The organism is Streptomyces sp. NPDC020379, from assembly GCF_044387105.1.
Classification (GTDB): Bacteria; Actinomycetota; Actinomycetes; order Streptomycetales; family Streptomycetaceae; genus Streptomyces.
Genome location: NZ_JBIRVR010000014.1, coordinates 56,656 through 114,326, shown reverse-complemented (window position 1 = coordinate 114,326; position 57,671 = coordinate 56,656). Strand labels below are relative to the sequence as shown.

General features: G+C 72.0%; 43 protein-coding genes and 1 pseudogene (2 of these 44 only partly in view). 13 read left to right on the top strand and 31 right to left on the bottom strand.

Annotated features, from left to right (window positions below):
• From ACH427_RS19730 to ACH427_RS19720, 3 genes are all read right to left on the bottom strand, one after another.
• Nucleotides 1-451 carry the beginning of an ROK family protein gene (locus ACH427_RS19730; protein WP_398870791.1) on the bottom strand. It extends 749 nt beyond the left edge of the window, so the window shows 451 of its 1,200 coding nt (coding positions 1-451); its start codon is at nucleotides 449-451; its stop codon lies beyond the left edge, outside the window.
• Between the two features lie 139 nt (nucleotides 452-590).
• Complete coding sequence (locus tag ACH427_RS19725; protein ID WP_398870789.1) at nucleotides 591-848, bottom strand: DUF397 domain-containing protein; 258 nt, start codon at nucleotides 846-848, stop codon at nucleotides 591-593.
• Entirely contained in the window at nucleotides 845-1,693 is an 849-nt protein-coding gene (locus ACH427_RS19720; protein WP_398870787.1) for a helix-turn-helix domain-containing protein, read from the bottom strand. Before ACH427_RS19720 ends, ACH427_RS19725 begins: the two co-directional genes overlap by 4 nt.
• Before the next feature lie 156 nt (nucleotides 1,694-1,849).
• Here ACH427_RS19720 and ACH427_RS19715 point away from each other — a divergent pair, with 156 nt between their 5' ends.
• Nucleotides 1,850-2,251: an ATP-binding protein gene (locus ACH427_RS19715; protein ID WP_398870786.1), complete on the top strand. Its 402-nt coding sequence runs from the start codon at nucleotides 1,850-1,852 to the stop codon at nucleotides 2,249-2,251.
• A 33-nt stretch (nucleotides 2,252-2,284) separates the two neighbouring features.
• Here the strand turns inward: ACH427_RS19715 and ACH427_RS19710 are convergent, their stop codons facing one another.
• The 3 genes from ACH427_RS19710 to ngcE are packed head-to-tail and all read right to left on the bottom strand — an operon-like array spanning nucleotide 2,285 to nucleotide 5,621.
• Entirely contained in the window at nucleotides 2,285-3,205 is a 921-nt protein-coding gene (locus ACH427_RS19710) for a carbohydrate ABC transporter permease (RefSeq protein WP_398870785.1), read from the bottom strand.
• 11 nt (nucleotides 3,206-3,216) lie between these two features.
• Nucleotides 3,217-4,140 carry a carbohydrate ABC transporter permease gene (locus ACH427_RS19705; protein ID WP_398870784.1) on the bottom strand — a complete coding sequence of 308 codons (924 nt, stop codon included), beginning with the start codon at nucleotides 4,138-4,140 and terminating at the stop codon, nucleotides 3,217-3,219.
• Nucleotides 4,141-4,178: 38 nt separating this feature from the next.
• A complete protein-coding gene (ngcE, locus tag ACH427_RS19700) occupies nucleotides 4,179-5,621 on the bottom strand; it encodes an N-acetylglucosamine/diacetylchitobiose ABC transporter substrate-binding protein (RefSeq protein WP_398870782.1) in 1,443 nt (480 codons plus the stop codon).
• A gap of 418 nt (nucleotides 5,622-6,039) precedes the next feature.
• Here ngcE and ACH427_RS19695 point away from each other — a divergent pair, with 418 nt between their 5' ends.
• Together ACH427_RS19695 and ACH427_RS19690 are read left to right on the top strand one after the other, a co-directional pair.
• The gene (locus ACH427_RS19695) at nucleotides 6,040-10,005 is read left to right on the top strand and encodes a GH92 family glycosyl hydrolase (RefSeq protein ID WP_398870781.1); all 3,966 of its coding nucleotides are present in this window, start codon (nucleotides 6,040-6,042) and stop codon (nucleotides 10,003-10,005) included.
• Between the two features lie 91 nt (nucleotides 10,006-10,096).
• Nucleotides 10,097-11,131 carry an FG-GAP repeat domain-containing protein gene (locus ACH427_RS19690; RefSeq protein WP_398870780.1) on the top strand — a complete coding sequence of 345 codons (1,035 nt, stop codon included), beginning with the start codon at nucleotides 10,097-10,099 and terminating at the stop codon, nucleotides 11,129-11,131.
• A 65-nt stretch (nucleotides 11,132-11,196) separates the two neighbouring features.
• Here ACH427_RS19690 and ACH427_RS19685 read toward each other — a convergent pair whose 3' ends face one another.
• From ACH427_RS19685 to ACH427_RS19665, 5 genes are all read right to left on the bottom strand, one after another.
• Entirely contained in the window at nucleotides 11,197-12,441 is a 1,245-nt protein-coding gene (locus ACH427_RS19685) for a hypothetical protein (RefSeq protein ID WP_398870779.1), read from the bottom strand.
• A 108-nt stretch (nucleotides 12,442-12,549) separates the two neighbouring features.
• Nucleotides 12,550-12,888 carry a hypothetical protein gene (locus ACH427_RS19680; protein ID WP_398870778.1) on the bottom strand — a complete coding sequence of 113 codons (339 nt, stop codon included), beginning with the start codon at nucleotides 12,886-12,888 and terminating at the stop codon, nucleotides 12,550-12,552.
• Between the two features lie 32 nt (nucleotides 12,889-12,920).
• Nucleotides 12,921-13,190 carry a hypothetical protein gene (locus ACH427_RS19675; protein WP_398870777.1) on the bottom strand — a complete coding sequence of 90 codons (270 nt, stop codon included), beginning with the start codon at nucleotides 13,188-13,190 and terminating at the stop codon, nucleotides 12,921-12,923.
• Nucleotides 13,191-13,402: 212 nt separating this feature from the next.
• Nucleotides 13,403-16,117, bottom strand: coding sequence for an aconitate hydratase AcnA (acnA, locus tag ACH427_RS19670; RefSeq protein WP_398870776.1), 2,715 nt, complete (start codon nucleotides 16,115-16,117; stop codon nucleotides 13,403-13,405).
• Nucleotides 16,118-16,327: 210 nt separating this feature from the next.
• Complete coding sequence (locus tag ACH427_RS19665; RefSeq protein ID WP_398870775.1) at nucleotides 16,328-16,501, bottom strand: hypothetical protein; 174 nt, start codon at nucleotides 16,499-16,501, stop codon at nucleotides 16,328-16,330.
• 320 nt (nucleotides 16,502-16,821) lie between these two features.
• Here ACH427_RS19665 and ACH427_RS19660 point away from each other — a divergent pair, with 320 nt between their 5' ends.
• Nucleotides 16,822-18,351 carry a helix-turn-helix domain-containing protein gene (locus ACH427_RS19660; protein ID WP_398870774.1) on the top strand — a complete coding sequence of 510 codons (1,530 nt, stop codon included), beginning with the start codon at nucleotides 16,822-16,824 and terminating at the stop codon, nucleotides 18,349-18,351.
• Between the two features lie 299 nt (nucleotides 18,352-18,650).
• Complete coding sequence (locus ACH427_RS19655; protein WP_398870772.1) at nucleotides 18,651-18,824, top strand: Rmf/CrpP fold protein; 174 nt, start codon at nucleotides 18,651-18,653, stop codon at nucleotides 18,822-18,824.
• An 8-nt stretch (nucleotides 18,825-18,832) separates the two neighbouring features.
• Here the strand turns inward: ACH427_RS19655 and ACH427_RS19650 are convergent, their stop codons facing one another.
• Nucleotides 18,833-19,261 carry a RidA family protein gene (locus ACH427_RS19650; protein WP_398870771.1) on the bottom strand — a complete coding sequence of 143 codons (429 nt, stop codon included), beginning with the start codon at nucleotides 19,259-19,261 and terminating at the stop codon, nucleotides 18,833-18,835.
• Nucleotides 19,258-20,382, bottom strand: coding sequence for an acyl-CoA dehydrogenase family protein (locus ACH427_RS19645; protein ID WP_398870770.1), 1,125 nt, complete (start codon nucleotides 20,380-20,382; stop codon nucleotides 19,258-19,260). The genes ACH427_RS19650 and ACH427_RS19645 overlap by 4 nt, the downstream gene beginning before the upstream one ends.
• A gap of 141 nt (nucleotides 20,383-20,523) precedes the next feature.
• Between ACH427_RS19645 and ACH427_RS19640 the strand changes: the two genes are divergently transcribed.
• On the top strand, nucleotides 20,524-22,164 hold the full coding sequence (locus ACH427_RS19640) for an AMP-binding protein (RefSeq protein ID WP_398870769.1): 1,641 nt from the start codon (nucleotides 20,524-20,526) through the stop codon (nucleotides 22,162-22,164).
• Nucleotides 22,157-22,996, top strand: coding sequence for a PaaX family transcriptional regulator C-terminal domain-containing protein (locus ACH427_RS19635; protein ID WP_398870768.1), 840 nt, complete (start codon nucleotides 22,157-22,159; stop codon nucleotides 22,994-22,996). The genes ACH427_RS19640 and ACH427_RS19635 overlap by 8 nt, the downstream gene beginning before the upstream one ends.
• A 14-nt stretch (nucleotides 22,997-23,010) precedes the next feature.
• Here the strand turns inward: ACH427_RS19635 and ACH427_RS19630 are convergent, their stop codons facing one another.
• The 9 genes and pseudogenes from ACH427_RS19630 to ACH427_RS19590 form a co-directional block, all read right to left on the bottom strand.
• Nucleotides 23,011-25,269, bottom strand: coding sequence for a bifunctional salicylyl-CoA 5-hydroxylase/oxidoreductase (locus ACH427_RS19630; protein WP_398870871.1), 2,259 nt, complete (start codon nucleotides 25,267-25,269; stop codon nucleotides 23,011-23,013).
• Nucleotides 25,270-25,271: 2 nt separating this feature from the next.
• Nucleotides 25,272-26,099, bottom strand: coding sequence for an enoyl-CoA hydratase family protein (locus ACH427_RS19625; protein ID WP_398870767.1), 828 nt, complete (start codon nucleotides 26,097-26,099; stop codon nucleotides 25,272-25,274).
• Between the two features lie 266 nt (nucleotides 26,100-26,365).
• On the bottom strand, nucleotides 26,366-27,367 hold the full coding sequence (gene argF, locus ACH427_RS19620) for an ornithine carbamoyltransferase (protein ID WP_398870766.1): 1,002 nt from the start codon (nucleotides 27,365-27,367) through the stop codon (nucleotides 26,366-26,368).
• A gap of 75 nt (nucleotides 27,368-27,442) precedes the next feature.
• A complete protein-coding gene (locus tag ACH427_RS19615) occupies nucleotides 27,443-28,699 on the bottom strand; it encodes an arginine deiminase (RefSeq protein WP_398870765.1) in 1,257 nt (418 codons plus the stop codon).
• Between the two features lie 287 nt (nucleotides 28,700-28,986).
• Nucleotides 28,987-30,126 (bottom strand): annotated as a pseudogene (locus ACH427_RS19610) (metallophosphoesterase); the annotation flags it as partial.
• Complete coding sequence (locus ACH427_RS19605) at nucleotides 30,127-30,807, bottom strand: NUDIX hydrolase (protein ID WP_398870764.1); 681 nt, start codon at nucleotides 30,805-30,807, stop codon at nucleotides 30,127-30,129. It abuts the pseudogene before it with no gap.
• A gap of 5 nt (nucleotides 30,808-30,812) precedes the next feature.
• Nucleotides 30,813-32,327 (bottom strand): hypothetical protein, encoded by a 1,515-nt coding sequence (locus tag ACH427_RS19600; RefSeq protein ID WP_398870763.1) that lies wholly within the window; start codon nucleotides 32,325-32,327, stop codon nucleotides 30,813-30,815.
• Nucleotides 32,328-32,546: 219 nt separating this feature from the next.
• Entirely contained in the window at nucleotides 32,547-33,494 is a 948-nt protein-coding gene (gene mmuM, locus ACH427_RS19595; RefSeq protein ID WP_398870762.1) for a homocysteine S-methyltransferase, read from the bottom strand.
• Between the two features lie 34 nt (nucleotides 33,495-33,528).
• Entirely contained in the window at nucleotides 33,529-34,452 is a 924-nt protein-coding gene (locus ACH427_RS19590) for an LLM class F420-dependent oxidoreductase (RefSeq protein WP_398870761.1), read from the bottom strand.
• 236 nt (nucleotides 34,453-34,688) lie between these two features.
• Between ACH427_RS19590 and ACH427_RS19585 the strand changes: the two genes are divergently transcribed.
• Nucleotides 34,689-34,892: a hypothetical protein gene (locus ACH427_RS19585; RefSeq protein WP_398870760.1), complete on the top strand. Its 204-nt coding sequence runs from the start codon at nucleotides 34,689-34,691 to the stop codon at nucleotides 34,890-34,892.
• A gap of 11 nt (nucleotides 34,893-34,903) precedes the next feature.
• On the opposite strand, the gene ACH427_RS19580 is transcribed toward ACH427_RS19585, so the two are convergent.
• The 6 genes from ACH427_RS19580 to ACH427_RS19555 form a co-directional block, all read right to left on the bottom strand.
• The gene (locus ACH427_RS19580) at nucleotides 34,904-35,362 is read right to left on the bottom strand and encodes a DUF6099 family protein (RefSeq protein WP_398870758.1); all 459 of its coding nucleotides are present in this window, start codon (nucleotides 35,360-35,362) and stop codon (nucleotides 34,904-34,906) included.
• A 141-nt stretch (nucleotides 35,363-35,503) separates the two neighbouring features.
• Nucleotides 35,504-35,950 (bottom strand): nucleotide pyrophosphohydrolase, encoded by a 447-nt coding sequence (locus tag ACH427_RS19575; RefSeq protein WP_398870757.1) that lies wholly within the window; start codon nucleotides 35,948-35,950, stop codon nucleotides 35,504-35,506.
• Complete coding sequence (locus ACH427_RS19570; RefSeq protein ID WP_398870756.1) at nucleotides 35,947-37,128, bottom strand: AAA family ATPase; 1,182 nt, start codon at nucleotides 37,126-37,128, stop codon at nucleotides 35,947-35,949. The genes ACH427_RS19575 and ACH427_RS19570 overlap by 4 nt, the downstream gene beginning before the upstream one ends.
• 24 nt (nucleotides 37,129-37,152) lie before the next feature.
• Complete coding sequence (locus ACH427_RS19565) at nucleotides 37,153-37,560, bottom strand: cell division protein SepF (RefSeq protein ID WP_116214386.1); 408 nt, start codon at nucleotides 37,558-37,560, stop codon at nucleotides 37,153-37,155.
• Nucleotides 37,561-37,829: 269 nt separating this feature from the next.
• Complete coding sequence (locus tag ACH427_RS19560) at nucleotides 37,830-38,357, bottom strand: RNA polymerase sigma factor (RefSeq protein ID WP_366005295.1); 528 nt, start codon at nucleotides 38,355-38,357, stop codon at nucleotides 37,830-37,832.
• A 61-nt stretch (nucleotides 38,358-38,418) separates the two neighbouring features.
• Entirely contained in the window at nucleotides 38,419-39,699 is a 1,281-nt protein-coding gene (locus ACH427_RS19555; protein ID WP_398870755.1) for a condensation domain-containing protein, read from the bottom strand.
• A gap of 795 nt (nucleotides 39,700-40,494) precedes the next feature.
• On the opposite strand from ACH427_RS19555, the gene ACH427_RS19550 reads away from it, so the two are divergent.
• The 4 genes from ACH427_RS19550 to ccrA all read left to right on the top strand — a co-directional run bounded on the left by ACH427_RS19550 (nucleotide 40,495) and on the right by ccrA (nucleotide 54,566).
• Nucleotides 40,495-49,251 carry an amino acid adenylation domain-containing protein gene (locus ACH427_RS19550; protein ID WP_398870754.1) on the top strand — a complete coding sequence of 2,919 codons (8,757 nt, stop codon included), beginning with the start codon at nucleotides 40,495-40,497 and terminating at the stop codon, nucleotides 49,249-49,251.
• Nucleotides 49,244-53,032: a type I polyketide synthase gene (locus ACH427_RS19545; protein ID WP_398870753.1), complete on the top strand. Its 3,789-nt coding sequence runs from the start codon at nucleotides 49,244-49,246 to the stop codon at nucleotides 53,030-53,032. The genes ACH427_RS19550 and ACH427_RS19545 overlap by 8 nt, the downstream gene beginning before the upstream one ends.
• Before the next feature lie 65 nt (nucleotides 53,033-53,097).
• Complete coding sequence (locus ACH427_RS19540) at nucleotides 53,098-53,346, top strand: MbtH family protein (protein WP_398870752.1); 249 nt, start codon at nucleotides 53,098-53,100, stop codon at nucleotides 53,344-53,346.
• A gap of 56 nt (nucleotides 53,347-53,402) precedes the next feature.
• On the top strand, nucleotides 53,403-54,566 hold the full coding sequence (gene ccrA, locus ACH427_RS19535) for a crotonyl-CoA carboxylase/reductase (RefSeq protein WP_398870870.1): 1,164 nt from the start codon (nucleotides 53,403-53,405) through the stop codon (nucleotides 54,564-54,566).
• Between the two features lie 227 nt (nucleotides 54,567-54,793).
• On the opposite strand, the gene ACH427_RS19530 is transcribed toward ccrA, so the two are convergent.
• The 3 genes from ACH427_RS19530 to ACH427_RS19520 are packed head-to-tail and all read right to left on the bottom strand — an operon-like array spanning nucleotide 54,794 to nucleotide 57,167.
• Nucleotides 54,794-55,435: a hypothetical protein gene (locus tag ACH427_RS19530; RefSeq protein ID WP_398870751.1), complete on the bottom strand. Its 642-nt coding sequence runs from the start codon at nucleotides 55,433-55,435 to the stop codon at nucleotides 54,794-54,796.
• 2 nt (nucleotides 55,436-55,437) lie between these two features.
• Nucleotides 55,438-56,916, bottom strand: a complete 1,479-nt coding sequence (locus tag ACH427_RS19525) for a class I adenylate-forming enzyme family protein (protein ID WP_398870869.1) — start codon at nucleotides 56,914-56,916, stop codon at nucleotides 55,438-55,440.
• Nucleotides 56,916-57,167, bottom strand: coding sequence for an acyl carrier protein (locus tag ACH427_RS19520; protein WP_398870750.1), 252 nt, complete (start codon nucleotides 57,165-57,167; stop codon nucleotides 56,916-56,918). The genes ACH427_RS19525 and ACH427_RS19520 overlap by 1 nt, the downstream gene beginning before the upstream one ends.
• Nucleotides 57,168-57,300: 133 nt before the next feature.
• On the opposite strand from ACH427_RS19520, the gene paaA reads away from it, so the two are divergent.
• Nucleotides 57,301-57,671, top strand: partial view of a 1,2-phenylacetyl-CoA epoxidase subunit PaaA gene (paaA, locus tag ACH427_RS19515; protein WP_398870749.1) — the 5' end (the start) only. The gene runs 718 nt beyond the window's last position; 371 of the gene's 1,089 nt are visible here — the first part of the coding sequence; it begins with the start codon at nucleotides 57,301-57,303; its stop codon lies off the right edge, out of view.

The following is a 57,671-nucleotide window of genomic DNA, read 5'->3' as shown; positions in this document are numbered from 1 at the left end:
GGCCGGGCACGCCCAGGCCCACTCCGACGATCTTGGCGGGGTTGATGCCCGCCTCCTCGATCAGCCGCTTGACCAGGTGCTCGGCCCGGTCCAGGCCCTGCGCCGCGGAGGCGTCCACATCCAGCGGCTCGGCGTCCTCGGCCAGCACCCGGTGGGCGAGGTTGCCGATGGCCACCCGCAGGTGTGTGTGCCCGAAGTCGACGCCCACGACGATCCCGGCGTCACCGGAGAGGGAGACGCTGCGGGCGCGGCGGCCGCCGGAGGAGGTGGGGGTGACCTCGACGGTGCCGCCGTCCTTGAGCTCCCGGACGATGTTGGAGACCGTGGCCGCCGAGAGGCCCGTGGCGCGGGCGATCTCCGCCTGGGTGAGCGAGCCCGCCATGCGCACGGCCCGCACGACCCGCTCCAGGTTGGCCCGGTGCAGTGACGACTGCGACCCCGGAGTCTCCACGATTGTTCACTCCCGCCTCGCCGGGAACGGCACGACCGCCGCCCCGCGGCCGGGCCACAGCACTGGAGCCCAGCCATCCGTACAACATATGAACTCTAAGCTGAGCCGTCCGGGGCAACTCCCGTCAAGGCCCTGAACCCTATCGAGCTCGCGCGCGCGGTGGGCGGGCGGGCCGGGGGCCGTCCAGGGCGCCGGATCTCACCGCCCGCAGCAGGGCCGCCCAGGCGTCCGGCGCGGGCGTCAGCACCGTGCGCGGGCGGTCGCTCTCGCGGAACCGCAGCCGCCCGCCGGAGCCCGGCGCGGCCTCCAGGCACTCCTGGCCGCCACCGCTGCCGGAGAAGCGGGACCGCTGCCATCCGCCCGGGGCGCCGGGGTCCGCCGGGCGCGGGGCCCTCACGCCCGCACCGCCAGCTTCTTGATCATGACGAGCGAGGCGTCGGGCGCGAGCGCGAGGGACCGCAGGGAGCCGAAGAGCTCGCGGTAGCGCCGGACGTCCTCCTCCCGGTCCAGATAGGCGGCCGCGGCGAGGCTGTCCGTCATGACGACGTCCATGCCGGACGCGAGCAGTCCGTAGACGACGAACGGTCCGTCCAGGCCGCCGTGCACCCCCGCGTCGAACGGCAGCACCTGGATCCGCGCCCGCCCGCTCTCCACGAGGCCGACGAGGTGCCCCAGCTGGCCGCGCATCACCTCCGGCCCGCCCACCCCGCAGCGCAGCGCCGCCTCGTAGACCACCGCGGTGAGCTCGGGGGCGTCCGGCTTGGCGAGCACGGCCTGCCGGGCGGTCCGGGCCGCCACACAGCGCTCGGCCGCGGCGTCGTCGTAACCGTGCCGGCCGCCCTTGAACAGCGCGCGCATATAGCCGGGGGTCTGGAGCAGACCCGGCACGAGCACCGTCTGCCAGACCTGGACGGATACCGCCTTGGACTCCAGGTGCGCGAGATCGGCGATGCCGGGAAAGGCGCTCACGTAGGTGTTCCACCAGCCCTGGCGGCGGCCCTCGCGGGCGAGGTCGACGAGCGAATCGACCAGCGCCTGGTCGGTCACCCCATATGCCTTCAGCAGGCCGCGTAGCTCGAATGGGCGAATCCCATTGGTGCCGGTCTCGATGCGGCTGATCTTGGCCTGTCCGCACTCCAGCGCCTCTGCGGCATCTTCACCTGACATACCCGCGGCCTCGCGGAGCTTACGGAGCTCCGCACCGAGGCGCTTCTGTCGGATAGTTGGGGGCTTCTGCGGCATGACAATCCTCCCTTCCTTTGGGCAGAGAGTCTGCCTGCACACACCCCGTGAGCACAGTCACTCACAGGGACGAAAGCCCACCGAATTTATGCACTCGCGGTCGATCCCATCCCACTCTTGATGCCCCTCCTGTTTCCCCCCGAACGGAGCCCACAAATGTGCGAGGACCCCCAACTGGCCACCGCGGACTGGTGGTACACACTCCGGATCCCTGCCCAGCCCTGGATGATCAGCGTCGTGCGCAGCTCCCTGCGGCTCGCGCTGCAGCGCCACGGCCGCCTCGATCTCGCCGACACCGCCTGCCTGTTGGTCACGGAGCTGGTCACCAATGGCGTGGTGCACACCAAATCCCCGGTGACCGTGGACCTCAGCTGCCGCGCCGGCGTCCTGCGGGTGGACGTGCACGACACCAGCCCCGAGATCCCGGCCCGCGTCACCGCGGGCCGGTACGACGAGTCGGGCCGCGGGCTCACCCTCATCGACAGCTGCGCGAGATCCTGGGGCGTCCGCCCGGCCGCGCAGGGCCCCGGCAAGGCGGTCTGGTTCACCCTCCACTGACCGTCCGGCCGGGCGGCGGCACAGCCCCGGCGGCTACTTCAGCGCACCCGCCGTCAGGCCCGCCTGGACCTGCCGCTGGAAGAGGAAATAGACGACGAGGACCGGCAGCATGGCGATCACCATGCCGGCCATCAGACCGCCCCAGTCCCCGTCGTAGCCCTGCTGGAGGGCGATCTGGGCGAGACCCTGCGTCAGGACGTAGTGGTGCTCGTTCTGATTGAGGACCATGGGCAGGAGGTACTGGTTCCACTGGCCCAGGAAATTGAAGATGCCGATGCTGATCAGGCCCGGCTTGGCCATCGGGAGCATGACCTGGAAGAACGTCCGGGTGTGCGAGGCCCCGTCGATCATGGCGGCCTCGGCCACCGAGGTCGGCAGCGTACGGAAGAAGGCCGTCATGAAGAAGACGGTGAACGGCAGCGAGAAGGCGATGTAGACCAGGATCAGCCCGGGATACGTCGCCAGCAGGGACACCCCGGGGAAGTCCCGCAGCACGAAGAACAGCGGGATGACGAGCATGAAGACCGGGAAGGACATCCCGGCCACGAAGAGGTAGTAGATGAAGCGGTTGCCGGGGAAGGTGAAGCGGGCCAGCACATAGCCCGCCATCGACCCGAGCACCATCGTGCCGACGACCGAACACCCCACGACGATGATGGTGTTGGCGAAATACCGGCCGATGCTGGCCCGCTCCCAGGCGTGCGCCCAGTTCTCGAAGTGGAACGAGCGCGGCAGCGACCACGGCGAGCTGAGGATGTCACCGCTGCTCTTGAAGGAACTCCACAGCACCCAGATCAGCGGCAGGCCGACCATGACCGCCCAGAGGACGAGAATGCCGTGCGAGAAGACATTCAGCACCGCGCCCTCGGGGCGGCGGCGCTCGGCGTCCCGCCCGCCCCGGCGCCGCGCCTCGGCCGTTTCCTTCGCGGGCACCGCGCCTGCTTCCGTCGTCATTCGTCGTACCCCTAGAACTCGATCCGCTCACGCCGCGCGAAGCGCATGGTGAGCACGGCGAACAGCAGAGTCACAATGAGCATCGCGATGCCCATGGCCGACGCGTAGCCGAATTGGCTGTCGCGGAAAGCGGTTTGATAGAGCCGCAGCGGGACGACGTCCGTCGCGCCGTCCGGGCCGCCCATGTTCACCGACATGATCTGCACCAGCGCGAAGGCGTCCATCGCGATGATGCCCATGTAGACCCAGCCGGTCTGCACGGTGTCCCACAGCAGCGGCAGGGTGATCCGGAAGAAGGTGTGGGCGCGGCCGGCGCCGTCCAGCAGCGCCGCTTCGTAGATGTCCCGCGGGATGGAGGCCATGGCAGCCGAGAAGAGGACCACATAGAAGCCGACGTTCGCCCAGACCATCACGAGCATGATGCAGGCCAGCGCGATGCTCTTCTCTCCCAGCCAAGCGCTCTGCAGGGAGTCCAGACCCACGGCCCCCAGCAGGGAGTTGAGCATCCCGTCCGAGGGATCGGGGTTGTAGATGTTGAACCAGATCACCGAAATGATGGTGATGGAGATGACCTGCGGGAAGAAGAAGACGAATTTGTAGAACTTCGAGCCCCGCACCCCGGTGACCACCGCGCCCCGCCGGGCCTTGCCGCCGACATTGAGCATGAAGGCGAAGAACAGGCCGAGCGCCAGCGTCACGATGGGCACGAGCACCAGCATGATGACGTTGTGTTTGAGCGCGTTCCAGAATTCGTCGCTGTGCACGAGCTTGTCGTAGTTGTCGAACCCGATATATTTCGCCGCGCCCTTGAGCCCGCTCCAGTCGGTCATCGCGATCTGGAACGCCTGGACGAACGGCGAGATCACAAAGATCGCGTAGACCGCCAGCGGCAGGGCCAGGAACCCCGCGATGAACCGGTACTTGCCGTGCTGCATGCTGCCTCCCGGCCCTTTCTCATCGGCCGCCGGACCCGTCAGGCCGACCGGTGGAACTTGGTGACGGAGCTGTCCTTGGCGGTCTCGTCCGCGTACTGCTGCGTCTTCTTGATCCACTCGGCGGCCTTGAGGTCACCGGTGAGCAACTGGCTGGTCAGACCGCCCATCTTCTCGTCCGTCAGCTTGGGGTACCACTCCTGCAACTGGATCATCAGCAGGTTCTGGTTGCCGCCGGCGGCCTTGACGGCCTGCGCCGCCGAGGCCAGGCCCGGGGAGAGCGAAGCCCCCTCGGCACCCTGCATGTTGCTCGTCAGGGAATGCACCTTCTGCGCGAAGTTCTGCGCGTGCTTCCTGGAGAGCATGATGCGCAGCAATTCCATGCCGCCCGTGGGGTTCTTGCCCCCCTTGGCCACGATGAACGGCTCGCTGGGCTCGGCGCGCACCGCGCCGTGCGGCATCTTGTCGCCGGAGCCCCCGTCGAAGAGCGGGCCGACGGCCATGCCGAAGTCCTTGGGGGTGGTCGGGGTCGCCTCGTTCTCCACCCAGGAGCCGTTGGGGATGAAGACGGCCTTGCCCTTGGTCCAGGCGGTCTGGGCCTGGATATGGGTCAGGCCCTGGCTGCCCGCCAGGAAATACCCCTTGGCGGCGAGCTCCTCGTAGTGCCCGATGACCTGCTTGACCGCGTCGTTGGAGGTCCAGGCGTTGGGCTCCAGATTGTCGATCGCGATCCACTTGTCCAGACCGCCGATCTTGGCGATCTGCGGGAAGATGTTGAAGTGGACGTAGTAGGGGTACTTCCCGGGGTAGGTCCAGGGCGCGATGCCCGCCTTCTTGATCTCCTCGCAGAGCTTGATCATGTCGTCGAGGGACTTCGGGTAGGTCCATCCCTTGTCCGACAGCAGCTTCTGGGAATACCAGGTGCCATAGACGGTGAAGGCGTAATAGAGGACGTCGAAGGCGTCCTTGTGCTTGCCCTTCTCGATGGCGCTCGGATAGAGGATGTCCCGGACCTTCTTCGCGGGGTCGTCCGGCGAGGCCGCGTCGAGCAGCGGGGTGAGGTCGAGCAACTGCCCTTGCGAGGAGAGCTTGTTCATGTCCAGGTGGTCGGCGCCGGAGTTGTCGATGACGTCCGGCGGATTGCCACCGGCGAAACGGGGCTGGAGTTTGGGGCCGATCTGCTGGGTGCCGGTGTGCTTGACCTCGGCTCCGTACGTGGCCTGGTAATCCGCCTCGGCGTCCTTGGCGTACTGATCGCCCAGGCCGCCCTTGAAGATGAACGCGTCGAGCGGCGCACCGTTCTTGACGCCGAGCGGATTCTTCTCCGACTTCTTGCCCTGGTCGCTCTTGTCCTTGCTCTTGTCGTCGCTGCCGCCGCCGGTGGCACACGCGGTGAGCACACTCATCGACGGCACCGCGATCAGACCCAGTGCCGCGGTCCGCTTGACCAGATCTCTCCGGCTGAATTCCGATGTGGATCCCATGCTCAAGTCCTCGCCTTCTCCAGGACTCAGGCGGTGTGGCGGTCTTTCCCTCGCGCACGTGCGTACCGGCCAAGGACGAAGGTCCCGACACCGCGGGTCAGTTGAAGCTTGGTGTGCTGGGTGTGCGCCGGGATCGGTGCCGCTCTCACGGCGGCTCCCGTCCGCCGCTCTCCCCCGGATCCGCCGCGGCGGCCTGCGGCCGCCCCGGACGCCGACAGGTATAGTCCACTTCACATCAACTGGGCAAGATCGAAAGCGGCTTTGACCGTCAGTCTTTCCCGAGTTGAGACCTCCTCAACCTACGCCGCCCCCGCGACGACACCAACATCCGGACCCTTGACACCACTGGCGTCTCGCGCCCTACTTATTTCTGCGCGACTCGGTTGACAACGTTGTCGGATTCGTGGAGAGGCAAGGGATGCGGCAGAGTCAGCGACAGGGGTTCCGCCACCGATGGCGTACACTCACCCGACCCCTGGCCCTCCTCGCCGCCGCCCTCGTGGTGACGGCCACTCAGACTCCGCACGGGGTCGCCGCGCCGGCCTCGGCGGCCGCCGCGCGGGACGCGGCCGCCGCGCAGCGCTTCAGCTCCTCCTTCGAGCCGGGCGAGCCGCAGCCCGATTGGCGCAATGCCGTGGAGACCGGGCCCGACGGGCGGCGGCGGGCCTCCGGGATAGACGGCAGCGACGCCGCGGGCATCCCCGGCAACATCACCGACAAGGTCACCGCCGTTCGGGCGAGCGGGGAGAACGCCGGGGCCGGAGAGGTCAAGGAGAACCTGATCGACGGCGAGCCCACGACCAAGTGGCTCACCTTCGAGCGGACGCCCTGGCTCGGATTCGAGCTGTCCGAACCCGTCACGGCCGTACGCTACGCGCTGACCTCCGCCAACGACGCCCCCGGCCGGGACCCCAGGGACTGGACGCTCAAGGGCTCCGACGACGGACACAGCTGGACGGTGCTGGACGACCGCAAGGACGTGCTCTTCGAAAAGCGCCTCCAGACCAAGGAGTTCTCCTTCACCAACAGCACCTCCTACCGGCAGTACCGGCTGGACATCACCCGCAACAACGGGGACGGCATCACCCAGCTGGCCGAGTTCCAGCTGGCGACCGCGGACACCGGCGGCCCGCCGCCCCCGGACATGCGCAGCTACGTCGACAGCGGGCCCACCGGCTCGCCGACGGCCAAGCCGCGCGCCGGCTTCACCGGCACCCACGCCCTGCGCTACGGCGGCAGGCACCAGGCCACCGGCCACGCGTACGCCTACAACAAGATCTTCGCCGTGCGGGTCGCGGTCACCCCCGAGACCCGGCTCTCCTACAAGATCTTCCCCTCGATGCCGGAGGCCGACCCCCGCTATCCGGCCACCCACGCCGCGCTGGACCTCGCCTTCACCGACGGCACCTATCTCAGCGAGCTGGGCGCCGTCGACCAGGACGGCGCGCGCCTCACGCCACAGGGCCAGGCCGAGTCCAAGACCCTCTACGTCAACCAGTGGAACGCCAAGGAGTCGCGGATCGGCGCGGTCGCCGCGGGCAAGACCGTGGCGCGGGTGCTCATCGCCTACGACTCGCCGGTCGGCCCGGCGAAATTCCGCGGCTGGGTGGACGACATCTCGCTCGCCCCCGAGCCCGCGGAGAAGCCCGCGGCGCACCTGGCGGACTACGCCCTCACCACGCGCGGCACGCATTCCAGCTCGACCTTCTCCCGCGGCAACACCTTCCCCGCCACCGCCCTCCCCCATGGCTTCAACTTCTGGACCCCGGTCACCAACGCCGGCTCGACGGACTGGCTCTATCAGTACGCCGCCGCGAACAACGCCGACAACCTCCCCGCCATCCAGGCGTTCAGCGCCAGTCACGAGCCGAGCCCCTGGATGGGCGACCGGCAGACCTTCCAGGTGATGCCGTCGGCCGCCACCGGCACCCCGGACGCCGGGCGGACGGCCCGCGCGCTCCCCTTCCACCACTCCCATGAGATCGCGAAGCCGCACTACTACGGCGTCACCTTCGACAACGGGCTGAAGGCCGAGATCGTCCCCAGCGACCACGCGGCCCTGATGCGTTTCACCTTTCCGGGTGAGAACGCCAGCGTCATCCTTGACAACGTCCGGGACCAGGGAGGGCTGACGCTCGATCCCGGCCACGGCGTGATCACCGGCTACTCCGATGTGCGCAGCGGGCTCTCCACCGGCGCCGGACGGCTCTTCGTCTACGGCGTCTTCGACGCGCCCGTCACCGCGAGCGGCAAGCTCGGCGGCCCGCCCGACCTCCCGTCCAGCGCAATCAGCTCGGCCGACCCGGACGGCACGCGCCGCGCGGACGACGAGGGCACCCGAGGGGACGGCGTCACCGGCTATCTGCGCTTCAAGCCGGGCCAGGACCACACGGTGACGCTGCGCATCGCGACCTCCCTCATCGGCGTCGACCAGGCGAAGGCCAACCTCGCCCAGGAGATCCCGGCCGGCAGCTCCTTCGACGAGGTCCACGACCGCGCCCGCGCCGCGTGGGACGACGTCCTGGGCCGGATCGAGGTCAAGGGCGCGAGCCGGGACCAGCTCACCACGCTCTATTCGAACCTCTACCGCCTCTACCTCTATCCCAACTCGGGCTTCGAGAACACCGGCTCCGCCGCGCACCCCCACAGCCGCTACGCCAGCCCCTTCAGCCCGCCCGCCGGCGAGTCCACCCCGACCCGTACCGGGGCGAAGATCGTCGACGGCGAGGTCTACGTCAACAACGGCTTCTGGGACACCTACCGCACCACCTGGCCCGCGTACGCCCTGCTGACCCCGAAACGGGCGGGGAAGCTCATCGACGGCTTCGTCCAGCAGTACAAGGACGGCGGCTGGATCTCCCGCTGGTCCTCCCCCGGCTACGCCGACCTGATGACCGGCACCAGCTCGGACGTCGCCTTCGCCGACGCCTACGCCAAGGGCGTCCGCTTCGATGCCGAGGCGGCGTACGCGGCGGCGCTGAAGAACGCCACGGTGGCACCGCCCAACCCCGGCGTGGGCCGCAAGGGCATGGAGACCTCCGTCTTCCTCGGCTACACCAGCACCACGACCCGGGAGGGCATGTCCTGGGCCCTGGAGGGCTATCTCAACGACTACGGCATCGCGCGGATGGGCCAGGCGCTCTACGCGAAGACCCACAAGGAGCACTACCGCGACGAGTCCGCCTATTTCATGAACCGCGCCCGGAACTACGTCAAGCTCTTCGACCCCGGCGTGGGCTTCTTCCAGGGCAAGGGCCCGGACGGCACCTGGCGGCTGCCGCCCCGGAGTTACGACCCGCGCGTCTGGGGCAACGACTACACCGAGACCAATGGCTGGAACTTCGCCTTCCACGCCCCGCAGGACACCCGGGGCCTGGCCAACCTCTACGGCGGCCGGGCGGGCCTCGCGAAGAAGCTCGACACCTTCTTCGCCACGCCCGAGACCGGCTCACCGGAGTTCGCCGGTTCATACGGCGGGGTCATCCACGAGATGACCGAGGCCCGGGACGTGCGCATGGGGATGTACGGCCACAGCAACCAGGTCTCGCACCACATCGCCTACATGTACGACGCGACCGGCCGGCCCTGGCGGACGCAGCAGAAGGTCCGCGAGGTGCTGTCCCGCCTCTACCTCGGCAGTGAGATCGGCCAGGGCTACCCGGGCGACGAGGACAACGGCGAGATGTCGGCGTGGTACGTCTTCAGCGCCCTCGGCTTCTATCCGCTGGTGATGGGCAGCGGGGAGTACGCGATCGGGTCGCCGCTGTTCACGCAGGCCACCGTCCATCTGGAGAACGGGCGCGACCTGGTGGTGAAGGCGCCGGGCAACAGCGCCCGGAACGTCTATGTGCAGGGCCTGCGGGTGAACGGCGAGAAGTGGGACTCCACGGCGCTCCCGCACTCCGTGGTCGCGAACGGCGGGACGCTGGAGTTCACCATGGGCCCCCGGCCGTCGGCGTGGGGCAGCGGCCGCGACGCGGGGCCCACCTCCCTCACCCAGGGCGACGCGGTGCCGGAGCCGGAGGGCGACCTGACGGCGCCGGGCACCTCGGCGCTCACGGACAACACCTCGGCCACGGAGGCGACGTTCACCGTGGCCCCGCTGGAGGTGCCCTCCGGCTCGCGCGTGACCTCGTACACCCTCACGTCGGCCGACCGCACCAAGGCTCCGGGCGGCTGGGTGCTCAAGGGGTCGACGGACGGCGAGACCTGGACGGAGGTCGACCGGCGCGCGGACGAGTCCTTCGCCTGGGACCGGCAGACCCGGGTGTTCTCGGTGCGCACACCGGGCTTCTTCCGGCACTACCGCCTGGAGACGGTGGCCGGTGAGGGCACACTCGCTGAGATCGAGCTGATCGGCCCGGGATCCCCACATAGTGATTGACAGGTAAAGAAAATGTGAAAGATCATGGAGTCTCCGCGGCGGGCCCGGACCGGGCCCGCCGTTCTTCACCTGAGACCTCCAGGAGACCCACGTGGCTCAACTCCCCGGCCGTTCGCGCGCCGTGCGTCGCGTCGCGACCGCGGCCATAGCCGCCGCCGTGCTCGGCACCACCGCCGGCACGGCCCTGGCCGACGGCCCCTCGGCCGCCCCCGCCTCGGGCGCGGCCAAGTCGGCGGCGAAGCTCTCCGCCGACACCTCCGCCAAGCACCGCCTCGAGGCGCTGCGCGGCGAGGCGAAGTCCGGCGACTACCCCAAGTCGGGTGCTCAGGCCCCCAAGTCCGCCGCCCCGCGCTTGGCTGCCCCGCGCAGCAAGGCCAAGGCCGACGGCCCCTCCGTCGACGCGCCGTTCTTCCCGCTGAGCGCCGTCAACAACGACGACCTCTACTTCTACTGGCCCGACGGCAAGGGCGGCATCACGCCCAAGGAGTTCGTCACCGGCAACTGGGGCAGGATCAACGCCGCGGCGCGGGTCGACAACGACCGGGACGGCCTGAGCGAGGCGCTCTACGTCCGGGACAACGACCAGAACATCATCTACGCCACCGCGAACAGCTCGAAGGTCGTCGCGGACGACTGGGGCCAGTACGACCAGTTCATCTCCCCGGGCAACCTCGGCGGCGCGGGCGAGTCCGACATCCTGGTCCGTGACCGCGAGGGTGTCCTGTGGCTCTATCTCGCCTACCCCGACGGCACCCTGACGGGCCGTAAGAAGGTCGGTCCGGGCTGGAACCAGTACACCGAGATCCAGGGCCGCGGCGACCTCACCGGTGACGGCAAGACCGACATCGTCGCCCGCGACAAGGACGGTGTGCTGTGGCTCTACAAGGGCACCGGCGACTACACCAAGCCTTTCGAGACCAAGCAGCGCATCGGCGGCGGCTGGAACCAGTTCAACAAGCTGGCGGCCACCGGTGACGTGGACCAGGACGGCAAGTCCGACCTGATCGCGCGCGACAACGACGGCGCCCTGTGGCTCTACCGCGGCACGGGCAAGGCGTCCCAGCCGTTCGAGTACAAGGTGAAGATCGGCAACTCGGGCTGGAACCAGTACCGGATGCTGTTCTGACGGTCCGTCATCTCAGGTGAACCCCGCGCGGCCCGGAGCCCATGGCTTCGGGCCGCGCCCCGTCCTCACGCGGCGCGGCGGCGCAGCGCCAGGCGTACCAGCGACCGCACGGGCCGTCCCAGCGCGAGTGCCAGGCCGGCGACGGGCAGGGTGAGCAGCACGATCTGGAGGCACGCCGAGACCGTGCCGAGGACGGGGAAGCCCGCCGTGCCGGCACGCGTCAGCAGGAGACCGGCGGTCCGCCAGTCGGACCTGATCAGTTGGGGCAGGTTGACGAGCACCATGCCCAGCTGGAGGGTGAGGGCCGGCACCAGGAACATGACCCACACCGCGACGACGATCTGCGGCCACCGCTTGAGCGCCCGGAGCCGTTCGTCCTGCGGGCGGCGGAGCACGAAGCGCTTCAGGATGGGCGCGATGTATTTGAAGAGGTCGGGGATGCCGACCAGGTCCGCGACGATGTAATAGCCGTCGAAGCGCAGCGTGGGAAGAAGCTGCTGGATCATCTCCAGGTGGACGGAGAGGATCGCCACCAGCAGCAGCGGGCTGCCCGTCGGCACGTAGAGCGCGAGCAGGCCGAGGACGAACAGCGCGTTGAAATACACGCCGCCCAGGTCGGCCCGGATCCGCCCGGCGCGCCCCAGCCGGTACGAATCGGTGATGTCGGTGTAGAAGGCGGGCCACACCAGATAGATGCCGCATCCCATCGGGCCCGGCCGGGCACCTCCGTAGCGGCAGGCCGCGCCGTGGCCCATCTCGTGGAACACACAGGAGGCGATGGCCAGGAGGACGACGAGCAGCACGTCGGCCGGGGACGAGAGGACCGCCCGCAGCGCGGCTCCGGTGTCCTGGGCCGTCCACAGCCACGTCTCGCCGCCGGCGAACGTGCCGAGAGCGACGAGCACCGGCACCGGGTGGAACAGCCAGGCGAACAGGCCGGAGAGGAACCATGTGGCGCGCCGCGGCAGCACCGCCAGCCGGAAGCGGAAGGCCAGGAAGGGGTCGCTCTTCGGCGTGGGCGGGGGCGGTGAGCCGTCGCTGTAGGTCGTCAGGCCGAGCGGGACGAGCTTCTTGTCGATGAGGAAGACGATGTGCTCCGCGGTGAAGCCCCGCCCCGTCTCCCTGCTGAGCTGCTCGGCCACGTGCTCCAGGGGCTGCCCGTCGAGCAGGCGGGCGAGCTGGTAGAGCAGTGGCGGCAGCCGCACGACCTGCCCGTCCGGGCGGCAGACCAGGTGGGGCGGCTCGCGGTATCCGGAATCCTCGAACTCGCCGACCAGTTCCGTGCCGGGCACCAGCGCGGGCAGTGACATGGGCGCTCTCCGTAGGGGGACAGAGTGCGGGGGAGGACCGGGCGCGCCCGGTCCTCCCCCGTGCGTACGGCGCGCGGGTGGCGCGCCGTACGACGGACCGCTATGCGATCAGTGGCTGGAGATGGCCGCCGGGGTGCAGGTCACGGTGGCGGCGGGGTTCGCGGAGCCGAGGCCCAGCGAGCCGAAGAGGCCCGGGGTGCCCTGCCTGTCGATGGACTGGCAGTTGGAGAGGATCGTGGTGCCGTGGTCGCTCGGCGGCACGGCGACGACGCCGCCGCCCGCGGCCGTGGCGGAGCTGCTGCTGGAGCTGCCCGCGCCCGCTCCGGCGCCGCCGCCGTCCGGGTCGCCGAAGCCGAGCGGGGTGGCCATGATGCCCATGACCGTGCGCTCGGGCAGCACCTCCCCCGCCACGTCGTGGAGTTCCTCGAAGCTGATGGTGTTGTCCATTCCATTCCCCTTCTGTTAAGTGCCTGAACGACTCAATGACTGGAGATGGCCGCGGGAATGCACGTCGTCGTATAGCCGGGATCCCGGGACGCGAGTCCCAGGAAGACGAGGAGCGGAGGACTTCCCGCGTTCTGCCGGTACTGGCAGGCGTAGGCGACCGTCGTGCCGTGGTCGGACTTCACCATGGCCGGATACACCGGCTGGTCGGATCCCGCCGACAGCACACTCGACAGCACGAGCCGCTGCGGAAGCTCCTCGCCCGAAAGGCGCGCGAGCTCCCCGAAAGTGACGGCGGTTCCCATAGAAATTCCCTCCCTGGGGAGCGATATCGTCCCGGCATCGACCCCTGCCGGAGACTAACCAGGAAAGGAATGGCCAACACTTCCCCAACCCCCCGATCACCCTTACGAGTTGGAGTGGCTCACGAGGTTGCCGAAAACGCGGCGAGGGCCGCACCCCGTACGAAACGGGGTGCGGCCCTCAACCGGCCGTGCGGAAACGCTTACTTGAACGCTTACTTGCGGATCAGCGAGCGCAGCACGTACTGCATGATGCCGCCGTTGCGGTAGTAGTCGGCCTCGCCGGGGGTGTCGATGCGGACGACCGCGTCGAACTCCACGCCCGTGTCGGTGGTGACCTTGACCGTGCGCGGGGTGGTGCCGTTGTTCAGCTCCTCCACACCGGTGAAGGAGAAGGTCTCCTCGCCGGTCAGGCCGAGCGACTCGGCCGAGGCGCCCTCGGGAAACTGCAGGGGCAGGACGCCCATGCCGATGAGGTTCGAGCGGTGGATGCGCTCGTAGGACTCGGCGATGACGGCCTTGACGCCGAGCAGCGCGGTGCCCTTGGCGGCCCAGTCGCGGGAGGAGCCGGAGCCGTACTCCTTGCCGGCCAGGACGACCAGCGGGATGCCCTGCTCGATGTAGTTGCGCGAGGCGTCGTAGATGAAGGAGACGGGGGCGTCAGCCTTCGTGAAGTCGCGGGTGTAGCCGCCCTCGGTGCCCGGCGCGATCTGGTTGCGCAGGCGGATGTTGGCGAACGTGCCGCGGATCATGACCTCGTGGTTGCCGCGGCGCGAGCCGTAGCTGTTGAAGTCACGGCGCTCGACACCGTGCTCGGTGAGGTACTTGCCGGCCGGGGTGTCGGCCTTGATGGCACCGGCCGGGGAGATGTGGTCGGTGGTGACCGAGTCGCCGAGCTTCGCCAGGACGCGGGCGCCGGCGATGTCGGAGACCGGGGTGGTCTCCATCGTCATGCCCTCGAAGTACGGGGGCTTGCGGACGTAGGTGGACTCGGCGTCCCACTCGAAGGTGTTGCCGGTCGGGATCGGCAGCGCCTGCCACTGGGCGTCGCCCGCGAAGACGTCCTGGTAGGACTTGTTGAACATGTCCTCGCCGATGGCGTTGGCCACGACGTCGTTGACCTCGGCCTCGGAGGGCCAGATGTCCTTGAGGTAGACCGGGTTGCCGTCGGTGTCGGTGCCGAGGGCGTCCTTGGTGATGTCCACCTTCATGGAACCCGCGAGGGCGTACGCGACGACCAGCGGCGGGGACGCCAGGTAGTTCATCTTGACGTCGGGGTTGATCCGGCCCTCGAAGTTGCGGTTGCCGGAGAGCACCGAGGTGACGGCCAGGTCGTGCTCGTTGACCGCCTTGGAGACCTCCTCCGGCAGCGGGCCGGAGTTGCCGATGCAGGTGGTGCAGCCGTAGCCGACGAGGTTGAAGCCGACCTTGTCGAGGTAGGGGGTCAGGCCCGCCTTGTCGAAGTAGTCGGTGACGACCTTGGAGCCCGGGGCCAGGGTGGTCTTGACCCACGGCTTGCGGGTCAGGCCCTTCTCGACCGCCTTCTTGGCCACGAGCGCGGCGGCGACCATGACGTAGGGGTTCGAGGTGTTGGTGCAGGAGGTGATCGCGGCGACGGTGACGGCGCCGTGGTCGATCACATAGGTGCTGCCGTCGGGGGCCGTGACCGTGGTCGGGCGGCTCGGCACGCCGTTGGCGGCGGCGGGGGCGTCGGAGGCCGGGAAGGACTCCTCGCCCGCCTCGTCGGCGGTGGAGACGTAGTTGAGGACGTCACGCTCGAACTGGGCCTTGGCGTCGGCCAGGACGATGCGGTCCTGCGGGCGCTTCGGGCCGGCGATGGAGGGGACGACGGTGGAGAGGTCCAGCTCCAGCTTCTCGGAGAAGTCCGGCTCGGCGGCCGGGTCCAGCCACAGGCCCTGCTCCTTGGCGTACGCCTCGACGAGCGCGACCTGCTGCTCGGAGCGGCCGGTGAGCTTGAGGTAGTTCAGCGTCTCGCCGTCGATCGGGAAGATCGCGGCGGTGGAGCCGAACTCCGGCGACATGTTGCCGATGGTGGCGCGGTTGGCCAGCGAGGTGGCGGCGACGCCCTCGCCGTAGAACTCGACGAACTTGCCGACGACGCCGTGCTTGCGCAGCATCTCGGTGATGGTGAGCACCAGGTCGGTGGCGGTGGTGCCGGCCGGCAGCTCACCGGTCAGCTTGAAGCCGACGACGCGCGGGATGAGCATGGAGACCGGCTGGCCGAGCATCGCGGCCTCGGCCTCGATGCCGCCGACGCCCCAGCCCAGCACGCCCAGGCCGTTGACCATGGTGGTGTGCGAGTCGGTGCCGACAAGGGTGTCGGGGTACGCCTGGCCGCCCCGGACCATGACGGTGCGCGCCAGGTGCTCGATGTTCACCTGGTGGACGATGCCGGTGCCCGGGGGGACGACCTTGAACTCGTCGAAGGCGGTCTGGCCCCAGCGCAGGAACTGGTAGCGCTCCTTGTTGCGGCCGTACTCCAGCTCGACGTTCTGGCCGAACGCCTCCTTCGTGCCGAACTTGTCGGCGATGACGGAGTGGTCGATGACCAGCTCGGCCGGGGCCAGCGGGTTGATCTTCGCCGGGTCGCCGCCGAGCTCCTTGACGGCCTCACGCATGGTGGCGAGGTCCACGACGCAGGGCACACCGGTGAAGTCCTGCATGATCACGCGGGCCGGCGTGAACTGGATCTCCTGGCTGGGCTGGGCCTGCGAGTCCCAGTTGCCCAGCGCGCGGATGTGGTCGGCGGTGATGTTCGCGCCGTCCTCCGTGCGGAGCAGGTTCTCCAGCAGCACCTTCAGGCTGTAGGGAAGGCGCGCGGCGCCCTCGACCTTGTCCAGCCGGAAGATCTCGTACGACTCGTCGCCCACGCGCAGCGTGCTGCGGGCGTCGAAGCTGTTCGCCGACACGACAGTCTCCTTCATGCATGAATTCGCGTACTGCGGCAATCCTGCCGTCACGGGTTCGCGCCAATCCGCTAAGGTGTGCCTTAGTTAGGCAAGCCTTACTGGCGCGACAGCGGTACGCCTCTCGGCAGATATCTCGATGTCGAGATAACTCTAGTACATCGCCGCGTCACGGTCATGTCCCGGCCGACCCCGATACGCCCCGGCAGGCCGTCACCGGTCGTCGTCGGAGTCGTCCCGGCCGGCGCGCGAGCCCGCGCCGCCTTCCCGCCGGCCGCGCTGCCGCTCCTGCTGACGCTGGCGCTCCTGGCGCTCCTGCTCCTTGGCGCCGAGCGTCTCCTCCGTCATGTCGTCCACGTACCGCGGGTCGCGCTCCCTGTCGGCCATGCCGGCCCTCCTCGACGAGGTGGATCGGGCGGACCGGGTGAGCCGGTCCGCCCCGATCAGCGTGGCACGGGGGCGTCGGGGTGCGCATGTCGGGCGGTCACGGCCGCGCCGGGACGGCCGCCCCGGCGCGTGGAGGCGGACCCCCGCTCGCGACGGAGGGCGATGCGCCCGGCGGGTGGGAAAGGGGCGGCGGCGGTGTCTGGTCCTCCGTCACACGGGGAAAGCAATGACCGTCAGGAATACGACACAACACAGCAGCTCAGCGGCGGGCGACGACCCCCCGCAGGAAGAAATCTCATATCTGAGATACCGTCTGACCCATGACAGACGCCTACCTCGCCCGCATCGGCAAGCTCATCCGTGACGCGCGGCAGCACCGCGGCTGGACGCAGTCCCAGCTCGCCGACGCACTCGGCACCAGCCAGAGCGCCGTCAATCGCATCGAGCGGGGAAATCAGAACATCAGCCTTGATATGATCGCCAGGATCGGCGAGGCGCTGGACAGCGAGATCGTCTCCCTCGGATACGCGGGACCGATGCACCTGAGGGTCGTCGGCGGCCGCCGTCTCTCCGGCGCCATCGACGTCAAGACCAGCAAGAACGCCTGTGTGGCGCTGCTGTGCGCGACCCTCCTCAACGCGGGCCGCACGACGCTGCGCCGGGTCGCCCGGATCGAGGAGGTCTACCGGATCCTGGAGGTCCTCGGCAGCATCGGCGTCCGGGCCCGCTGGATCAACGACGGCAACGACCTGGAGATCGTCCCGCCCACCGAGCTCGACCTCGCGGCGATGGACACCGAGGCCGCCCGCCGCACCCGCAGCGTGATCATGTTCCTCGGGCCGCTGCTGCACCGGATGGACCACTTCAAGATCCCGTACGCGGGCGGCTGCGACCTCGGCACCCGGACCGTGCAGCCGCACATGACGGCCCTGCGCCACTTCGGCCTCGAGGTCACCGCCACCGACGGCACCTACCACGCGCAGGTCGACCGTTCGGTCGCACCCACCCGGGCGATCGTGCTGACCGAGCGCGGCGACACCGTCACCGAGAACGCGCTCCTGGCCGCGGCCCGCCACGACGGCGTCACCGTCATCCGCAACGCCAGCTCCAACTACATGGTCCAGGACCTCTGCTTCTTCCTGGAGCAGCTCGGCGTCAAGGTCGAGGGCATCGGCACCACCACCCTCACCGTGCACGGCGTGGCCACCATCGACCGGGACGTCGACTACGCGCCCTCCGAGGACCCGGTGGAGGCCATGAGCCTGCTCGCCGCCGCCGTCGTCACCGAGTCCGAGCTGACGATCCGCCGCGTCCCCGTGGAGTTCATGGAGATCGAGCTCGCCGTCCTGGAGGAGATGGGCCTCGACCACGAGCGCAGCCCGGAATACCCGGCGGACAACGGCCGTACGCGCCTGCTCGACCTGACCGTGCGCCCCTCCAAGCTGCGGGCGCCGATCGACAAGATCCACCCGATGCCGTTCCCCGGCCTCAACATCGACAACGTGCCGTTCTTCGCGGCCATCGCCGCCGCCGCGCAGGGGCAGACCCTCATCCACGACTGGGTCTACGACAACCGCGCCATCTACCTCACCGACCTCAACCGCCTCGGCGCCGACGTCAAGCTCCTCGACCCCCACCGCGTGCTCGTCGAGGGACCGACCCGCTGGCGCTCCGCCGAGATGATGTGCCCACCCGCGCTGCGCCCCGCCGTGGTCGTCCTGCTGGCGATGATGGCGGCCGAGGGCACATCGGTGCTGCGCAACGTCTATGTGATCAATCGCGGCTACGAGGACCTCGCGGAGCGGCTCAACTCGATCGGCGCGCAGATCGAGATCTTCCGCGACATTTGACTCCGCCGCGGGTCAGGTGGCTTCTGTGCCGCCCTGGGCCGTCTGTGGGCCGTTGTCCGGGTCAGCTCCCCCGCGGAACACCCGGCCGACGGCCTTCCGCGCACGCGCCTCTCGGACGCGAGGCCGTCCTCGGGCCGTGCGAAGTTGCCCGGGGACGGCCCATGATGACGGTCGACGACGGCCGCGCCCCAGGTCGGCCGACCCCCTCGCGCCAGCAGCCGAGGCCGGCGGTTCGGCGCGTACGATCCGCGACATCCAGGACGGGCCGGGCCCGGCGGACAGGAGAGGGAGTGGACCGCGTGGCGGCACGTGCCGAGTTGGTGGTGGCGCTCAAGGAGGGCCGGCTGGCCTTCGAACTCGGGGAGGGGACCGGCGACTGCCCGTACGGGCCCGGGGACCCGCTGCGGGCCGCCTGGCTGCGCGGCTTCGCCGCGGCCCGCGAGGAGCGCGCGGCGGCGGAGGGCGGGAGCTGACGGCCCGGCTACGGCAGGACGGCGATGCCGTCGAGCTCGACCAGCGCCGCCTCGTCCCAGAGCCGGGTCGCACCGACGACCGCCATGGCCGGATAGTCCCGGCCCGCCGACCGGCGCCAGATGCGGCCGAGTTCGGCGGCGTGGGCGCGGTAGGCCGCGACATCGGTGGTGTGGACGGTGACGCGGGCGAGGTGGTGCGGCGCGCCGCCGGCGGCGCGCAGGGCGGTGAGGAGATTGGCCAGCGCCCGCGCGAACTGCTCCGGCAGCCCGCCCGCCACCACCCGGCCGTCACCGTCGAGCGCCGTCTGCCCGGCGAGGAACACCAGCCGCCCGCCGGTCGCCGTCACCGCGTGGGTGAAGCCGGAGGGGGGCGACAGCTCGCCGGGGTTGATCCGGCACAGGGCCGCGTCCGGGTCCGGCGGGGGCGGTGGGTTCATCGGTAGAGCTCCTTCGCGATGACGGTGCGCTGGACCTCCGTTGCGCCCTCGTAGACGCGGGGCGCGCGGACCTCGCGGTAGAGGTGTTCGAGAAGGTGGCCGCGCCGCAGCGCGCGGGCGCCATGGATCTGGACGGCGGCGTCCACCACGTACTGCGCGGTCTCCGTGGCGAACAGCTTGGCCATCGCCGAGCGGGCCGCCACACCGGGCTCCCCCGCGTCGAGGGCCTCCGCCGCCGCGTACACCAGGAGGGCCGCGGCCTCGGTCCTGGTGGCCATCTCGGCGAGCTGGTGGGAGACGGCCTGGAGGTCCTTCAACGGGCCGCCGAACGCCTGCCGTCCGCCCGCGTGGTCCACGGCCGCGGCCAGCGCGGCGCGGGCCATGCCGACGGCGAACGCCCCCACGCTCGGCCGGAACACCTCCAGCGTGCCCATCGCCACGCGGAAGCCGCCGCCCACCTCCCCGACGACGTCCTCCGGCTCCGCCCGCACCCCGTCGAAGGTGAGCGTGCCGACCGGGTGCGGGCTCAGCATCTCCAGCGGGCACCCGCCGAGGCCCGGCCGGCCGCCGGGCACGAGGAAGGCCGTGATGCCCCGGGAGCGGGCGCCGGGGCCGGTGCGGGCGAAGACGGTGCAGAGATCGGCCCCGGGGGCGTTGGAGATCCAGCACTTCTCCCCCGTCAGCCGCCAGCCGCGCCCGTCGGGCTCGGCCCGCAGCTCCAGGGCCGCGGCGTCCGAGCCCGCGCCCGGCTCGCTCAGCGCGAACGCGGCGACGGCGCGGCCCGCCACCACCTCGGGCAGCCATCGCGCGCGCTGCGCCCCGCTGCCGTACCGGGCGAGAGGCGCGGCCCCCAGACCCTGGAGGGCGAGGGCCGTCTCCGCCTCCGTGCACTCCATGGCCAGCGATTCGCGCAGCAGGCACAGGTCCATGGCGCGCACGGGCCGGTCCGCCGGGAAGAGGCGGGCCAGGAGCCCGAGTTCACCGAGGGCGGCGACGAGCGGGCGGTTGACGCGGCCGGGCTCGCCCGCGGCGGCGAGGGGGCGCAGCCGTCGCGCGGCGAGGTCCCGCAGCTCCGCGCACCAGGCGCGCTGTTCCGGGTCGAGGGCGAACGAAGGGGCCACCGGCCGCCTCCCTCCCGGTCCGCTCGGTCGCGTATCGCGCTGTGTTGACTGCCGTCACCGACTCGCTACGCTGACAGCGGATCCGTACGGCTGGCAAGACCCCGTCCATCCCATTCCTCGGCACGAGGGGGCGTTCCGGCGATGGAGTTCGAGCCGTCGGCCCACGCCGACACCTTCCCCCGCGACCACCTCCCGCCCGCCGGCCAGTGGCCCGTGCTCCGCTTCGACCTGGCGGACTCTCCCCCGCTGCGCTACCCCGCCCGGCTCAACTGCGGCGCGGAGCTGCTGGACGCGACGGCGGACCGGCTGGGCGCGGACCGTCCCGCCGTGCACGACGGGACGGGCGGCGTCTGGTCGTACGGCGAACTGCGGGAGAACGTCGACCGGATCGCCCACACGCTCACCGGCGACCTCGGTGTGGTGCCCGGCAACCGCGTGCTGCTGCGCGGCCCCACCACGCCCTGGCTGGCGGCCTGCTGGCTGGCGGTGATGAAGGCGGGGGCCGTGGCGGTGACCGTGCTCGCCGCGCACCGCCCGCGGGAGCTGGCGGCCGTCTGCGAACTGGCCCGGATACGGCACGCGTTGTGCGACAGCGGATCGCTGGCGGACCTGGAACGGGCGTCCCTGGCCTCCTTACAGGTCACCCCGTACGGCGGAAGCACACCCGGCGACCTTCTGCGGCTGGCCGCGGACAAACCCTCATCGTACGCAGCCGTCGAGACCTCCGCCGACGACGTCGCCCTGATCGCCTTCACCTCCGGCACCACCGGACGGCCCAAAGGCTGCGCGCACTTCCACCGGGACGTGCTCGCGATCGCCGACACCTTCTCCGCGCGGGTGCTGCGGCCCCGCCCCTTCGACGTCTTCGCGGGCAGCCCGCCGCTCGGCTTCACCTTCGGCCTCGGCGGCCTGGTGGTCTTCCCGCTGCGGGCGGGCGCCTCGACGCTGCTCGCCGACTGGCACGGCCCCGAGCGGCTGCTGGAGGACATCGAACGACACGGCGTCTCCGTGCTGTTCACCGCGCCGACCGCCTACCGCGCCATGCTCGCCCGGCTGGGCGCGTACGACACCTCGTCCCTGCGCCGGTGCGTCTCCGCGGGCGAGCACCTGCCGGCCGCGCTCTGGCACGCCTGGCGACGGGCCACCGGCCTGCGGCTCATCAACGGCATCGGCGCCACCGAGATGCTGCACATCTTCATCTCCGCCGCCGACGAGGACGCCCGCCCCGGCACCACCGGAGTGCCGGTGCCCGGTTACGAGGCGCGCGTCGTCGGCGCGGACGGGCGGCCCGTGCCGGACGGCGAACCGGGGCTGCTGGCCGTACGCGGGCCCACCGGCTGCCGCTACCTCGCCGACGACCGGCAGCGCGCGTACGTACGGGACGGCTGGAACCTCACCGGTGACACCTATGTCCGCCAGCCCGACGGCTACTTCCGCTACGTCGCCCGCGCCGACGACATGATCATCTCGGCGGGCCGCAACATCGCGGGGCCCGAGGTCGAGGAGGCGCTGCTGCGCCACCCGCGGGTGCTGGAGGCGGCCGTCGTCGGGCGGCCGGACGAGCGGCGGGGCGAGACCGTCATCGCCCACGTGGTGCTGCGGCCGGGCGTGCCCCGCACCGCGGAAACCGCCGAGGAGCTCAGGGAGTTCACCAAAAAGGAGATCGCCCCGTACAAGTGCCCTCGCGAGATCGAGTTCCACGATGCCCTTCCCCGCACGCCCACCGGCAAGCTCCAGCGCTTCCGACTGCGTACCGGAGCTTTACAGTTTCCCCGTGACTGACCAGCAACCACCCCACACTCCTCGGTCCCTCATCGTCACTTTCTACGGCGCGTACGGTCGCACCCGCGCCGAACAGCCGGCCGGCCGCACCGTGCCGATCGCGGCACTGATCCGGTTGCTGGCCACCGTGGGCGTGGACGCGCCCTCGGTACGGTCCGCCGTCTCGCGGCTCAAACGCCGCGGGCTGCTCGTCGCGGGACGCACCCCGCAGGGCACGGCGGGATACGGGCTGTCCGACGCGGCCCGGCAACTGCTCGACGACGGCGACCGGCGCATCTACGGCCGCGCGACCACGCGCCCGGCCTCCGGCTGGCTGCTGGCCGTCTTCTCGGTGCCCGAGGAGGAGCGGCACAAGCGGCACCTGCTGCGCTCCCGGCTGGCCCGGCTGGGCTTCGGCGCGGCCGCGCCCGGGGTGTGGATCGCGCCGGCGCACGTCCACGAGGAGACCCGGCACACTCTGGAGCGCCTCGAACTGGACTCCTACGTCGACCTGTTCCGCGGCTGCCACCTCGGCTTCGAGCCGACGGCGGAGGCGGTGGCCCGGTGGTGGGACCTGGAGTCGCTGGCCGGGCGGCACCGCGCCTTCCTGACCGCGCACGAGCCCGTGCTCCACCGGTGGGCACGGCGCCGGACCGTGCCGCCGCAGGAGGCGTACCGCGACCACCTGCTCGCCCTGGACTCCTGGCGCCGGCTCCCCTACGCGGACCCGGGGCTGCCGCCGTCGCTGCTCCCGGCGGACTGGCCGGGGGTGCGGTCCGCGCGCGTCTTCGCGGGGCTGCACGCGCGGCTGCGCGCGGCGGGGGCGCGGTTCGTGGACGCGGCTCTGGCATAGGAGGCGGACGCGGCCTACGTCCCCCGCCCCGTCGGCGGCCTCCGGCTGCCCGCGCGGTAGGGGGCGGGCCACGGAGCCGAGGCGCCCTCGTAGCCCTGCTCCGCGGCCGCGTGCAGGGTCCAGTGCGGGTCGTAGAGGTGGGGGCGCGCGAGGGCGCAGAGGTCGGCGCGGCCCGCGAGGATCAGGGAGTTGACGTCGTCCCAGGAGGAGATGGCACCCACCGCGATCACCGGGACGCCCGCCTCGTGGCGGATCCGCTCGGCGAAGGGCGTCTGGTAGGAGCGGCCGTACGCGGGCTGTTCGCCGGGGACCACCTGGCCGGTGGAGACGTCGACGGCGTCGGCGCCGTGAGCGGCGAAGGCGCGGGCGATCCCGACGGCGTCCTCGCCGGTCGTCCCGCCGTCCGCCCAGTCGGTGGCGGAGATCCGTACGGTCATGGGCCGGCCGGCGGGCCAGACGGACCGGACCGCGTCGAAGACCTCCAGGGGGTAGCGCAGCCGGGCGGTGAGGGTGCCGCCGTAGGCGTCGGCGCGCCGATTGGTGAGCGGGGAGAGGAAGCTGGAGAGCAGATAGCCGTGCGCGCAGTGGAGTTCGAGGAGGTCGAAGTCCGCGCGGGCGGCCGCTTCGGCACTGCGGACGAACTGTTCGCGGATGACGGCCATTTCCGCGGTGGTCAGGGCGTGCGGCACCTGGTTGACGCCGGGCCGGTAGGGCAGGGCGGAGGGAGCGACGACGGGCCAGTTGCCGTGCGTCAGCGGCCGGTCGATGCCTTCCCACTGGATCCGGGTGGAGCCCTTGCGCCCGGAGTGGCCGAGCTGGACGCCGATGGCCGTGCCGGGCGCCTGGGTGTGCACGAAGCCGGTGATCCGGCGCCAGGCGCTCTCGTGCTCCGGCGCGTACAGGCCCGTGCAGCCGGGGGTGATGCGCCCGCGGGGGCTGACGCAGACCATCTCGGTCATCACCAGCCCGGCGCCGCCGAGGGCGCGGGCGCCGAGGTGGACGAGGTGGAAGTCGCCGGGAGTGCCGTCGACGGCGGAGTACATGTCCATGGGCGAGACGACGACACGGTTGCGCAGGGTCAGCCCGCCCAGCCGGAAGGGAGTGAACATCGGCGGCGTGCCGGGAGGTATGCCCGCCTCCTCCTCCACCGAGGCGACGAAGTCGGCGTCGCGCAGGCGGAGGTTGTCGTGGGTGACGCGGCGGCTGCGGGTGAGGAGGTCGAAGGCGAACCTGCGGGGCGGGCGGCCCACGTGGACGGCGAGGTCCTCGAACCATTCGAGGCTGGCGCGGGCGGCCCGCTGGGTGGACTCCACGACGGGGCGGCGCTCGGCCTCGTACGCCGTGAGGGCCTCGGTGACCGGGGTGTCGCCCTGGAGGTGGGCGGCGAGGGCGACGGCGTCCTCGACGGCGAGCTTGGTGCCGGAGCCGATGGAGAAGTGGGCGGTGTGGGCGGCGTCGCCGAGGAGCACGGTGTTGCCGTGGGACCAGCGGGCGTTGGTGACCGTGCGGAAGGCGGTCCAGGCGGAGCGGTTGGCGCGCAGGGGGCGGCCCTGGAGGAGGCCGGCGAAATAGGCGCCGCACCGTTCGACGGAAGTGGCCTCGTCGCAGCGGTCGAGCCCGGCGCGCCGCCAGACCTCCTCGCGCATCTCGACGATGACGGTGCTCGCGCCGGGTCCGTCGCCGGTGGGGCGGGCGTAGGGGTAGGCGTGGAGCTGCATCAGCCCGTGCTCGGTCTCGGCGATCTCGAAGCGGAAGGCGTCGAGCGCGAAAGCGGCGGAGAGCCAGATGTAGCGGCAGCGGTGTGTGGTGAGAGCAGGGTGGAAGTATTCGCGGTGGGAATCGCGTGTGGTGCTGTGCACGCCGTCGGCGGCGATGACGAGGTCGTGGGAGCGGGCCAGTTCGGCGGCGGGCGGCGCCTCGGTACGGAAGCGGAGGTCGACGCCGAGCTCGCGGCAGCGGGCGTGGAGGATCTCCAGCAGCCGGTGGCGGCCGAGGGCGGCGAAGCCGTGGCCGCCGGAGGTGAGGGTGCGGCCGCGGTGCACGATGTCGATGGCGTCCCAGCGGACGAACTCCTCGCACAGGGCGGCGTGGACGGCCGGGTCGGCGGACTCGATGCCGCCCAGCGTCTCGTCGGAGAGGACGACCCCGAAGCCGAAGGTGTCGTCGGGGGCGTTGCGCTCCCAGAGGGTGATCCGGCGGTCGGGGGCGAGACGTTTCAGCAGGGCGGCGGCGCCGAGGCCGCCGGGGCCGCCGCCGATGACCGCGACCCGCATGCTCACCGCCCGCGCCAGACCGGTGGCCGCTTCTCGGTGAACGCGGCGTGGAACTCGGCGTAGTCGGCGCTGTTCATCAGCAGTGCCTGGGTGGCGGCGTCGAGTTCGACGGCCGCGGCGAGGGGCATGTCGAGCTCGGCGGTGAGCAGGGCCTTGGTCTGGGCGTGGGCGAGGGCGGGCCCGGCGGCGAGGCGGTGGGCGAGCGACCGGGCCGCCGCGGCGGCGCCGCCCTCCTCGGTCAATTGGCTGATGAGCCCGATCCGTTCGGCCTCCTCCGCGCGTACGGGCTCGCCGAGCATCAGCAGCCGGGTCGCGTGGCCGAGGCCGACGACGCGGGGCAGGAGATAGGCGGCGCCCATGTCGCCGCCGGAGAGGCCGACCCTGGTGAAGAGGAAGGCGAAGCGGGCGGTGGGGTCGGCGACGCGGAAATCCGCGGCGAGCGCGAGGACGGCGCCGGCGCCCGCCGCGACGCCGTGCACGGCGGCTATCACGGGGAACGGGCACTCGCGCAGGGCGCGCACGACCTGTCCGGTCATCCGGTTGAAGTCGAGGAGGCGGCCGGTGTCCATGGCCAGGGTGGCGCCGATGATCTCCTCGACGTCTCCGCCGGAGCAGAAGCCACGGCCCTCGCCGCCGAGGACGAGGGCCCGTACGCCGCCGTCGCGCGCGAGCTCGGGCAGCAGGTCGCGCAGGTCCGCGTAGGCGCCGAAGGTGAGGGCGTTGAGCTTGCCGGGGCGGGAGAGGGTGACGGTGGCGACGCCGGAGTCGACCTCGAGGCGCAGGTGCTGCCATTTCCGGGTGCGGGGGGCGGAGCCGGTGAACGGGGCCATGGGGCGGACTCCTTCAGCCAGAGGGCTGGTGCCTGCTCCGTGAAGTTATCACCGCGCTGTGACTGTCGTCACGGGTACGCGATAGGGCGGGCTGCTGCCCCCGCTTCTGGGCGCGGGTGTTTTCCGGCCTCCGCATCCCGCTCCGCCCCATGCCCCACAACACAGCTTCGCCGTGTTGTCCTCAGTCGCCGGACAGGCCGTTCACGGGCCGTGACATCGCGCCTGCGGCCCGGTGCGCGGATTCAGGCCGCCCCTCGGGTTCGCGGTCAGTCCGCCAGCGTCGCCACCAGTACCGCCTTGATGGTGTGCATGCGGTTCTCCGCCTGGTCGAAGACGACCGAGTGGCTCGACTCGAAGACCTCGTCGGTCACTTCCAGCGACGTCAGGCCGTGGCGCTCGTGGATCTCCCGGGCGACCGTCGTGCCGAGGTCATGGAAGGCGGGCAGGCAGTGCAGGAACTTCACCGCCGGGTTGCCCGTGGCGCGCAGCACGTCCATGGTGACGGCGTACGGCGCCAGCAGCGCGATCCGCGCGTCCCAGACCTCCTTGGGCTCGCCCATGGACACCCACACGTCGGTGGCGACGAAGTCCGCGTCGCGCACGCCCTCGGCGACATCCGCCGTGAGCGTGAGGCGCGCGCCGCTCTTCGCGGCCAGCCGCCGGGCCTCGGCGATGACCTCCGGGGCGGGCCAGAGGTCCTCGGGCGCCACGATGCGGACGTCCATGCCGAGGATCGCACCGGTGATGAGGTAGGAATTGCCCATGTTGTAACGGGCGTCGCCGAGATAGGCGTAGGCGACGTGCTCCAGCGGCTTGGCCGTCTGCTCGGACATGGTCAGCACGTCGGCGAGCATCTGGGTCGGGTGCCACTCGTCGGTGAGTCCGTTGAAGACCGGCACCCCCGCGTACGCGGCGAGCTCCTCCACCACTTCCTGGCCATGGCCGCGGTACTCGATGGCGTCGAACATCCGGCCGAGGACCCGGGCGGTGTCCCGGACGGACTCCTTGTGGCCGATCTGCGAGCCCACCGGGTCGAGGTACGTCGTGCGGGCGCCCTGGTCGGCGGCGGCGACCTCGAAGGCGCAGCGGGTGCGGGTGGAGGTCTTCTCGAAGACGAGCGCGATGTGCCGGCCCTGGAGGCGCTGCTCCTCGACGGCCGTCCGCTTCGCGGCCTTGAGCTCGGCGGCGAGCTCGACGAGACTGCGGAACTCCTCGGCGGTGAAGTCCGTTTCCTTGAGGAAGTGACGTCCCTTGAGGTCTGTCGCCATGGGATGGGCTCCTAGCTCACAACTACGGGAAATCGGAAGTATATACGATCAATCGCATGCATATGCGGTGCAGTCTCAGCTCCGGCCGACCGCGTCCCGTTCGATGGGACAGCTCATGCAGCGCGGCCCGCCCCGGCCGCGGCCGAGCTCGCTGCCGGGGATGGTGATGACCTCGATGCCGTGCTTGCGCAGATAGGTGTTGGTCGTCGCGTTGCGCTCGTAGGCGACCACCACGCCCGGCTCGATCGCCAGCACGTTGCAGCCGTCGTCCCACTGCTCCCGCTCCGCCGCGTGCACGTCCTGCGTCGCGGTCAGCACCCGGATCGAGTCGAGGCCGAGCGCGGCGGCGATCGCGCGGTGCATGTGCTCCGGCGGATGGTCGGTGACCTTGAGCTCACGCTCGCCCACCCCCGGCTCGATGGTGTACGAGCGGAGCATGCCCAGCCCCGCGTACTGCGTGAAGGTGCCGCCGTCCACCATCGTCATCACGGTGTCCAGATGCATGAACGCGCGCCGCTTCGGCATGTCCAGGGCCACGATCGTGCGCGCGGAGCCGGTGGCGAAGAGCCGGTGGGCGAGCATCTCCACGGCCTGCGGGGTGGTCCGCTCGCTCATCCCGATCAGCACCGCGCCCGCGCCGATGACGAGCACGTCACCGCCCTCGATCGTGGACGGGTAGGCGGCCTGCCCCTCGGACCAGACGTGGAAGCCGCTCTCCTCCGCGCCCCGGTCGAAGCCCGCCGCGAACAGCGGGTGGTGGCGGTAGATGGCCTCGTAGTGCACGGTCTCGTGCCAACGGGCGGGCCAGCGCATCGCGTTGACGCACACCCCGTCGTAGATCCAGGCGGAGGTGTCCCGGGTGAAGAGGTGGTTGGGCAGCGGGTTCAGCAGGAAGTCGTCCAGGTCCATCGCGTGGAAGCGCACCGAGACCGGCTCCGGGTAGCGCTCCAGGAACTCCCGCTTGGTCATCCCGCCGACCAGCCAGGAGCCCAGCTCGGGGGCCCGCATCCCGTCGAACGCGGCCCGCAGCCGGCCGGTGGCGAGCGGCCCGTACTCCTTCTCGTCGAAGACCCGGTCCAGCACATGGGAGCGCGCCCCCGGCACCGCCAGGCTCTCCTCCAGCAGGTCCTGGAAGAAGTGCACCGCCACCCCGCGCTCGCGCAGCACGTCGGCGAACCCGTCGTGCTCCGCGCGCGCCCGCCGCACCCAGAGCACGTCGTCGAAGAGGAGCGCGTCCTTGTTGGACGGGGTCAGCCGCTTGAGCTCCAGGCCCGGGCGGTGCAGTATGACGCGGCGCAGCCGTCCGGCCTCGGAGTCGACATGGAATCCCATCCCTCCATCCTGGCCTGGATCACCCGAGATCACGCGGCGCACCACGACGGAACATCACCGCGGCGAGCAGCGCGAGCGCGGCCACGACCACGGCGACCACCCATCCGGCCCGCAGCGGGGCCGGGCCGGCGCGAGCCCAGGGGCGGGTCCTCAGCGGCCGTCAGCGGCCACCGCGGCGGGGGCCACGAGGCACGCGGCACGGGAGGGCGGTGCTGCCGCGCTCCCCCAGCAGCCGCACGATCCTCCCGGAGAGGCCGAGGCTACGAGGACGGCGCAGGGCCGGTGCGACGGCGATCCACCCCGCCCGGCGCTCCGGCGGCAAGCGGCCGCGCCGGCTCGCACCGGACGCGCTCGGCGGGTACGTCCACGAGCTCGCGCCCGGGCCGGCGCAGGGCCGTCATCCTGCCGCCGAACACGGCTCCCGTGTCGAGGCAGATGGTGTTGTTCAGCCAGTCGGCCGAGGGAGCCGGGGTGTGGCCGTAGACCACGGTGGCGCGGCCTCGGTGGTCCTCGGCCCACGGACGCCGCACCGGAAGGCCGTACTCATCGCTCTCCCCCGTCGTGTCGCCCCACAGCGCGTGCGCGCGGCCCCTGACGGACGCACGACCGTGATGTTTCTCCGGCAGCCCGGCGTGGCGGACGACGAGGGCGCCGCCATCGAGGACGTAGTGGCTGACAGGGATGCGACGCACTCCCGACCCGCTGGCGGAACCCCTCGTCCTCCCGGTCGAACTGCTCGACCGTCGCGGCCGGACCGTGAGTGGTCTTGACCTTGCGGCCCTCCAGATAACGGCCGAGCTCGTGCTCGTGGTTCCCGGACACGCACAGCGCACATCCGGCGGCGACCATGCCCATGGCCAGTGGCAGCGCGCCGGGGCTGTCCGGGCCCCGGTCGACGAGGTCGCCGACGAAGACGGCCGTACGCCCTCCGGGTGCGAGGCGTCCACCGGGCGGCCCGCCTCGTCGCGGGTGAGGGCGTAACCGAGCCGGGCCAGCGAGGTCTCCAGATCCGAGCGGCAGCCGTGGATGTCACCGAAGCTGTCGAACGGGCCGGTGAGGTGGCGCAGGTCGGTACGGCGGCGCTCGCGGACGGCCTCGGCGGACTCCGCCTCGGCCACGCCCCGCAGGACGCGCACCGCGCGGAACCCCTCCCGCTCCACACGCGCCAACGAGCCGCGCGGTTCCCTCCGGTGACGCTGGATGACGGAGCACGGGAGAGCGGCACGCTCCGGGCGGGAGACGTCGCGGGCGACGCGGACGTCCTCGGGCATGTTCAGGACGATCGCGACGGGCAGTACGTCGTGCTCACGTGCCAGCCGTACGACCTGCCGACGGCTCTCCGGCCGGACGTTGGTCTTCTCGATGACGGCGAGCCGCCCGGCCGCGAGGCGGGCCGCGATGTACTCCAGCACATCGAACCCGTCGCCTCACGGCAAGCCGCCGCCCAGCAGCCCCCGCAGCCGTGCGCGGGTCAGTGTCGCGATCGTGAAGCCGCAGGTGATGGTCCCGTCCGCGATCATCGTGGCCACCTCAGGCCACGGCAGGGTGACCGTCCGCCGGATGCCCTCGGCGGCGTCGAGGGTGCCGACGCGCTCGACGCGGGCCGCGTACAACTCGACGTGGTCTCCGAGCAGTCCGCTGTCCGGATGGACCCGGCCCAGCGGGATCAGCTCCAGGGGCGAGGTGCCGAGTTCCTCGGCGAGCTCGCGCGCGGCGGTCTCGGCGCCCGAGGCGCCGGGCAGGCCCATGCCGCGCGGCAGCTCCCAGTGCCAGGCGCGGGTGGCGTGCCGGTAGTGCTCCACGAGAACGATGCCGTCGGCGCCCACCAGGGGAAGGATCACGGCCCCGGGGCCGGTGGCGGTGGACAGCATCCGTACGTACAGCCCCAGCGAGCCGCCGGGGAAGCGGACCGCGTCGCGCACGAGCGTGACGAACCGGTCGGCGTACACCACGCCGACCTGCTCGTCCTCACCGCAGCCGGCGCTCCGCCGCGCCTCCTCGACGGCGTCCGGGTCGAGGAGGATGTCGATGCCGTCCGGGTCGTTGCCGAACAGCTCGGGGCGGGCGGCACGCAGGCGGTCGTACGCGGACGCGGCTTCTTCTCGCACGGGTGTCAGTACTCCGGGATGTCGTCCTGGACGGTGGCGGAGCTGGTGGCCATCCTGGAACCGCGCTGCTCCCGGTATCCCGGCAACTGGCGCACCATGCCGTGGAACTGTTCCCACTCACGCGCGCTGTCGAACCGGACGGACGCTATCTCCCGGGCGAACTTCTGCTCGCGGCGCCCCTCCCGCCTGTTGCGCAGGACCAGTTGGACGGAGCCGCCGGCCTTGGCGGACACCGCTCCGACGTCCCCCACGACGCCCCAGGTGTCGTCCCCGGTGATCGCGCTGAACACGGCGCCGCCCACCACGACGACCACTTCGATGACGGGGGCCCACTTACGGGCCGTCGCGCGGCCGGCGCGGCGGCCGGCGGCGATGCGGACGATCTCGGAGTTGAGCTTGACGTAGCGGTCGAAGACACGGCCCACCCGGTCGTGGAAGGCGGCCGGGTCGGCGGTCAGCGCGTCGAAGGCGCCGATGTACTCGTGCCAGGCGTCGCTCTGCCGCAGGCTCCAGATGTCCTCCAGGGTCAGGGTGTCGACGGCCGCCGGTGTCAGCCGGTCCTGGACGGTGGAGAACGCCTGCCGCCGCAGGAACAGCAGCAGTTGTTCGGGGTCGGTGACCACCCCGCTGGGGGCCGTCCGCACGTCCCGCCACTCCTGGAGGGCGATCCGCCGGAGGCTGCCGGACGGAGTGAGCGGGTACATGCCCAGCGCGTCGGCGAGGTTGACGTTGTAGATGAGGTCCAGGAGCTGCTTGATCTCCCCGGCGAACGGTTTGCTCCGGTCGTAACGGACGTCCGACACCGGCAGGCCGGGCACGGACACGAACTCGTCGTAGAGCACTCTGCGGGAGACGAGCTGGTCACGCGTGCGCCGGTCGCTGCTGAAGCCGACCAGCCGGTGGAGCCGCGCACCGAACTGCGGGGCCTGCTCCGGTGGGACGCCGACCTGGGCGGCGAGCAGCGGGATGTCCGTCGCGGTGAGCCGCTGCACCTGACCGGCGAAGGGGTTGAAGAGGCCGTTCCTGGTGGCGGCCCGGTTCTCCTCGTCCTCCCAGGACAGCCGTACGCAGGTGATGCGCGAGCTCGCGGGCATGCCGTCGACGGTCTCCTGCCAGGCGGTGAACGCCTCCTCGTCGATGCTCACGTTCGGCGGGCGGGCGGCCGGTTCGCGCTCGTTGACGAGGTAGGGCACCAGCGAGCCGTCGCCGAGCAGCTTCTGATGGGCGCGCCGGGCGGCGCCGCCCTCCACGAGGTCGCAGCTCACGGCCCGGTTGTTGTAGAAGAACACCCGGTTGACCACCACCTGCCGGGTGTTGATGAGGCTGCGGAAATACTCGGCGCGCGCCTCCTTGCTCCGGATGTCCTCGACGTCCCGGAGCGACTTCCCTTTCTCGATCATGTCCTTGGTCAACCGCGCGCTGACCCACTCGTTGTCCAGCGACTGCGCGATCACCGCCCCCGGCGCCAGCTCCGCCGGCCGTTTCCTGGATATGGCGCCATCGGTGCCCTGAGTAGTCATGCCCACCACCCGATCGTCCGGACTCCTGGGCCGAAGAGGCCCCAGGCTCCCCGTTCCGCACTCTGCTTCCGGCACCTCCCACGCTATCGGTGAACCCATGGCCCGGGGCGACGCCTCGGCGTAAGTGGGTGCGAGTGACGGGAGTTGACGGCCTTAAGGCGAACGGACCGGCCGGAGGCGAACGCGCCGGCCCATGGAGCCTTACCCGGGGCCGCTCGGCTACGGCTCCAGGACGCGGGCCAGCCTCGCGATGTCCTCGGGGCCGACGCGGCAGCAGCCGCCGATGAGACGGGCCCCCGCCTCCCGCCACGCCACCACCTGGTCCGGACCGAAGGTGGGACGGCCCCGCCAGGCCCGCTCGCGTGCGTCCCACCGCTCACCGCTGTTGGGATAGACCACGACAGGCTTTCCGGTGGCCTCCGCCGCCAACTGAACCGCCCGGTGGGCGTCATCGGGATCACAGCAGTTGACGCCGACCGCGATGACCTGGTCGTTGCCGGCCGCCAGCACGAACGCCTCACGCAGGGGCTGCCCCGCACGGGTGCGCTCACCGGCCACGCTGTACGACAGCCACACCGGCACCCCGCACCCCTCGACAGCCCGCAACAGCGCCTCGGCCTCGTCCACGTCCGGCACCGTCTCCAGGGCGAGGACATCGGGGGCGGCCTCCGCGAGTGCCTCGACCCGCGGCCGGTGGAAACGCTCCAACTCCGCGACGCTGACGCCGTACCGGCCGCGGTACTCACTGCCGTCGGCGAGCATGGCGCCGTAGGGGCCGACGGAGGCGGCGACCCAGGGGGGTGGGGGGCCTCCCCCCTCCCCTCCCTCCCCTCCCTCCCCTCCCTCCCCTCCCTCCCCCGCCCCTCTCGCCAGCTCCACGCTGCCGCGCAGCAGCTCCGCCGCCTTCCCTCGGCCGATGCCCCGGGCGGCGAAGCCCTCGAACGTGGCCTGGTAGCTCGCCGTGATGAGCACCCTTGCGCCTGCCCGCACATAGGCCGCGTGCGCCCGCCCGATCTGTTCCGGCCCGTCGGCGAGCAGCCGGGCCGACCACAGGGCATCGGACAGGTCACAGCCCTGCGCCGCCAGTTGGTTGGACAGACCGCCGTCGAGGACGAGCGGGCCGCTCGCGAGCGCGTCGGCAAGGGGGACAGTGGGGGCAGGCGTCACGGGTGCTCCTCGGACCACGGCGGCTGTCGGTGCGTCAAGCCAGCTGGGACTGGACCTTCGAGGAGATCAGTTCCAGGTGGTCGAGGTCGTCGAGGTCCAGGATCTGGAGGTAGATCCGGGACGAGCCGATCTCCGCATACCGCCCGATCTTGTCGACGACCTCGTCCGGCGAGCCCGCCAGACCATTGGCCTTCAGCTCGGCCACATCACGGCCGATGACCGCCGCCCTCCGCGCCACCTCGGCGTCGTCCTTGCCCACGCAGGCGACCAGGGCGTTGGAGTACACCAGGTCGCCGCCCTTGCGGCCGATCTCCTCGGCGGCCGCGCGGACCCGGCCGAACTGCCGCTCGCTGTCCTCGACGGAGGCGAAGGGGATATTGAACTCGTCCGCGAACTTCGCGGCGAGCCTCGGGGTCCGCTTGGCGCCGTGCCCGCCGATGAGCACCGGCAGCTTGTCCTGCGCGGGCTTGGGCAGTGCCGGGGAGTCGATGAGCTGATAGTGCGTGCCATGGAAGGTGAACGTCTTGCCGGCCTCCGTCTCCCACAGTCCCGTGACGATCTCCAGCTGCTCCTCCAGGCGCCCGAACTTCTCCTTGGGGAAGGGGATGCCGTAGGCCCGGTGCTCCTCCTCGAACCAGCCCGCCCCCAGCCCCAGCTCGATCCGTCCGCCCGACATCTGGTCGACCTGCGCCACCTGGATGGCGAGGACGCCGGGCAGCCGGAACGTGCCGGCGGTCATCAGGGTGCCGAGACGGATGCGGCGGGTCTCCCGGGCGAGCCCGGCCAGCGTGATCCAGGCGTCGGTGGGGCCCGGCAGCCCGTCGGCGGAGCCCATGGCGAGATAGTGGTCGGACCGGAAGAAGGCGTCAAAGCCCAGTGCCTCGGTGGCCTTGGCGACGGTGAGCAAGGTGTCATAGCTCGCCCCTTGCTGGGGCTCGGTGAAGATACGCAGATCCATGCCTCCATCCTGCACTGCCGCACGTGCGTCAACCGTCCGTACCCTCCTTCGCCCCACCCACCCCGGTCGGGTGAAATTCGGTCGTCGGCGCCGGGTGGGAAGTGTCCGCCGGGCCCGGTGATCGTTGGCTCGGGCGGAGCCGGACCGCCCGGCCCGCGCACCGGTGTCCGCTGCCGGAGGCGATGACCGCAACGCCGCCCGCCCGCACCGGGAGGGCCAGGGCCGAGGAGGCCGCGATGACCCAGGAAGCCGTGCCCGACGGATCGGTGCCCGCACAGTCCGCTCCCCCGCAGCAGGGCGCGCCCAAGGGACTGCTTCAGCAGATGGAGGAGCTGATGGCCGCGTTGAACGCCGACCTGTCGCAGCTCGACGCCGATCTGCAGACGCCCGCGCAGTCGCCCGGCGAGGGGCACTCGTCCGGCGAAGGTGGTGCGGGCTGATCGTCGGCGCTTCACGCGGCGCCTCCTTCGCGTTCGCGGAGTGAGAGCCGTCTCTGTAACCAGCGCACGCGGTCGCTCGTCTCGTCCGCGGCGTCGATGGCTTCGATGCACTGCCAGTAGAGAGCGTCCTCGTCGGTGGAGCAGGCGACACCGACCAGGGCTATGCCGACCTCTCCGAGGAGGGCGCAGAGCCCGGTCAACACTCCCCAGTGGTCGCGCACTTCGGTGAGCTGGGCGGCCCTTATGGGGCCGGTGCGCAGGGTCTGGCGCAGCGCGCCGGAGGCGCGGGTGCCCGCTTCGCTGAGGCCGCCCGCGGCGGCCCGGGCCTCGAAGGGCCCGTGGACGGCGAGGTGACTGCCGATCGCTCCGGCCAGGGCCTGTGTCTGCCATGCCTCGATGACGATGTCCTGGACGGCCCTGGCCTGCGCCAGGGCCGTTCGTGTGGCCCCGATGAGCCGCATTGCCTCCATGTCTGGTCCCCCACATTCCGACTGCCGGCTTCCCGGCTGTGCGCCCGTCACTTCGTCACTACCCAGAGTGATGAGTAACCGTCGGAAAAGCCAGGGGAATTCAGAAATCTGTGGATACCAGATGCGGTGTGGATAACTCAATCACTCCGGAGAGTGACGATCGGGCAAATCCGGAGTGGATTCTTCCGGTACAGGGAAGCGGTGCTCGTTGCGCTCGATCTTCGCGGCGAGCGCCGCGGCGGGGTCGATCCCCAGGACCTGGCAGAACTGGAGCAGATAGGCCAGGACGTCGGCGATCTCGTCCTCCACCCGCCCCGCCGTGCCGGGGCTGTCCATCACCCGCGCCGATTCCTCCGGCGTCAGCCACTGGAAGATCTCGACCAGTTCGGACGTCTCGACGCTCAGGGCCATGGCCAGGTTCTTGGGTGTGTGGAAGGGCTGCCAGCGGCGGGCCGCCGAGAAGTCCGCGAGCCGGCGCTGGAGCGCGCCGAGCTCGCCGTCCGGCCGCGCCGCCCGCGAAGACCTGCCGTCCTGGCCTCGCGACGGCTCGTCGGTCCGCCCTGATTCCTGATGATGTTCTCCGGTCACACGCCCAGGTCTACCATCGACGCCACCCCAGCCCCCTCCCCCGCCCCCTGGGATTCCTGGGGCACATCTCCCCTGACGGTTCCCACCAGGCGCACATGTCCCCGCTCGCACATCCGCGCCGCGAGGGCCAGCAGGGAGCGGGCCTGCCGGGGGTCCAGGCAGCGGTCGAAGCCGTCGGCGAGCACCGTCAGGGCCTGCCGGGCGGGCAGCACCTCGGCGACCGGGTCCATGTCCAGCACGCCGGGGCCGGTCATCAGCACCAGGCTCAGGGCGAGGTAGCGCAGTTCGCCGTCGCCCAGCCGTTCCAGCGGGGTGTCCGGGCCCGCGTCCCGGCCCAGCACGCCCCGTACGAATCCGCCGTCCAGGTCCTGCACGGACAGGCCCTCCACCGTGCCCCGGCAGCCCGCGCCCACCGCGGTGACCAGGGCCGCGTGGCGGGTGGCGCATTCGTGGCGGGTGCGGCCCAGCACCGCGGCCAGGTTGTCGCAGGCGCTCCGCAGCAGGCCGTCGCGCGCGGCGACCGGGGTGCGCATCAACTCGGGCCGGGGGTCGCAGGCGAAGACGGAGCGCAGGGCCACCACGACCTGCTCGGCGGCGTCGAGCACCAGGCGCTGGCCCGCGGTCTTGCCCGCGACACGGAGCGGCAGCAGGGAGGTGCCCAGGCGGTCGTCGGGCAGGGGCGCCCGGGTGACGGGCACACTGCCCGCGGTGTGCCAGGCGGCCTCGACCGTACGCAGCCCGGGGTCGCGCAGGGCGGTGGACAGCAGGGTGCGGCCGGAGCCGGTCAGGCGTTCGCCGACGACGCGGAGTTCGGGTTCCGCCTGCACGGCGACGTCGAGCAGGACCGTGCCCGCGGGGCCGTCGACGGTGCAGCCGATGCGGAAGCCGCGGCGCCCTTGGGCGTCGGGTCTCGCCTGGTGGGGAACGCAGGCGGGGGCACCGCCCGCGACGGGGGCGAGGGCCTCGTCGAGACTGTCGCCGCCGGCGAGGCGGGCTAACGCCTCGTATGCCTGCAGGGCGCTGGACTTGCCGCTGCCGCTCGCGCCCCGGAAGAGGGTCAGCGGACCGAGGGGGAAGACGGCGTTGCGGTGTGACTTGAAGGCGGAGAGCCGGAGTTCGGTCACCGCTGGGCGCTGGGAGTGGGGGGCGGCGGCCGGTCGGGCACGGTGAGTGTCCATGCCCGGACCGTATGGGGCGGCCGCTCAGCCAAACCGTTTCAGCTGATCACTCTTCCTACGATCGGGGTACCCGGAGGCCACCTCGGTGCCCTCGGGTGCGAGGAGGAAGACGTTGGTGTCGACCCGGTGCATGCCGCTGCCCAGGCCGAAGACGACGCCGCTGGAGAAGTCGAGGATCCGCTTCGCGACGTCGGTGTCGGCGCTGGTGAGGTCCAGCAGCACCGGGATGCGGGCCATCAGGTGCTCGGCGACCTCGCGGGCGTCGGCGAAGATCTGGACGCGCAGGACGACGAGCTGACGGCGGTTCGGCTCCGGCTCCTCCTCGGGCAGCGCCCGGTGGTTGGGCCAGGACGGCCATGAATGGTGTCCGCGCAAGGGGACGACCTCCGCAAGGCCCTCCCATTGCTCATCGGTGGCCTCGGACCTGTTCACCGGATCACCCCTCCGGGGAACGTGCTGGCTATGTACATCCCGCAATCCTAGGGACTGGGAGGCGGCGTTACTCCGAATGACACGCGTGGGGGCCTCGGTCATGCCGGCACGGGCCCGTGGGTCGCCGCGCGTACGCACGGTGCGTGGCCGAGCGGGCCGCGAAGGGGTCGGATGTACATCCCTTCAGAATACCAGCAGGTCAGATACGGTGACGGTGGATCGGGACAACCGGCACAGCCGCCAAACGGCCCGGGAGGCCCGGCGGTCCGTCAGGCGGCGCGCTGGTGCCAGGCGTCCTGGAAGTTCCGCCGGGCGCGGTGCAGCCGTGAGCGCACGGTGCCGACCGGCAGGGAGAGGGTCGCCGCCATCTCCTGTTCGTTCATGCCGTAGACGGCGCGGAGCGTGAGGATCTGGCGGTGCTGATCGGGCAGCCGGTCCATGACGTCGGAGATGTGGACGGTGTCCAGCGGGTTCGCGTCCTGGGCGAGGTCGGGCAGACCGTCGGCCGAGCCCTGGCTGAGCCGCTTGGAGGTGCGGATCGCCTCCCGCACCGTCACGGCCCGGACCCAGCCGTAGAAGGCCGCCGGCTCGCGCAGGCCGCGGATGCCGCGGTAGATCGCGAGCATCGCCTCCTGCGCGGCGTCGGAGCTGTGCCCGTGGGCGATCGGCAGGCAGAGCCGTCCCACGTAGGGGGCTATGTGCAGGAGGAGGTCGTTCATGGCCTGCCGGTCGCCCGCCTGCGCGCGGCGCAGCAGGGGCGTGACGGTAAAGGCACACGGGTCGTTCAGTGTTCTCACTTCAGGCGCGCTCCTGACTCAGCCTGATGACGGGGATGCTGTGCGTGCGGCCGGTGCGCCGTCAGCTCGCGGCGGCGCTTTCGCCGTGTGCGGCGAATTCGAGCAGGGCCGTGTGCACGCTGTCGCGGATCCCGCGGATCTGCTCGTGGGCGAAGCATTCGGTGCTGTAGGGCAGTTCGATGGCGAGGCGGCCGTCGAAGGAGACGACGCATCCCATGACGGGGCCCCGGCCGGCCTGGGGGTAGTAGTTGTCACGGACGGGGACGAGGCGTACGTCGGTGAGCTCCAGGCCGGGGGGTGCGGGCGGGGCGGGGACGCGGCCCATGTTGGTGACGATGACGCTGGTGGCCAGCAGGGCGGGGTTGCGGACGACCTGCGCGAGGATGCGGGTCTCGTGGATGAACTCGCGGCGTTCGATGGCCGCGTGCAGGTTGTCGGTGATCCGGCGGCCGAGTTCCAGCGGGTCGGTGCCGGGGGCGACGTCCACGACGTCCAGGCAGGAGGTGACGGCGGGCACCATGACCTCGCGGTGCAGGGGCGGGGTGACACGGGAGCGGAGGTCGACGGGTGACATGCAGCCCAGTGCCGTGGCACCGTCGCCGTCGAGCCGTGCGCGGACGGCCTTGAGCAGAGCGGCGCTGACCAGTCCGTGGACGGAGACGCCGGTGGCCTTCGAGTGGCGCAGGAGGGCGATGGTCTCCTCGGGCCGGAGAAGCACGCGCTGGACGGCGACCTTGTGCTCCTCCGCGGGGCGCGGGGTGCCGGCGGCCTCGTAGGGCAGGGCGGTGACGGGGAAGCGCTGGGTGCGCTCGACGCGGCGGGCGAGGTACCGGTCGGTCTCCTCGGGTGCGCTGGGGGGCAGCAGATCGGTCGCGGGCGCGGGCCAGTCGTAGGCCGTGGCCTGCGGGGCGGTGGTGGCGCCGTCGGCCAGCGCCGCGTAGGTGCGCCACATCGCGTCGTAGAGGGCTATGGCGCTGTGGCCGTCGGTGATGGTGTGGTCGACGCTCAGCACGACGGTGTGGTCCCTCTCGCCGCGGAGCAGGACGGCCCGTACGAGGGGACCGCCGTCCGGCAGGGGGGTGTTGTGCTCGTCCATGAGGGCGGTGGGGCCGCCGGGGCGGACGATGAGGCGGGGGAGGTCGGCGTCGTCCAGTGGCCGAAGGGCGTAGGTGTCGCCTTCCTGGCCGATGCGGGAGCGCAGGGAGGGGTGTTCGGCGACCTTGGCGTCGAAGGCGGCGGCGAGGAGTTTCTCGTCGAGGGCGCCGTGGACGGTGCAGGAGAGCACGGCGCGGCTCCGCTGGGCGACGTAGAGCGTCTCCGCCGGGCACAACTTGCGGTGCATACCACTTGCCTTTCATGTTTCAGACTTCAGCGGGGCGGAAATCGCCGGTCCGGCGAGGGGGGTTCGGCCAGGCGCTGGCCGAAAATCGATGGTGCGCGGTGGGGCTTGCCCTCGGGTCGCCTCGCCCGCCGAAGCGGAATCGCGGTTTCAGTGAAGCGGGATTTTCGTCGTCTTTCAAGAGGCGTCGTACGGGACCCGGGCGTGGCTTACCTCTCACGGCGGTCCGGCAGGGTGTCGCTATTCTTTTCCTTACGGAAGCGCTAGGTTGAGGCATCGGTCTGACGTGATGTCAGGCCCGTCCGCCGTTTGCGCGCGGGCGCGGTACTAGGGGTTGCCCTGGGCATCTTTCCGATGGTCCGGACCACTTGCGGAAGCGGAACGGACATCACCTCGAAACAGTTCCTTGACGCCTTCCGTATGCGTTCCGAACACCCGGAGTTCGCTCTTTATGCATGCGTGGACAGCAGACCGGAACCCCTGGTTCAAGATGAAATCAAAGCGAGTCGGCTCCCCGCAGGAAAGTCAAACGGAACTTGGAGCGATCTTGCCTTGACTGCCCGAGTTCCCCTCGTGCAGGGTTAATGCCGGTGGAAGGGCCGCCTCGCCGTGGCGCTCTCAAGGCCGACCCAATGCGCCGCATCCTGCCGTGTTTTGCGATCCCTTGAGCGTCCTCGCACATACCGTTTCCCGGTCGTGGAGCCGATCGCAAGCGCCCGCCCAACGTCGCCCTGCGCGGTAGTCCCGCAGGGCTTTTCTCCGGCAGAAAATTCCATACACCTACTGAGGGTTGGTGCCATGTCTGTTCACGAGGACGCCGGTCGCCCGCTGTCGGGCGCCCAAGAGGGCATCTGGTTCGCCCAGCGACTCGACCCCGCGAACGCGGCCTACAACACCGGTGAGTACGTGGAGATCCACGGCCCGGTCGACACGGAGCTGTTCGAGGCCGCGCTGCGCCGCACGGTCGCCGAGGCGGACATCTTCGGGCTGCGGATCACCGAGTCCGCCGACGGTCCCCGTGGCACCCTGGCATCCACCACCGACTGGCCTCTGCGCCTGCTGGACGTCAGCACCGAGCCCGACCCGCGCGCCGCGGCCGAGGCGTGGATAGCCGCCGACCTCGCGACGGCCGTCGAGCTCACCGAGGGGTCGCTGTTCACCCAGGCCCTCGTCAAGGCGGCACCCGACCGCTGGTTCTGGTATCTGCGGGCGCACCACGTCCTTCTGGACGGCTACGGCTTCAAGCTCGTCGCCCGCCGGCTGGCCGAGACGTACACCGCGCTGGTGGCCGGTGACGAGCCCGCCGGCACCCCCTTCGCATCCGCCGAGGCGCTCCTGGACGACGACGTCGCCTACCGCACCTCGGAGCGCTTCGCGCGCGACCGTGCCCACTGGACCGGGCGCTTCGCCGACTCCCCCGTGGCCGTCGGCCTCACCGAGGGCAGCGCGGCGCCGTCCGCGCCCTTCCTGCGACGCACCACCCTCCTTTCCGCCGCCGAGGCCGACCGGCTCTCCCGGGCCGCGGCGCGGCTCGGCGGCGCGCGCGGTGACCTGCTCCTCGCGGCCACCGCGGCCTACCTCCACCGGGTCACCGGCAGCCGCGACGTGATCCTCGGGCTCACCACCTGGAGCCGGCTCGGCTCCACCGCCATGCGGGTGCCCGGCACGGTCTCCAACATCCTGCCGCTGCGGCTGGACGTCCGGCCCACCACCACCGTCTCCGAGCTCGTCCGCGCGGTGGCCGACGAGCAGCGCGCCGTCCGCAAGCACCAGCAGTACCGCGGCGAGGACCTGCGCCGCGACCTGAAGCTGCTGGGCGGCGGGCGCCGGCTGTACGGGCCGGTCGTCAACCTCATCCCGTTCACCAACGAGCTGACGTTCGCCGGTCACCCGACGACCTCGCACCACCTGACGGGCGGTCCCGTCGAGGACCTCCAGATCAATGTGCGGCCGGGTGCCGACGACACCGGTCTGTGGCTCTCCTTCGACGCCAACCCGGCGCTCTACACCGAGGCCGAACTGGCCGACCACCAGGAGCGGTTCCTGCTGCTGCTGGACCGGCTCGCCGACGCGGACGCCGACCTGCCGCTCGCGCGCACGACACTGCTGCGCGACGGCGAGCACCCGGCGTACGTCTCGGCCGGTGACACGCGGGCCCCCGCCGACGCGACCCTCCCGGCGCGGTTCGAGGCCCAGGCGGCCCGTACGCCCGACGCGACGGCCGTCACGTACGAGGGCGCCGCGCTGAGCTACGCCGAGCTGAACGCGCGGGCCAACCGGCTGGCCCGCTTCCTCGTCGGGCGGGGTGCCGGTCCCGGCCGGATCGTGGCCCTGGCGCTGCCCCGTTCCCTGGAGCTGACGGTCGGTCTGCTCGCCGTGCTGAAGTCCGGTGCCGCCTATCTGCCGCTGGACCCCGGCTATCCCGCCGAGCGCATCCGTTCCGTGGCCGAGGACGCCTCCCCCGCGCTGCTGGTGACGGACGCCCAGGTGGCGGCCGGGCTGCCGGAGACCGGTGCCACCGCCGTGGTCCTCGGTGACGAGGCCACCGACCGTGAGCTGGCCGCGCTCGCGTCCACGGATCTCACGGACGCCGACCGGTCCGCCCCGCTCACCCCGGCGGACACCGCGTACATCATCCACACCTCCGGTTCCACCGGCCGCCCCAAGGGCGTGGTGATCCCGCACTCCAACGTCATCCGGCTGTTCGAGACGTCCGCCGCGCACTTCGCCTTCGGCCCGGACGACGTGTGGACGCTGTTCCACTCCTACGCCTTCGACTTCTCCGTCTGGGAGATCTGGGGTCCGCTGCTGCACGGCGGCCGGCTCGTCGTCGTGCCGCACACGACGACCCGTGCGCCCGGGGAGTTCCTCGGACTGCTGCGCCGCGAGGGCGTCACCGTCCTCAACCAGACGCCGTCCGCGTTCCAGCAGCTGATCCAGGCGGACCGGGCGGCCGGTGCCGGCCGCGGTCCGCTCGCGCTGCGCTACGTGGTCTTCGGCGGCGAGGCCCTGGAGCCCGCGCACCTGCGCCCGTGGCTGGAGCGGCACGGCGACGAGGCGCCCGAGCTGGTCAACATGTACGGCATCACCGAGACGACCGTGCACGTGACGTACCAGCGGATCACGCGCGGGATCATCGAGGACGGCCGGGCGCGGAGCGTCATCGGCACCGCGCTGCCGGACCTGCGGGTGTACGTCCTGGACCACTGCCTGCAGCCGGTGCCGCCGGGCTGGGTGGGCGAGATGTACGTCGCCGGCCCGGGTCTGGCGCACGGCTACCTCGGCCGCCCGGCGCTGACCGCGGAGCGGTTCGTCGCCGATCCCTTCGGGCGGCCGGGCGAGCGGATGTACCGCACCGGCGACCTGGCCCGCCGGGCGGCGGACGGCACCCTGGAGTACGCCGGGCGCTCCGACCAGCAGGTGAAGATCCGCGGTTTCCGCATCGAGCCCGGCGAGATCGAGGCGGCGCTCGCGGCGCACCCCTCGGTCGCGCTGGCCGCGGTCGTCGCCCGGCAGACGGACGGGGCCGCCGACCGGATGCTCGTCGGCTACGCCGTTCCCGCGCCCGGACACACCCCTGACCCGGCGCAGCTGCGCGCCCACCTGGCGGAGCTGCTGCCCGAGCACATGGTGCCCAGCGCGTGCGTCGTCCTGGCCGAGCTGCCGCTGACCGCCAACGGCAAGCTGGACGCCAAGGCGCTGCCCGCGCCGGACTTCGCGGCGGCGGCCAGCGGCCGTGCCCCGGCGAGCGCGGCGCAGGCGCTGGTGTGCCGGCTGTACGAGGAGCTGCTGCGCCTGCCGGAAGGCACCGTCGGCGCGGACGACAACTTCTTCGACCTGGGCGGCCAGTCGCTGCTGGCGACCCGGCTGCTGACGCGGCTGCGCGCCGCGACGGGTGCCGAGGTGCCGATGGCCGCGGTGTTCACCACGCCCACCCCGGCGGGCATCGCCGCGCACCTTCCCGAGGGCGCGGCGGCGGCGCCGGCCCGGCCGGGCCTGGTGCCCGCCGAGCGGCCCGCGGTGATTCCGCTGTCCTCGGCGCAGCAGAGCATGTGGTTCCTCAACCAGCTGGACACCTCCGCGGCGACGTACAACATCCCGCTGGTCGTACGGCTGGAGCAGGAGGTCGACCCGGAGGCGCTGCGGGCGGCCCTGGCGGACGTCACCGACCGGCACGAGAGCCTGCGCACGCTGCTGCCGCAGACCGACGGCGCGCCGCGGCAGGAGGTATGCCCGCCCGGCAGTGTGCGTCCGGTGCTCCAGGTCGTCGACTGCCCCGCTGAGGAGGTCGAGGCCCATGTGGCGGGTGCGCTGCGGCATGCGTTCGACCTGACGACGGACACGCCGCTGTGGGCGGGCCTGTACGGCACGGGTGTGTCCCGGACGCTGGTGCTCGTGCTGCATCACAGTGCGGCGGACGGCTGGTCGCTGCGGCCGCTGGCGGAGGATCTGTCGGCCGCGTACGCGGCCCGTGCCCAGGGCGCGGCGCCGCGGTGGGAGGCGTTGCCGGTCCAGTACGTGGACTACGCGCTGTGGCAGCGGGATCTGCTCGCGGCGGCGACGGATCCGGCGAGTGTGCTGGGGCGCCAGGCGGCGTTCTGGAAGGAGGCCCTCGCGGGTCTGCCGGAGGAGCTGGCGCTGCCGGCCGACCGGAAGCGGCCGCAGGTGCCCAGCCGGCGTGGTGGCGGTCTGGCCGTCGAGGTGGACGCCGGTGTGCACCGGGATCTGCTGCGGCTCGCCGACGAGAGCGGCGCGAGCCTGTTCATGGTGCTCCAGAGCGCCCTGGCGGCGCTTCTGACGGGCTGCGGCGCCGGTACGGACATTCCCGTCGGCACGCCGGTGGCCGGGCGCGTGGACGAGGCTCTCAACGATGTGGTGGGGCTGCTCGCCAACACGCTGGTGCTGCGCGCGGACACCTCCGGTGACCCGGAGTTCCGTGAGCTGCTCGCCCGGGTGCGGGAGTTCGACCTGGCCGCGTACGACCATCAGGACCTGCCGTTCGACCGGCTGGTCGACGAGCTGAACCCGGCCCGTACGCCGGCCCGGCACCCGCTGTTCCAGGTGATGCTGGCGCTGCAGAACAACACCGAGGCCGTGCTGACGCTGGGTGGCAACCGGGCGCCGCTGGAGCCGCGTTCGACGGGGACGGCCAAGTTCGACCTGTTCGTCGACGTGCTGGAGCGGCGTGGGGCCGACGGCGCGCCGGAGGGTCTGGCGTGCCATGTCGAGTACAGCGAGGACCTGTTCGACCGGGAGACGGCGGAGCGGCTGGGCGGTGCGCTGCGCGCGCTGCTGGCGGCCGTGGCCGCGGACCCGGGGCTGCGGATCGGCGCGCTGCCGTCCGTCGAGGCGCGGGGCGCGCTCGGCGCGGTGGTGGCGGAGGAGCCGTTCGACGCGGCGTCGCTGCTGACGGGCGGCGGGATCCGGGACGCGGTGACGCTGCCGTCGGAGGGTGGCCGTCCGGTGGTCCTGGCCGTGCCGTCCCGGGCCGGTGCGGTCGAGCAGGCGGCGAAGGAACTGCTGCGTACGGCCGGTGACCCGGCGCGGGCGCCGCGGGTGGCCGCCGTGTCGGATCTGCCGAGGAACGCGGACGGCACGCTGGACGCCGCCGCTCTGGGCGGGCTGCCGGTGATCGACGCGGAGGCGGCCGGTGTCTGGGAGAGCGCTCTGGCCGCGCTGCCCGGTGTCCGTTCGGCGTCGGCCGGGCTGGAGGACGTTCCGGAGGAGACCGGCCGGCTGTACGTCGGTACGGGTTCCGCGCGGCAGGCCGCCGCGTCGGGTGCCCCGGCCGCGGGCGCGGCCGTGGGTGCCGTGCCCGCGCTCAGCGAGGGTCCGCCGCTGCCGGAGCTGACCGCGCACACCTGGGCGGAGGCGCTGCGGCGGGCCGCCGGGGGCGGGGAGCACGCGGAGGTCGTCCATGTGCGCGCCGACGGCAGTGAGACGCGGCGCAGTTACGCCTCGCTGATCGAGGAGGCGTCCCGGGTACTCGGTGGCCTGCGTGCGCTGGGGCTGCGCCCGGGCGACCAGGTGATCCTCCAGTGCGAGGACACCGAGGACTTCCTGGCCGCCCTGTGGGGCTGCATCCTCGGCGGTTTCGTGACGGTCCCGCTGACCGTGCCGTCGTCGTACGCGGCGGAGTCCGCGCCGCTGGCGAAGCTGGAGGGCGTGTGGCAGATGCTGCACCGCCCGTGGATCGTCACGACCTCCTCCGGCGAGGCGGGGCTGCGCGATCTGGCGGAGCGGCGGGACTGGCCGGGGCTGCGGCTGACGACGGTGGACGCGCTGCGCGAGGGCCCCTCGGACACCGACTGGCATCCGGCCCGCCCGGAGGACGTGATCCTCATGCTGCTGACGTCCGGCAGCACGGGTCTGCCGAAGGCGGTGCGGCTCACGCACCGCAACGTGCTGACGCGGGCGGCGGCCACGGCCGCGATGAACTCGCTGTCGGAGCACGACGTCTCCTTCAACTGGATCCCGCTGGACCACGTCACCGGTGTGGTGATGTTCCACCTGCGGGACGTCTATCTCGGGTGCCGTCAGGTCCACGCGCTCACCTCCTGGATCCTGGAGGACCCGCTGCGCTGGATGGACGTCGCCGACCGGCACCGTGCCAGCATCATCTGGGCGCCCAACTTCGCGTTCGGCCTCGTGACGGAGCAGGCGCACCGGATGGGCGACCGCCGGTGGGACCTGTCGCCGGTGCGGCTGGTGATGAACGCGGGCGAGGTGGTCGTCGCGGCGACGGCGCGGGGTTTCCTGAAGACCCTCGAGCCGTTCGGGATGCCGCAGGACGTGATGCACCCCTGCTGGGGCATGTCGGAGACCTCGTCGGTGGTGACGGACACCGTGCTGCCCGCGGAGGCGCCGGACGGGGAGGAGCTGTTCGTCAGCTGCGGCCTGCCCTACCCGGGCTTCGCGATGCGGATCGTCGACGACCAGGACCAGGTCGTGGCGGAGGGCACCGTGGGCCGGCTCCAGGTGCGCGGCACGACGGTGACCGGCGGCTACCACGACAACGACAAGGCGAACGCGGAGTCCTTCACACCGGAGGGCTGGTTCGAGACCGGGGACCTGGCGTTCCTGCGCGCCGGGGAGATGTACATCACCGGCCGCGCCAAGGACGTCATCATCGTCAACGGCGTCAACCACTACAGCCACGAGATAGAGACCTGCGTCGAGGAACTGCCCTTCGTCGTGCGCAGTTTCACCGCCGCCGTGGCGGTGCGCGGTGACGCGTCGGCGAGCACGGACGAGCTCGCGCTGTTCTTCCATCTGGAGCCGGGGCAGGACGTGGCGCGGGCGCTGCGGGCGATCCGCGGCAAGGTGACCCGCGAGATCGGGGTCAGCCCGGCGTATCTGGTGCCGGTGGAGGCCGCGACGATCCCCAAGACGGAGATCGGCAAGATCCAGCGGACGCAGCTGCGGAAGCGTTTCGAGGCGGGCGAGTTCGACGAGCCGGTGCAGGCGTCGGAGATCCTGCTGGCCACCTCCGCGACCGTGCCGGACTGGTTCCTGCGCCCGGTGTGGCAGCGGGCCGCGCATCAGCACCGGCCGTCCGGTGCGCCGGGTCACGCGCTGGTGCTCGCCGGGCAGCACTCGGCGGCCGCGGAGGTCGCGGAGGCGGTGGCCGGGCGGCTGCGCGCGGCGGGCTCCCTGTGCACGGTCGTCACCGCGGGCGAGGAGTTCGCCCGGGTGGACGCCGCGCGGTACCGGGTCCGGATCGACGCCGTCGAGGACCACGGGCTGCTGCTCGACGCCCTGGCGGCCGACGGGCGGCCGGTGGACACGGTCGTGCACCTGGGCGCCTTCGCCGCCTTCGAGGGCGAGCCCGGCAGCGTCGAGGAGCTCCTGGACGCGCAGCGGGACAGCGCCGACAGCCTGCTGTGCCTGGCGCAGGCGCTGACGGCCCGGCACACCGCCGACCGGCAGGTCGCGCTGTACCTCGTCGGTACGGGCGGCCAGGCGGTCGTGGAGGGCGAGCGCGCCTCGTACGCGCACGCCGCGGCCGGTGGTCTGCTCAAGAGCCTGCGGGAGGAGCTGCCCTGGCTGCGGACGGCCCACCTGGACCTGCCCGCCGGCGACGCGCGGGAGACGGCCGGGCTGCTGCTCGACGAGATCGCGGTGCCGTCGGCCGACGCCGAGGTGGCCTACCGCGACGGCGGCCGCTGGGTGCGCCGCCTGGCTCCGCTGCCCACTCCGCTGCCGCGCGCCACGCCGGCCGCCGCCGAGGGCTTCCAGCTGATCAGCGGTGGCCTCGGTGGAGTGGCGGTGCGCCTCGCGGAGCACCTGCTGCGGACGCCGGGCACCCGGCTGCTGCTCGTCGGGCGCACCGAGCTGCCCGACGAGCACACCTGGGACGCGCACGTCGCCGAGGGCGGCGCTCTCGGCCGCCGTGTCGCGGCGTTCCGGAGCCTGCGGGAGCTGGGTGCCGTGCGGTACGAGGCGGCCGACATCACCGATCCGGGCCAGGTGCGCGCGGCGGTCGACAAGGCGGCCGGTGAGTGGTCGGCGCCGCTGGCCGGGGTGCTGCACCTCGCGGGCGACTTCGACCAGCGGGCCGTGACCGACTACGGCACCGGGCAGTGGCGTGCCGCGCTGGCCGCGAAGGTCACCGGCGGCTGGGTCCTGCACCGGCTCGCGCTGGAGCTGGGGGCGGCGTCGTTCACGTCGTTCTCCTCGGTCAACGGGTTCTTCGGCGGGTCCATGAGCGGTGCCTACTCCGCGGCGAACGCCTTCCTGGACGCCCTGGCCGTCCACCAGCGGGGTGCCGGGCTGGACGCGCACAGCCTGGCCTGGAGCATGTGGGACGAGCTCGGCATGAGCGAGGGCTACGGCCTCAAGGCCCTGACGGAGGCGCGTGGTTACCGCGTGCTGGAACCGGCCGCGGGGCTGCGCTCCTTCGACCTGGCGCGCAGGCTCGACGAGCCGCACGTGCTGATCGGCGCCGACCGGAGCGCGCCGTGGGTGCGCTCCCATGTGCGGGCCACGGCGCGGCCGGTGCACCGGCTGGCGGGCCGGGTGGCCCTGGAGGACGGTGCCGATCTCGGTGCCCTGTACGAGGCGGCCGGGGCCGCCGCCCGTGCCTGCGGTGCGGACGGCGCCTGGGTGCTGCGGGCGGCCGGCGCTTCGGCGGACTCCGCCGGGGGCCCGGCGGACGGCGGCCTGGACGCCGCGCGCCGCCTGGAGGAGTCGCTGACGGCGATCTGGTGCCGGGTCCTGGGCCGCGACCACGTGGGGGTGGAGGAGAACTTCTTCGACCTCGGCGGCCATTCGCTGCTGCTGGTGCGCGCCCAGACGACGGTCAACCAGGAACTGGGCTGTGACCTGACGGTCGTGGACCTCTTCAGCCACCCCACCGTCAGGGCGCTGGCGAAGCACCTCGCCCGGACGGGCGCCGGCGCCGCGGACGTACCCGCCGCCGCTCCGGCTCCGGCCGGTGCCGCGCCCGCGTCCGGTCTGGACCGGGCCCGGCAGCAGGCGGAGCGTCAGCGGGCCGCGCGGGCCCGCCGTACCACCAAGAACACCAAGAACAAGGGGCCCCGCAACGATGGATGAGACAGCAGAGACCGGGTACGAGGCCGATCCGGCCATCGCGGTCATCGGCATGGCGGGGCGCTTCCCCGGCGCCGACACGGTCGAGGAGTTCTGGGAGAACCTGGCCGCCGGGCGGGAGTCGATCCGTCCCATCAGCGACGAGGAGTTCCTGGCGGCGGGCGGCGACCCGGCGCACCTGGACGACCCGGACCTGGTGCGGATGGCGTCCGTGATCGAGGGCATCGACCGCTTCGACTCGGCGTTCTTCGGCTACAGCCCCGCCGAGGCCGAACTCGTCGACCCGCAGCAGCGGCTGCTGCTGGAGAGCGCCTACCACGCGATGGAGGACGCCGGTTACGGACGCGGCCACGGCGAGCAGCAGGTCGGGGTGTACGCGGGCGCCGGGGACAGCCGGTACTACCCGGCGAACGTCCATCCGCGGTTCGCGGGGCAGAGCGCCTCGGTGGCCCTGGTGCACGCGGCGACGAGCAACTCGCTGGGCGCGCTCGCCACCCGGATCTCCTACGAGCTGGGGCTGACGGGACCGAGCCTGTCCCTGCAGACGGCCTGTTCCACGGCCCTGGTGGCCATCCACACGGCCTGCCAGGACCTCATCGACTACAAGTGCGATGTGGCGCTCGCGGGGGCCGTGTCGCTCAATCCGTCGGCGATGCTCGGCTACCGGCACGTGCCGGACGGGCCGTTCTCGCCGGACGGGCGCTGCCGGGCCTTCGCGGCGGACGCCGCGGGCACGTCGTCGGGTGACGGCGTGGGCGCGGTGGTGCTCAAGCGGCTGGAGGACGCGCTGGCCGACGGCGACCGGATCCGGGCCGTCATCAAGGGCTCGGCGATCAACAACGACGGCCGCCGCAAGGTGGGTTTCACCGCGCCGAGCCCGGAGGGCCAGGCCGAGGCGATCCTCGCCGCACAGGCGGCCGCCGGGGTCGGCGCCGGCACGATCGGCTTCGTGGAGGCGCACGGCACGGCCACCAGGATCGGTGACCCGATCGAGGTGACCGCCCTGACCCAGGCGTTCCGGGAGAGCACCGACGAGCGGCAGTTCTGTGCCCTGGGGTCGGTGAAGACGAACATCGGCCACCTCGGCGCGGCCGCCGGGATCGCCGGGTTCATCAAGTCCGTACTGGCCCTGGAGCACCGGCAGATCCCGCCGAGTCTGCACTTCGACGCGCCGAACCCGCTGATCGACTTCGCGGCGGGCCCCTTCCGGGTGCCCACGGCCCTGGAGGAGTGGGAGTCGGGCGCCGAGCCGCGCCGGGCCGCCGTCAGCGCCTTCGGCGTGGGCGGCACCAACGCCCACGTCATCCTGGAGGAGGCCCCGCCGGCCGCCCGGGAGGCCCCCCGCGAGGAGACGGAACCGCGGTGGCGCGTGCTGCCGTTGTCGGCCCGTACGCCGGGCGCCCTGCGCGGTCAGGCCGACAGCCTCGGGCGGCATCTGGCGGACCGCCCGGACCTGGATCTCGCCGACGTCGCCCACTCGCTGGCCACGTTCCGGCCCGCCATGCCCCACCGGGCCGCGGTCGTCGCGCGGACCACGCGGGAGGCGGTACGGGCCCTGGGGCACCCGCTGCCCGCGTACCCGGAGGTGCGGGACGGCAGCGCGCCGGCGGTCGCGTTCCTGCTGCCCGGCGGCGGCACGCAGTACGTCGGGATGGGCGCCGAGCTCTACCGCGACCACCCGGTCTACCGGGACACGGTCGACCGCTGCGCCGCGATCCTCCGGCCCGTCCTGGGCCGCGATCTGCGGACGGCCCTCTTCGAGCACGCCGACCCCGGCAGTGTGGACGCGTTCCTGGCGCTGGTCGTCACCGAATACGCCCTGGCCGTGACGCTCATGGACCAGGGGGTGCGCCCGGACGCGCTGATCGGGCACTCGCTGGGCGAGTACACGGCGGCGGCTCTGGCCGGGGTGATGACCCTGGAGGAGATGCTGCCGCTGGTCGCCGAGCGGATCCGGCTGATCGCCTCCGCGGGCGGTGCCACCGTCGGGGTGGCGCTGGGCGAGGAGGAGCTGCGGCCCTATCTCACCGACGACCTGTCGCTGGCCGCCGTGAACGGCCCGGCGGCGTGCACGGTCGCCGGGCGGGAGGAGGCGGTGGACGCGCTCGAACGGCGGCTGCTGGCCGACGAGGTGACGTTCCGCCGGCTGCGGATGCCGGCCGCCGCGCACTCGCATGTGCTCGACCCCGTGCTGGGCGCGTTCGAGGACGCGCTGGGCACGGTCACGCTGCGGCCGCCGCGGATCCCGTTCGTCACCAATGTGACGGGCACGTGGATCACCGACGAGCAGGCGACCAGCCGCAAGCACTGGATCGACCACACCCGGCGGACCGTGCGGTTCGCCGACGGCATCGCCTCCGTCTGGGAGCGCGGCAACCCGCTGCTCGTGGAGATCGGCCCGGGCGACGTGCTGGCCAAGCTGGCCACGGCCCGGCTCGTTGACGAGCCGCTGGTGACCGTGGCGACGATGCGGCACGCCAAGGCGGAGCGCCCGGACGGGCAGGTGCTGGCCGAGGCGATCGGCCGGCTGTGGGCGGCCGGTGCCGAGGTCGGCCTGGGCGCGCCGGGCGACACGGCGGAGCCGCGGCGGGTGCCGCTGCCGGGCTACGCCTTCGACCGGCGGCGCCACTGGATCGACGCGCCCGCCGCCCGGCCCCGCACGGGCACGGACGACGACACGGCGGCGGCCCCGGAGCGGGTCTCCGGGCGCTCTCCGCGGCCGCCGCACCTGGCGACCGAGTACGTCGCACCCCGCACCCCGGTGGAGCGGGTCGTGGCCGGGCACTGGGAGGAGGCGCTGGGCATCGAGGGCATCGGGGTCCACGACAACTTCTTCGACCTGGGCGGCGATTCCATGCGGGCCGTCATGCTGGCCGGCCGTATGCGCACCGCCTCGCAGCTCGACATCCCCGCCGCCGCCCTGCTGTCGTCCCCCACGATCGCCGGGGTCCTCGACGGGATGGGCCGCACAGGGGCCGGCAACGACGCGTTCGCGCCGGTGCTGCCGCTGCGGGCCGACGGCGACCAGCGCCCGCTGTTCTGCGTGCACCCCGGCGGCGGGATCGGCTGGCGCTACTCGGGCCTGCTGACGCACCTCGGCGGGCGGCAGCCGGTGTACGGCATCCAGGCGCACGGCCTGGACGGCGTCAGCGCCCCCGCGGCCGACGCGAAGGAGATGGTCGAGTCCTATCTGGGGCATCTGCGCGAGGTGCAGCCCGAGGGTCCCTACCGGCTGCTGGGCTGGTCCTACGGCGGCACCGTGGCACATGTGATGGCCACCGCGCTGCAGCGCGCGGGCGAACAGGTCGAGCTGCTGGCCATGATGGACGCCCCGCTGACCCACGGCCGGCCGCTCACCGAGGAGGAGACGGAGCTCCAGGTGGCGTCCCTGCTGCTCCGGGTCGCCGGTCTGGAGCTGCCGGAGAACGGGGCCCTGGACGTCTCCCGGGCGCTCGGGCTGCTCGGTGACGCCGGGACGGCCGCCGTCTCGCTGGAGGAGGCGACGGCGCTCGCCCGGGTCATGCGGAACAACCTGCGCATCGCGCCCGGCTTCGAGCCGGAGGTGTTCACCGGCGACGTGCTGTTCTTCAGCGCCGCGGGCGACCCGGCGGCCCCGGCCGGGTCGTCGGACGCCATGGCCAAGGTCGAGGAGTGGCGGGCGTACGTCGACGGCACCGTCGAGGACCACCCCGTGCCGTGCGGCCACTACGAGATGACCGAGCCGGAACCGCTCGCCGGGATCGGCGCGGTCCTCGCTGAGGCGCTCCGGCCGGCCGCGGACTGACCCTCCGCACGCACCAACGCACCACAGCACCAACGCACCAACGCACAGCAAGGAAAGGTAGAACCGTGCGCAGTCCGTTCGAGGACCCCGGCCAGGGTGAGGAGTCGCACCTGGTGCTCACGAACGCGGCCGGGGAGCACTCCATGTGGCCCGCTTTCGCCGACCTCCCGGAAGGCTGGACGGTCACTTTGCCGGCGACCGGTCACCGTGCCTGTCTCGACCACCTGGAGCGGGCCGCCGCCCGCTCCGCTTCCACCAGCACGACCGAGCACACCGCCGGTCTCCGTCCCGAACTGTCAGGAGCCACCCAGTGACCCAGGACCTCTACGAGCTCGGCGACGCGCCCCCGTTGGGGCAGGCGCCCAAGCGCATGTACGCGTCGCTCATCCGGCCCGAGCGCTACGGCATGCCCATCGACGCCTTCCGCACGGAGGTCGTGGACGTGCCGGAGGTCGGGCGCGGCCAGGTGCTCATCAAGGTGATGGCCGCCGGTGTGAACTACAACAACGTCTGGGCCGCGCTCGGTGACCCGGTCGACGTCGTCGCCACCCGGCAGCGGCGCGGCGCGACGGAGGACTTCCACATCGGCGGCTCGGACGCGTCGGGCGTCGTGTGGGCCGTCGGCGAGGGCGTGCGCCACGTGGCCCTCGGCGACGAGGTCGTCATCCTTGCCAACCAGTGGGACGAGACCGCCGAGGACATCCGGCTGGGCGCCGACCCCTCCACCTCCTCCACGCAGAGCGTGTACGGCTACGAGGAGAACTTCGGTTCCTTCGCGCAGTTCACGGTCGTGGACGAGTACATGTGCCACCCGAAGCCGAAGCGGCTGTCCTGGGCGGAGGCCGCGTGCTACATGGCGACCGCCGCGACCGCGTACCGCCAGCTGTTCGGCTGGGAGCCGCACACCGTGCGGCCCGGCGACCCGGTGCTGATCTGGGGCGGTGCGGGCGGGCTGGGCTGCATGGCCATCCAGCTGGTCCGGCGGGCCGGCGGCATACCCATCGCGGTCGTCTCCAGCGACGAGCGCGGCGAGTACTGCGTCGAGCTGGGCGCCAAGGGCTACATCAACCGGCGCGACTTCGACCACTGGGGCCGGCTGCCGGACACGTCCGACGAGGACGCCATGGCGGCATGGCTCAAGGGGGCGCGCGCGTTCGGCCGCCGCTTCTGGGAGGTGCTCGGCGAGCGGCGCGCGCCGCGGATCGTCCTGGAGCACTCCGGCGCGGACACCATCCCCACGTCCATGTACCTGTGCGACAACGCGGGCATGGTCGTCATCTGCGGCGGCACGACGGGCTACAACGGCGATGTGGACCTGCGGTTCCTGTGGATGCGGCAGAAGCGGCTGCAGGGGTCGCACGTCTCGAACGCGCGGGAGGCGCGAGAGGTCACCGAGCTGATCGGGCAGGGGCTGGTCGATCCCTGCCTGTCGCTGACGCTCGGGTTCGACGAGATCGGCAAGGCGCATCAGCTGATCCACGACAATGAGCATCCCGCGGGCAATATGGCGGTCTTGGTCAACGCGACGGCCTGATCCGTCCGGGAGGCTCGGCCCGTCGCGCCTGCGGCGGGCCTTTCCCCTGTCCGCCCCTTCCCGGCCGCGTCTGATGTGCGGCTCCGCCGCGTGGGGGGGCGAGCCCGCATGCCTCAGCGCCCTTCGGGCGCGTCCTCAAGCGCCGGACGGGCTGAATCGCGCACTCACGTCAGCCACATCCAGCCCGTTTCGGGAAGGGGCGGGGTGGGGAACAAAACCCCGCCCGCCTACAGACGCACCGCCCAAGTGAACGCCGCCCCCGCGACGCCGCGGCACCGTACCTCCACAGCCCGCTCAGGAAAGTCGCGCGGCCACGCCCGGAAGCCGCCGCCCCGCCCCGGCCGCAAGGCGACACCGAGCAACTGCGACGGCGCCGCGTCCAAGAGCGCCTTGAACGCCGCCTCCTTCGCGGAGAACGCGAAGAGCAGTCGCCGCACCGACCCCGCCGCCCACGCCCGCTCGTCCTCACCGAGCACCAAGTGCGCCGCCTCCAGCGGTAGTCCGCGGGTCTCCAGATCGCACCCCAGCGACCGGAAACGGGAAGCGGGGGCGGCCAGGGCGACGGCGAGGCCGCCGGAGTGGCTGATCGTGCCGGCGCAGCCCTCGGGGAAGACGGGGCGGCGGCCGTCGGCGAGGATCTCCCTCGGCGGCAGGCCGGCCAGGGCGAGCGCCCGGCGTGCGGCGCGGCGGCCGGCGAGGAAGTCCCGCCGCCTGAGTTCCGGCATGGCCGACGCCAACTCCGCCTCTCCCGGCCCGAAGGGCTCCCCGCCGTCGGTGGCGACGCCCAGCGCGATGCCGGAAACGGCGAGGACCGGGCGGAGGGCGAGCAGCGCGTGCTCGACCCCGGCCCGGTCCGTCACGGTCGCCATGGTCAGGTGTGCAGCAGCTTCTTGAGGATCTTCCCGGCCGGGTTCCGGGGAACCTGGTCGATGAATTCGATGCGCCGGGGCCGCTTGTACGGCGCGAGGTGTTCGGCGACGTGACGCAGCAGTTCGGCGGTGCCGGTGCCCTCGTCGGCGACGACGTAGGCGAGGGGGACCTCGCCGTAGTCGGGGTCCGGTGTGCCGACGACGGCGGCGTCCTGGACGGCCGGGTGGGTGCGCAGGGCCCGTTCGATCTCGGTCGGGTAGACGTTCTGCCCGGCGCGGATGATGAGGTCCTTGCTGCGGTCGACGAGGTGGATCAGGCCGGCGCGGTCGATGTAGCCGAGGTCGCCGGTGCGGATCCAGCCGTCGACGGTGATCTCGGCGGTGGCCGCGTCGTTGCCCCAGTAGCCGCGCATGACGCCGGGGCCGCGGACGACGATCTCGCCGATGGCGCCGGGCGCGGCTTCCGCGCCGCTGTCGTCGAGGGCGCGCGCGGACATGCCGGGAACGACCCGCCCGGCGGGGATCAGGTCGGGCACGGCGTCCGGCGCGGGGTGCTCCTCGGGGCCGAGGGTGACGAACGGGCCGCCGACCTCGGTCATGCCGTAGACCTGGCGGAAGCCGCAGCCGAGGCGGGCGGCGGCTTCGGCGTAGATGTCGACGGGCATGGGCGAGGCGCCGTAGAGGATCTCGCGCAGGGTCGACAGGTCGGTGCTCTCCACGGCCTTCGCCTGGAGCAGGAAGCGGAGCATCTGCGGGACGAGCCAGATGTGGGTGGCGCGGTGGTTCTCGACGGCGGCGAGCGCGGTCTGCGGCTTGAAGCCGGGCATGAGGACGATGGTGGCGCCCGCGGCCATGTAGGTCAGGGAGACGACCATGCTGCCGTGGTAGAGCGGGCAGCAGTTGACGAGGACCGTGTTGTCGGCGGAGTCGGCGGGGCGGGCCACGGCGAGCCAGCCGAGCGCGATGGCCCGGAAGGAGGCGTGGTCGACGGTGACGCCCTTGGCCTGGCCGGTGGTGGCCGAGGTGTGCAGGATCGCCGCGGGGGTGTCGTCGGGCAGGTCGGGCAGGCCGGGCCCGCCGTCGGCGCCCAGGGCGGCGAACTCCTCGCTCTCCATGGCGATCCGCAGCCGGACGGGCAGATCGGGGTGGCGGTCGAGGAGCGCGGCCTCGCCGATGACGGCGACGGCCCCGGTGCGCTCGGCGATGCCGGTCACCTCGGCTGGGGTCAGGCTGTGGTTGAGGGGGACGAAGAGCGCGCCGAGGCGGCCCAGCGCGAAGTACGTCTCCATGACCTCGATGCGGTCCAGGGAGAGCACCGCGACGCGGTCACCCCGCTGGATGCCGAGGCCGGCCAGCCCGCGGGCGAGCCGGCCGGTCCGGTCGTCGAACTCGGCCCAGGTGACGGAGCGGCGCTCGTCCACCAGGGCCGTCCGGTCGGGGAAGCACTGGCGGTTGCGCTCCGCCAGCTGGGTCAGCCACATCACGAGCCGTTCGGCTGCGCGGCTGCCCCGCCGCGGGTGGCGACGAAGCGCTCGTAGTCCGCGATGGTGGTGAGCTGCTCCATGTCCTCGGCGGTGACCTCGGCGCCGGTGCGCTGCTCGATGAGGAGGACCAGGCGCACCAGGTCGCCGGAGTCGATGCCGCTGGCGCTGAGGTCGGCGTCGTCGCCGATGCTGTCGGCGAACTCCGGCGTGCCGGTCAGCTCGACGAGCATCTCCCGTACGGTGCTCATGTTTTTCCCTTTCGTCGCGGTGCCGCCGCTGTTCGGCGAGCGGTCTGCCCGTTGATGAAGAGTCGCCCGCGCGGCCGCACTCTCCATGCCCCTTTCGTGATCTTCGTCACGGGTCCGGAACGGATGCGCAGGGATGGAACTCCCCCGCCCCGTACTCCTTACGTCTGGAGGCACCGTCGCCTCCGGCAGTCGAGGACGAAGGAGTGAGAGGGGTGCTCTCAGGGTGACGACCACCGACGCGAGCGGCGAAGAGGGCTTCACCGAGCACTTCGAGGCGCTGCTGGCCGCCGACGAGCGGATCGAGCCGCGGGACTGGATGCCGGACGGTTACCGGCGGATGGTGCTCCGGCAGCTCGCCCAGCACGCGCACTCCGAGATCATCGGCATGCAGCCGGAGGGTGCCTGGCTGACCCGGGCGCCGTCGCTGCACCGCAAGGCGAGCCTGCTGGCCAAGGTGCAGGACGAGGCCGGGCACGGGCTCTATCTGTACTCGGCGGCGGAGAC

Coding starts and splice junctions, on each gene's coding strand:
- ACH427_RS19720 (WP_398870787.1), bottom strand. CDS start 1,693: ATGCCGCAGAAGCCCCCAACTATCCGACAGAAGCGCCTCGGTGCGGAG.
- ACH427_RS19715 (WP_398870786.1), top strand. CDS start 1,850: ATGTGCGAGGACCCCCAACTGGCCACCGCGGACTGGTGGTACACACTC.
- ACH427_RS19710 (WP_398870785.1), bottom strand. CDS start 3,205: ATGACGACGGAAGCAGGCGCGGTGCCCGCGAAGGAAACGGCCGAGGCG.
- ACH427_RS19705 (WP_398870784.1), bottom strand. CDS start 4,140: ATGCAGCACGGCAAGTACCGGTTCATCGCGGGGTTCCTGGCCCTGCCG.
- ngcE (WP_398870782.1), bottom strand. CDS start 5,621: ATGGGATCCACATCGGAATTCAGCCGGAGAGATCTGGTCAAGCGGACC.
- ACH427_RS19695 (WP_398870781.1), top strand. CDS start 6,040: ATGCGGCAGAGTCAGCGACAGGGGTTCCGCCACCGATGGCGTACACTC.
- ACH427_RS19685 (WP_398870779.1), bottom strand. CDS start 12,441: ATGTCACTGCCCGCGCTGGTGCCCGGCACGGAACTGGTCGGCGAGTTC.
- ACH427_RS19680 (WP_398870778.1), bottom strand. CDS start 12,888: ATGGACAACACCATCAGCTTCGAGGAACTCCACGACGTGGCGGGGGAG.
- ACH427_RS19675 (WP_398870777.1), bottom strand. CDS start 13,190: ATGGGAACCGCCGTCACTTTCGGGGAGCTCGCGCGCCTTTCGGGCGAG.
- ACH427_RS19665 (WP_398870775.1), bottom strand. CDS start 16,501: ATGGCCGACAGGGAGCGCGACCCGCGGTACGTGGACGACATGACGGAG.
- ACH427_RS19660 (WP_398870774.1), top strand. CDS start 16,822: ATGACAGACGCCTACCTCGCCCGCATCGGCAAGCTCATCCGTGACGCG.
- ACH427_RS19650 (WP_398870771.1), bottom strand. CDS start 19,261: ATGAACCCACCGCCCCCGCCGGACCCGGACGCGGCCCTGTGCCGGATC.
- ACH427_RS19640 (WP_398870769.1), top strand. CDS start 20,524: ATGGAGTTCGAGCCGTCGGCCCACGCCGACACCTTCCCCCGCGACCAC.
- ACH427_RS19630 (WP_398870871.1), bottom strand. CDS start 25,269: ATGCGGGTCGCGGTCATCGGCGGCGGCCCCGGCGGCCTCGGCGCCGCC.
- ACH427_RS19625 (WP_398870767.1), bottom strand. CDS start 26,099: ATGGCCCCGTTCACCGGCTCCGCCCCCCGCACCCGGAAATGGCAGCAC.
- argF (WP_398870766.1), bottom strand. CDS start 27,367: ATGGCGACAGACCTCAAGGGACGTCACTTCCTCAAGGAAACGGACTTC.
- ACH427_RS19615 (WP_398870765.1), bottom strand. CDS start 28,699: ATGGGATTCCATGTCGACTCCGAGGCCGGACGGCTGCGCCGCGTCATA.
- ACH427_RS19600 (WP_398870763.1), bottom strand. CDS start 32,327: ATGACTACTCAGGGCACCGATGGCGCCATATCCAGGAAACGGCCGGCG.
- ACH427_RS19590 (WP_398870761.1), bottom strand. CDS start 34,452: ATGGATCTGCGTATCTTCACCGAGCCCCAGCAAGGGGCGAGCTATGAC.
- ACH427_RS19585 (WP_398870760.1), top strand. CDS start 34,689: ATGACCCAGGAAGCCGTGCCCGACGGATCGGTGCCCGCACAGTCCGCT.
- ACH427_RS19580 (WP_398870758.1), bottom strand. CDS start 35,362: ATGGAGGCAATGCGGCTCATCGGGGCCACACGAACGGCCCTGGCGCAG.
- ACH427_RS19570 (WP_398870756.1), bottom strand. CDS start 37,128: ATGGACACTCACCGTGCCCGACCGGCCGCCGCCCCCCACTCCCAGCGC.
- ACH427_RS19555 (WP_398870755.1), bottom strand. CDS start 39,699: ATGCACCGCAAGTTGTGCCCGGCGGAGACGCTCTACGTCGCCCAGCGG.
- ACH427_RS19550 (WP_398870754.1), top strand. CDS start 40,495: ATGTCTGTTCACGAGGACGCCGGTCGCCCGCTGTCGGGCGCCCAAGAG.
- ACH427_RS19545 (WP_398870753.1), top strand. CDS start 49,244: ATGGATGAGACAGCAGAGACCGGGTACGAGGCCGATCCGGCCATCGCG.
- ccrA (WP_398870870.1), top strand. CDS start 53,403: ATGTACGCGTCGCTCATCCGGCCCGAGCGCTACGGCATGCCCATCGAC.
- ACH427_RS19530 (WP_398870751.1), bottom strand. CDS start 55,435: ATGGCGACCGTGACGGACCGGGCCGGGGTCGAGCACGCGCTGCTCGCC.
- ACH427_RS19525 (WP_398870869.1), bottom strand. CDS start 56,916: ATGTGGCTGACCCAGCTGGCGGAGCGCAACCGCCAGTGCTTCCCCGAC.
- ACH427_RS19520 (WP_398870750.1), bottom strand. CDS start 57,167: ATGAGCACCGTACGGGAGATGCTCGTCGAGCTGACCGGCACGCCGGAG.